This is a genomic window from Dyella sp. 2YAF14 (assembly GCF_052114725.1).
Lineage (GTDB): Bacteria > Pseudomonadota > Gammaproteobacteria > Xanthomonadales > Rhodanobacteraceae > Dyella.
This window is the reverse complement of sequence record NZ_JBFRFH010000010.1, coordinates 114,598-172,268: the sequence shown is the minus strand read 5'-3', so window position 1 is coordinate 172,268 and position 57,671 is coordinate 114,598. Positions and strand designations below refer to the sequence as shown.

At 64.5% G+C, this 57,671-nt stretch carries 47 protein-coding genes (1 of these 47 running past the window's edge); 31 read left to right on the top strand and 16 right to left on the bottom strand.

The annotated features are described in order from the left end of the window. Together AB4Y82_RS15025 and AB4Y82_RS15020 are read right to left on the bottom strand one after the other, a co-directional pair. Positions 1–844, bottom strand: partial view of a diguanylate cyclase domain-containing protein gene (locus AB4Y82_RS15025; protein ID WP_441602775.1) — the 5' portion only. Its footprint begins 545 nt before the window's first position; only the first 844 of its 1,389 coding nucleotides appear in the window; the start codon lies at positions 842–844; its stop codon lies beyond the left edge, outside the window. A 122-nt stretch (positions 845–966) separates the two neighbouring features. Beyond that, positions 967–1,476: an Lrp/AsnC family transcriptional regulator gene (locus AB4Y82_RS15020; RefSeq protein WP_441602776.1), complete on the bottom strand. Its 510-nt coding sequence runs from the start codon at positions 1,474–1,476 to the stop codon at positions 967–969. Positions 1,477–1,583: 107 nt separating this feature from the next. On the opposite strand from AB4Y82_RS15020, the gene AB4Y82_RS15015 reads away from it, so the two are divergent. From AB4Y82_RS15015 to AB4Y82_RS15005, 3 genes are read left to right on the top strand one after another with little or no spacing between them, the layout of a single operon-like run. Next, positions 1,584–2,504 carry a DMT family transporter gene (locus AB4Y82_RS15015; protein WP_441602777.1) on the top strand — a complete coding sequence of 307 codons (921 nt, stop codon included), beginning with the start codon at positions 1,584–1,586 and terminating at the stop codon, positions 2,502–2,504. A gap of 1 nt (position 2,505) precedes the next feature. Beyond that, on the top strand, positions 2,506–2,802 hold the full coding sequence (locus AB4Y82_RS15010; protein WP_441602778.1) for a cupin domain-containing protein: 297 nt from the start codon (positions 2,506–2,508) through the stop codon (positions 2,800–2,802). A gap of 20 nt (positions 2,803–2,822) precedes the next feature. After that, on the top strand, positions 2,823–3,506 hold the full coding sequence (locus AB4Y82_RS15005) for a glutathione S-transferase family protein (protein WP_441602779.1): 684 nt from the start codon (positions 2,823–2,825) through the stop codon (positions 3,504–3,506). Here the strand turns inward: AB4Y82_RS15005 and AB4Y82_RS15000 are convergent, their stop codons facing one another. The 4 genes from AB4Y82_RS15000 to AB4Y82_RS14985 all read right to left on the bottom strand — a co-directional run bounded on the left by AB4Y82_RS15000 (position 3,507) and on the right by AB4Y82_RS14985 (position 6,497). Further along, the gene (locus AB4Y82_RS15000; RefSeq protein WP_441602780.1) at positions 3,507–4,166 is read right to left on the bottom strand and encodes a Pr6Pr family membrane protein; all 660 of its coding nucleotides are present in this window, start codon (positions 4,164–4,166) and stop codon (positions 3,507–3,509) included. Between the two features lie 35 nt (positions 4,167–4,201). After that, entirely contained in the window at positions 4,202–4,726 is a 525-nt protein-coding gene (locus AB4Y82_RS14995; protein WP_441602781.1) for a hypothetical protein, read from the bottom strand. Beyond that, positions 4,726–5,481, bottom strand: coding sequence for a bifunctional demethylmenaquinone methyltransferase/2-methoxy-6-polyprenyl-1,4-benzoquinol methylase UbiE (gene ubiE / locus AB4Y82_RS14990; RefSeq protein WP_441602782.1), 756 nt, complete (start codon positions 5,479–5,481; stop codon positions 4,726–4,728). Before ubiE ends, AB4Y82_RS14995 begins: the two co-directional genes overlap by 1 nt. Positions 5,482–5,975: 494 nt before the next feature. Then, on the bottom strand, positions 5,976–6,497 hold the full coding sequence (locus AB4Y82_RS14985) for a c-type cytochrome (protein WP_441602783.1): 522 nt from the start codon (positions 6,495–6,497) through the stop codon (positions 5,976–5,978). A 355-nt stretch (positions 6,498–6,852) separates the two neighbouring features. On the opposite strand from AB4Y82_RS14985, the gene AB4Y82_RS14980 reads away from it, so the two are divergent. From AB4Y82_RS14980 to AB4Y82_RS14950, 7 genes are all read left to right on the top strand, one after another. Then, positions 6,853–8,127, top strand: coding sequence for an efflux RND transporter periplasmic adaptor subunit (locus AB4Y82_RS14980; protein WP_441602784.1), 1,275 nt, complete (start codon positions 6,853–6,855; stop codon positions 8,125–8,127). A 173-nt stretch (positions 8,128–8,300) separates the two neighbouring features. After that, entirely contained in the window at positions 8,301–11,537 is a 3,237-nt protein-coding gene (locus AB4Y82_RS14975; RefSeq protein ID WP_441602785.1) for an efflux RND transporter permease subunit, read from the top strand. A 115-nt stretch (positions 11,538–11,652) separates the two neighbouring features. Further along, a complete protein-coding gene (locus tag AB4Y82_RS14970) occupies positions 11,653–12,174 on the top strand; it encodes a Rossmann fold nucleotide-binding protein (protein WP_441602786.1) in 522 nt (173 codons plus the stop codon). Positions 12,175–12,384: 210 nt separating this feature from the next. Beyond that, positions 12,385–15,513 carry an efflux RND transporter permease subunit gene (locus AB4Y82_RS14965; protein ID WP_441602787.1) on the top strand — a complete coding sequence of 1,043 codons (3,129 nt, stop codon included), beginning with the start codon at positions 12,385–12,387 and terminating at the stop codon, positions 15,511–15,513. Between the two features lie 305 nt (positions 15,514–15,818). After that, the gene (locus AB4Y82_RS14960; protein WP_441602788.1) at positions 15,819–18,050 is read left to right on the top strand and encodes an NADP-dependent isocitrate dehydrogenase; all 2,232 of its coding nucleotides are present in this window, start codon (positions 15,819–15,821) and stop codon (positions 18,048–18,050) included. Between the two features lie 133 nt (positions 18,051–18,183). After that, positions 18,184–19,035, top strand: coding sequence for a hypothetical protein (locus AB4Y82_RS14955; protein ID WP_441602789.1), 852 nt, complete (start codon positions 18,184–18,186; stop codon positions 19,033–19,035). A 186-nt stretch (positions 19,036–19,221) separates the two neighbouring features. Then, positions 19,222–20,298, top strand: a complete 1,077-nt coding sequence (locus AB4Y82_RS14950) for a TraB/GumN family protein (RefSeq protein ID WP_441602790.1) — start codon at positions 19,222–19,224, stop codon at positions 20,296–20,298. A gap of 63 nt (positions 20,299–20,361) precedes the next feature. On the opposite strand, the gene AB4Y82_RS14945 is transcribed toward AB4Y82_RS14950, so the two are convergent. Then, positions 20,362–21,306 (bottom strand): aldo/keto reductase, encoded by a 945-nt coding sequence (locus tag AB4Y82_RS14945; protein WP_441602791.1) that lies wholly within the window; start codon positions 21,304–21,306, stop codon positions 20,362–20,364. A gap of 131 nt (positions 21,307–21,437) precedes the next feature. On the opposite strand from AB4Y82_RS14945, the gene AB4Y82_RS14940 reads away from it, so the two are divergent. Beyond that, positions 21,438–23,654 carry a beta-glucosidase gene (locus AB4Y82_RS14940; protein ID WP_441602792.1) on the top strand — a complete coding sequence of 739 codons (2,217 nt, stop codon included), beginning with the start codon at positions 21,438–21,440 and terminating at the stop codon, positions 23,652–23,654. Between the two features lie 39 nt (positions 23,655–23,693). Here AB4Y82_RS14940 and AB4Y82_RS14935 read toward each other — a convergent pair whose 3' ends face one another. Next, positions 23,694–23,885, bottom strand: a complete 192-nt coding sequence (locus tag AB4Y82_RS14935) for a hypothetical protein (RefSeq protein ID WP_441602793.1) — start codon at positions 23,883–23,885, stop codon at positions 23,694–23,696. Positions 23,886–23,983: 98 nt separating this feature from the next. Between AB4Y82_RS14935 and AB4Y82_RS14930 the strand changes: the two genes are divergently transcribed. The 4 genes from AB4Y82_RS14930 to AB4Y82_RS14915 all read left to right on the top strand — a co-directional run bounded on the left by AB4Y82_RS14930 (position 23,984) and on the right by AB4Y82_RS14915 (position 27,837). After that, positions 23,984–24,892, top strand: a complete 909-nt coding sequence (locus tag AB4Y82_RS14930) for a LysR substrate-binding domain-containing protein (protein ID WP_441602794.1) — start codon at positions 23,984–23,986, stop codon at positions 24,890–24,892. 176 nt (positions 24,893–25,068) lie between these two features. Next, positions 25,069–26,181, top strand: coding sequence for an S-(hydroxymethyl)glutathione dehydrogenase/class III alcohol dehydrogenase (locus AB4Y82_RS14925; protein WP_441602795.1), 1,113 nt, complete (start codon positions 25,069–25,071; stop codon positions 26,179–26,181). Between the two features lie 185 nt (positions 26,182–26,366). Next, positions 26,367–27,260: a class I SAM-dependent methyltransferase gene (locus AB4Y82_RS14920; protein ID WP_441602796.1), complete on the top strand. Its 894-nt coding sequence runs from the start codon at positions 26,367–26,369 to the stop codon at positions 27,258–27,260. Positions 27,261–27,303: 43 nt separating this feature from the next. After that, entirely contained in the window at positions 27,304–27,837 is a 534-nt protein-coding gene (locus AB4Y82_RS14915) for a pseudouridine synthase (RefSeq protein WP_441602797.1), read from the top strand. A gap of 54 nt (positions 27,838–27,891) precedes the next feature. On the opposite strand, the gene AB4Y82_RS14910 is transcribed toward AB4Y82_RS14915, so the two are convergent. Further along, positions 27,892–28,686: a TatD family hydrolase gene (locus AB4Y82_RS14910; protein ID WP_441602798.1), complete on the bottom strand. Its 795-nt coding sequence runs from the start codon at positions 28,684–28,686 to the stop codon at positions 27,892–27,894. Positions 28,687–29,043: 357 nt separating this feature from the next. On the opposite strand from AB4Y82_RS14910, the gene AB4Y82_RS14905 reads away from it, so the two are divergent. The 16 genes from AB4Y82_RS14905 (at position 29,044) to hrpB (ending at position 50,740) form a co-directional block, all read left to right on the top strand. Beyond that, on the top strand, positions 29,044–31,002 hold the full coding sequence (locus tag AB4Y82_RS14905) for a S8 family serine peptidase (protein WP_441602799.1): 1,959 nt from the start codon (positions 29,044–29,046) through the stop codon (positions 31,000–31,002). A gap of 566 nt (positions 31,003–31,568) precedes the next feature. Next, on the top strand, positions 31,569–33,530 hold the full coding sequence (locus AB4Y82_RS14900; protein WP_441602800.1) for a S8 family serine peptidase: 1,962 nt from the start codon (positions 31,569–31,571) through the stop codon (positions 33,528–33,530). Between the two features lie 197 nt (positions 33,531–33,727). Beyond that, complete coding sequence (locus AB4Y82_RS14895) at positions 33,728–36,397, top strand: ESPR-type extended signal peptide-containing protein (protein ID WP_441602801.1); 2,670 nt, start codon at positions 33,728–33,730, stop codon at positions 36,395–36,397. A gap of 133 nt (positions 36,398–36,530) precedes the next feature. After that, entirely contained in the window at positions 36,531–36,704 is a 174-nt protein-coding gene (locus AB4Y82_RS14890) for a hypothetical protein (protein ID WP_441602802.1), read from the top strand. Between the two features lie 291 nt (positions 36,705–36,995). Then, positions 36,996–38,729 (top strand): type II secretion system ATPase GspE, encoded by a 1,734-nt coding sequence (gene gspE / locus AB4Y82_RS14885; protein ID WP_441602803.1) that lies wholly within the window; start codon positions 36,996–36,998, stop codon positions 38,727–38,729. A 162-nt stretch (positions 38,730–38,891) separates the two neighbouring features. Next, positions 38,892–40,109 (top strand): type II secretion system inner membrane protein GspF, encoded by a 1,218-nt coding sequence (gene gspF, locus AB4Y82_RS14880; RefSeq protein ID WP_441602804.1) that lies wholly within the window; start codon positions 38,892–38,894, stop codon positions 40,107–40,109. 41 nt (positions 40,110–40,150) lie between these two features. Then, entirely contained in the window at positions 40,151–40,576 is a 426-nt protein-coding gene (gene gspG / locus AB4Y82_RS14875) for a type II secretion system major pseudopilin GspG (protein WP_441602805.1), read from the top strand. Positions 40,577–40,578: 2 nt separating this feature from the next. Beyond that, entirely contained in the window at positions 40,579–41,070 is a 492-nt protein-coding gene (locus AB4Y82_RS14870) for a GspH/FimT family pseudopilin (RefSeq protein WP_441602806.1), read from the top strand. Further along, positions 41,067–41,462, top strand: coding sequence for a type IV pilus modification PilV family protein (locus AB4Y82_RS14865; RefSeq protein WP_441602807.1), 396 nt, complete (start codon positions 41,067–41,069; stop codon positions 41,460–41,462). The genes AB4Y82_RS14870 and AB4Y82_RS14865 overlap by 4 nt, the downstream gene beginning before the upstream one ends. Next, positions 41,459–42,142, top strand: coding sequence for a prepilin-type N-terminal cleavage/methylation domain-containing protein (locus tag AB4Y82_RS14860; RefSeq protein WP_441602808.1), 684 nt, complete (start codon positions 41,459–41,461; stop codon positions 42,140–42,142). The genes AB4Y82_RS14865 and AB4Y82_RS14860 overlap by 4 nt, the downstream gene beginning before the upstream one ends. Continuing rightward, a complete protein-coding gene (locus AB4Y82_RS14855; protein ID WP_441602809.1) occupies positions 42,139–42,999 on the top strand; it encodes a general secretion pathway protein GspK in 861 nt (286 codons plus the stop codon). The genes AB4Y82_RS14860 and AB4Y82_RS14855 overlap by 4 nt, the downstream gene beginning before the upstream one ends. Continuing rightward, on the top strand, positions 42,996–44,156 hold the full coding sequence (locus AB4Y82_RS14850; RefSeq protein ID WP_441602810.1) for a PilN domain-containing protein: 1,161 nt from the start codon (positions 42,996–42,998) through the stop codon (positions 44,154–44,156). Before AB4Y82_RS14855 ends, AB4Y82_RS14850 begins: the two co-directional genes overlap by 4 nt. Beyond that, the gene (gene gspM / locus AB4Y82_RS14845; RefSeq protein WP_441602811.1) at positions 44,153–44,782 is read left to right on the top strand and encodes a type II secretion system protein GspM; all 630 of its coding nucleotides are present in this window, start codon (positions 44,153–44,155) and stop codon (positions 44,780–44,782) included. Before AB4Y82_RS14850 ends, gspM begins: the two co-directional genes overlap by 4 nt. Continuing rightward, the gene (locus AB4Y82_RS14840; RefSeq protein WP_441602812.1) at positions 44,779–45,504 is read left to right on the top strand and encodes a hypothetical protein; all 726 of its coding nucleotides are present in this window, start codon (positions 44,779–44,781) and stop codon (positions 45,502–45,504) included. The genes gspM and AB4Y82_RS14840 overlap by 4 nt, the downstream gene beginning before the upstream one ends. Before the next feature lie 4 nt (positions 45,505–45,508). Further along, positions 45,509–47,950 (top strand): type II secretion system secretin GspD, encoded by a 2,442-nt coding sequence (gene gspD / locus AB4Y82_RS14835; RefSeq protein WP_441602813.1) that lies wholly within the window; start codon positions 45,509–45,511, stop codon positions 47,948–47,950. A 273-nt stretch (positions 47,951–48,223) separates the two neighbouring features. Next, a complete protein-coding gene (gene hrpB, locus AB4Y82_RS14830; protein WP_441602814.1) occupies positions 48,224–50,740 on the top strand; it encodes an ATP-dependent helicase HrpB in 2,517 nt (838 codons plus the stop codon). 62 nt (positions 50,741–50,802) lie between these two features. On the opposite strand, the gene AB4Y82_RS14825 is transcribed toward hrpB, so the two are convergent. The 7 genes from AB4Y82_RS14825 to AB4Y82_RS14795 form a co-directional block, all read right to left on the bottom strand. Beyond that, positions 50,803–52,194 carry a sugar porter family MFS transporter gene (locus AB4Y82_RS14825; protein ID WP_441602815.1) on the bottom strand — a complete coding sequence of 464 codons (1,392 nt, stop codon included), beginning with the start codon at positions 52,192–52,194 and terminating at the stop codon, positions 50,803–50,805. A gap of 64 nt (positions 52,195–52,258) precedes the next feature. Then, the gene (locus AB4Y82_RS14820; protein ID WP_441602816.1) at positions 52,259–53,164 is read right to left on the bottom strand and encodes an SMP-30/gluconolactonase/LRE family protein; all 906 of its coding nucleotides are present in this window, start codon (positions 53,162–53,164) and stop codon (positions 52,259–52,261) included. Further along, complete coding sequence (locus tag AB4Y82_RS14815; RefSeq protein WP_441602817.1) at positions 53,161–53,922, bottom strand: SDR family NAD(P)-dependent oxidoreductase; 762 nt, start codon at positions 53,920–53,922, stop codon at positions 53,161–53,163. Before AB4Y82_RS14815 ends, AB4Y82_RS14820 begins: the two co-directional genes overlap by 4 nt. 2 nt (positions 53,923–53,924) lie before the next feature. Further along, complete coding sequence (gene dgoD / locus AB4Y82_RS14810; RefSeq protein ID WP_441602818.1) at positions 53,925–55,073, bottom strand: galactonate dehydratase; 1,149 nt, start codon at positions 55,071–55,073, stop codon at positions 53,925–53,927. Next, a complete protein-coding gene (locus tag AB4Y82_RS14805; protein WP_441602819.1) occupies positions 55,070–55,708 on the bottom strand; it encodes a 2-dehydro-3-deoxy-6-phosphogalactonate aldolase in 639 nt (212 codons plus the stop codon). The genes dgoD and AB4Y82_RS14805 overlap by 4 nt, the downstream gene beginning before the upstream one ends. Before the next feature lie 4 nt (positions 55,709–55,712). Continuing rightward, positions 55,713–56,633, bottom strand: a complete 921-nt coding sequence (locus tag AB4Y82_RS14800) for a 2-dehydro-3-deoxygalactonokinase (protein ID WP_441602820.1) — start codon at positions 56,631–56,633, stop codon at positions 55,713–55,715. Next, positions 56,630–57,355, bottom strand: a complete 726-nt coding sequence (locus AB4Y82_RS14795) for a FadR/GntR family transcriptional regulator (protein WP_441602821.1) — start codon at positions 57,353–57,355, stop codon at positions 56,630–56,632. Before AB4Y82_RS14795 ends, AB4Y82_RS14800 begins: the two co-directional genes overlap by 4 nt. Between the last annotated feature and the right edge of the window lie 316 nt (positions 57,356–57,671).

Here is a 57,671-nt window from a genome sequence, read left to right as displayed (position 1 = left end):
TGTGATGCAGCCGCTGCTCTGCCTGCTTGCGTTCGATTGCCGCCGCGACCTGGGTGGAAACGAATTGCAGCAGCTCCTTGTCGGTTTCCGTATAGCGCGTCGCGTCCGAATAACTCTGCACAACAAGTGCACCCACTGCGGCGCCCTGCGAGCACAGCGGCACGCCCAGCCAGTGCAAGGCGTCAGTGCCGATCACCGGCAGCGATGGGTCGGTCGGCGTGCCAGGCGTGACCAGCAAGGCCTGTCCGGTACGGATCAGTTGCGCGGTCAACGTGCCCGAATCGATGCTTTGGGCGGGCGGCGCCTCGTCGCGTTCGTCGACGAAATACGGAAAACTCAGTTCGGCGTGCAAGGGGTCGTACAGCGCCACGAAGAAATTGTTCGCGGGCAGCAGTGCACCGACGATGCGGTGAATCTCTTCATACAGCGCCGGCAGGTTGTCTGCGGTGTGCGCAGCTTCGGAAATCGCGTGCAGCGCGGCCGTCATCGATTCGGCGCGCTTGAGCGCGGTGATGTCGCGCGCCACCGCAATGCGCACCTGGTCGGCCTCGGACCAGCGCGCCGACCACATGATGTGCACGACCGTGCCGTCCTTGCGGATATAGCGGTTCTGGAAGTGCGACTGCGGCTGGCCGGACATGATGGCGGCGGCCACCTCGATGGTGGCCTGGCGGTCGTCCGGGTGCACCAGCTCGATCATGCGCTTGCCGAGCACTTCCTCCGGCTTGTAACCGAAGATGCGCTCGTAGGACGCACTGACGAAGACGTAGCGCCCCTCCATGTCCACGACACAGATGGCATCCCACAGGAGATCCATGATCTTGTTGAGGAAGTCGGGTTCCATGGGACGCGTTCGGCAGGCTAGGGCTGGCTCGGAGCTGGCGGTATGCCACTCTCAGGCAAGATGCGTGCCGCTACGGTGATCATGGCGCCAACGTCCTCCTCCCAGCGCGCCGGTGCCGGACGCTAGTCGTCCAGCAGCGCCCGGCCAGCATTCCACATCGTGCGGGTCAGTGGTCGGTTCTCGTGCGGGGTCTGCAGCACGACGAGCGTGGTGGTGCTGATGCTGGCGTGGATCTTCAGCAGCCGGTCCAGCACGGTTTCCAGGTGCTGGATGGACATGGCCACCACACGCAGCAGGGCCGAGTCCTCGCCCGCCAGGCGGCGGCAATCGAGCACTTCGGGGATGTCCGCCACCAGCACGCCCACCCGGGCGCAGATGCCGCCATCGCAGCGCAGACGGATCATGGCGTCGATCTCATAACCGAGCTTGCGGGGATTGAGCACGGCGCGGTAACCGGAAATCACGCCGGCTTCCTCCAGCCGCTTCACCCGCTCGGCCACGGCCGGTGGTGAGAGTTTCACCTTGCGTCCGAGCTCGGCGTAACCCAGGCGGGCGTCCTGCTGGAGGGCCTCCAGCAGCAACCAATCCGTGGCGTCCCAGATCGGTTTCGATTCAAAGGTGACTGCGTTCATAGACATTTCGTTCGTTGGCGAAACATCACCATCCTACGCTGATTCATCATTCAAGCGCAGCACGGCAAAACTTACGATGCGCAGTATTCCCCACCCGGATCAAGTCCATGCAAACCCCGGAACGCCTCGATGGGCGCGCGCTGGTTTTTATCGGCATCGCGCTGCTTACCTGGTCGTCGGCCTATGCCGCGATCGCCTATGCGCTGGCTTCGTTCACCCCGGGCGAGGTGGCGCTGGCGCGCCTGGCCATCGGTGCGCTGTGTTTCGCCGCCCTGCTGGTGGTGAAAAAAGTGCCGATGCCTGACAGGCGCGACTGGCCGCAACTGACGCTGCTCGGCGTGATCGGCCTCACCGTGTACCACTTGTGCCTCAATACGGCCGAAACCCGCGTGGCCAGCGGCACCGCCGCCATCTTGATCTCACTTGTGCCCGCGACAACGGCGGCCTTGTCGGCGATCTGGCTGCGCGAACGCCTGTCGCCACGCACGCTGACCGGACTGGGCATCGCGCTGGTGGGCGTGGTGGTGGTCGTGCTGACCAGCGGCAAGGACGTGAAGATCGAACCCATGGCGGCCCTGGTGCTGGTCAGCGTGGTGGCGTGCTCGATCTTCTTCGTGTGGCAAAAGCCGCTATTCGCGCGCAACACCATGCTTGGCGTCACGGGTTTCACCTTCTTCGTCGGTGCTCTCGCCTCGCTGCCGTTTGGCCTGCATCTGCCGCAGGCACTGATGCATGCCCCGGCATCGCATATCGGTGCGCTGTTGTGGCTGGGCATTGCGCCCACCTTCATCGGCTATATCGCGTGGAACGCCGCCCTGCAGCGCGCGCCTGCCTCGCAGGTGAGCAGCTTCATCTATTTCTCGCCGCCGATCGCTGTGTTGATCGGTTGGGTCTGGCTGGGCGAGCGCCCGACGCTGCTGACCCTGGTGGGCGGCGTGATCACGGTGGGTGGCGTGGTGCTCGCCAATGCCCGCCGCCGCGCGCCGGTAAGCGCGCCGGTGGTGGCCGCGCCGGCCAAGCAGCACTGAGGTGGCGCCGCTCCGCTTGGCCGATGTCGCCGCCCAGCTGCCCCAGGCCTGGTCCTCAAGCGTGCTCGCCAGCTTCGGCAACGCGCGCCTGAAGCTGCTGCGCATGGACGAGCGGTCTTACCCGGAAGAAAGCCACGACTACGACGAAGCCCTGCTGGTGCTCGACGGCGTGATGGTGCTGCGCATCCACGGCGAGGTGCTGCGGGTGGAAGCGGGCGAACTGTATGTGGTTCCGGCGGGCATGCCGCACAGTGTGGAGGGCGGCAGTCGCGGTACGCTGCTGATCATCGACACCTGATCAGCGCTGCCGGAGCCGCCGTGACCACGCTCTATATCGCCAACAAGAATTACTCGTCGTGGTCGCTGCGTCCCTGGGTCTTGATGACCCAGCTGGGCATCCCGTTCGAAGAACAGCTGCACGTGTTCGGCGAAGGCTCCAACTGGGATGTGTTTCGCCAGTTTTCACCGAACGGGCGCGTGCCCTGCCTGCACGACGGCGACACCGTCGTGTGGGATTCGCTGGCCATCATTGAGTATCTCGCCGAGCGTCACGCCGGCGTCTGGCCATCCCGACCCGATGCGCGCACCTGGGCTCGTTGTGCCTCGGCAGAAATGCACGCGGGCTTCAGCACGCTGCGCAATGCCTGCGGCATGAGTTGCGGCGTTCGCGTGCGGCTGCATGCGGTCGATGCTGCGCTGAAGGCGGACATCGCGCGCATCAATGAATTGTGGAACGAGGGCCTGGCGCGCTTCGGCGGTCCTTTCCTCGCAGGCGATGCTTTCACGGCTGTCGATGCGTTCTTCGCGCCGGTGGTGTTTCGCATTCAAAGCTACGACATTCCGACGGACGGCGCAGCGACCGCGTATGTCCATCGCATGCTCGCGCTGCCAGCGATGCGCCAGTGGTACACCGCCGCACTGGCCGAGCCGTGGCGCGATCACGCGCACGAGGCGGAAACGCGTCTGTACGGCGATGTGGTCGACGACTTTCGAACGGGCTGATCAGGCCACTTCGGCGGCGGCGTGCCGTTGTCGGCGCGCCTGCCATCGACCGGCGGCCACGAGCAGCAAGGCGACCACGATGAAGGCCGCCAGCACGCCGATCGCATCGATCAGCACCTGCGCATAACCCAGCGCGCGCACGTCGAGGAACGGATAGGGATACCAACCGTTCACCGCGCCACGCAGCAGCACGTAGAAGAAATACCCGGCGGGATAGCTCTGCCACACCAGCACCTGCGACCAACGCAGTCCGCCCTTGGGCACCGCCAGCCACCAGTAGCCGACATACAGCAGCGGCATGGCGTCATGCACGATCACATCCGCCCCCAGCAACCAGCCCGACGGGCTCCACAACTGACGCAGCATCAGGTTGTAGATGGCGCTGACGATCACGATGCTCATCGCCGCCGCCGTCTGCACGCCGGGCCGCGACAGGAACACGCCGAGCCGACTGCGTGGGCCGGTAGCTGCCGCGGTCAATACGCTGGTGGCCAGCAGGTTGGAGAGAATCGTGTAGAAGCCGAGAAACAGCCACACGCCTTCCAGCGCCGTACCGCCGTTGCCCTGGGTCAGGCGGATCGAGAACCACAGCTGTAGCGCCAGGCCGAACCAGCCGAGCAGGGCGGCGAACAGGGCGAGCGGGCGATAGGGCTGCAGCACGGTGTCAATCTCAGGGCGACGCAGCGGCCGTGGCACTAGGCGAAGCCGTTGGTTTTCAGCTGTGAGAACTGCTGGGTTTCCGGGTCATAAAGCACACCCCAGAAATGATTCCCGCCGTCACAGACGATGATGGGCTCGGGCTCTGCCTCTGCCTGAAAAGGAGTGCCAGTGCTTTTGCTCGCAATGTGAGCAACCTTGGCCGGTTTCTCTTTCGGTACTGCGGCGTTGACGTAAATAAAGCGATGGCCGTCGACGATCACACCAAGATATTGCCGAAAGGAAGCCGTCCGATCGCCGATGGATGGGGATATGCCCTGTTGCGTCGCGAGTGTGGCCAATTGGGGAAGCTGGGATTCCAATTCGAGCAACTGGGCAGTCGTAGGCGTCCAGGCTCCAGTGGCATGCGGGGTGTCACGCGAGCACTGCTTCATGGTCGCGTTGAGCGCAGAGACCGGAAGCAACTCGAATCGCTGCTCCTCGGTTGCCCATAGCCTGGGCATGACCAACAGCAGTGGGAGCGCGGCGGCCAGGAGCACCTTGGTGCGAGCCGCCGCAAACATCAGAACTTGTAACCGCGATGAATGGCGACGATGCCGTTGCTGAGGTTGCGCACGTCCACGCGGCCGAAGCCGGCGCGCTCCATCATGCCCTTCAGCGTCTGCTGGTCCGGATGCTTGCGGATCGATTCGGCCAGGTACTGGTAGCTGTCCGCGTCGCCGGCAAACAGCTGGCCGAGCTTGGGCAGCACCTTGAAGGAGTGGAAGTCGTAAAGCTTGCTGAAGAGCTCGCTCTGCACGCGCGAGAATTCCAGCACCAGCGCACGACCACCAGGCTTGAGCACGCGGCAGATATCCGCCAGCGCCTTGTCCTTGTCGGTGACGTTGCGCAGGCCGAAGGCCATGGTCACCGCATCGAAGCTGTTGTCCGGAAACGGCAGGGCTTCGGCGTTGAGCTGGGTCCAGCGCAGGCCCGACACCAGGCCGCGATCGGTCATGCGATCGCGACCCACGCCCAGCATGGCCGCATTGATGTCGCCCACGATGATCTCGCCGTCGGCGCCCACCACCGGCTTGAGCAGGGCGGCGATGTCGCCGGTACCGCCGGCCAGGTCGAGCACGCGATCGCCGCGGCGCACGCCGCTGATGGCGACGAAGTGGCGCTTCCACAGGCGATGGATGCCGAACGACATCAGGTCGTTCATCAGGTCATAGCTGCTCGCGACCGAAGTGAACACCTGGCCGACTAGCTTCTGCTTGTCGGCGACAGGGACGTCGCGGAAACCGAAATGGGTGGTGTTGGGGGACTGGTCGTTCATGGGGTAATGGTAGCGGATTGGGGTTGGGCTTCGTCGTGTGGGACGTCTGCTTTGCTCCCTCTCCCCGCCGGGGAGAGGGCTGGGGTGAGGGGCGGGTGCTCGCGGGAACGTGTCTATTCGTCGTCCCGGCGAAAGTCGGAAGCGCACCTGTGCGCGACCAGCCTACGGAGCGGTAGACCCCAGCGCTGCGGTCGCGCACAAGGTGCGCTCCTACAAGTGTGCGCCCGGGCCCGTGGGTGACGGCCTGCTCTTTGTGGGAGCGCACCCTGTGCGCGACGAACCTACGGAGCGATACACCGCGGCGTGGCCGTCGCGCACAGGGTGCGCTCCCACAGACAAGCGGGCAGGACGGTGGCTGAAGGGCTGAGGCCGATGCGCAGCAAGAGAATGCGGCCCTCACCACACCCAAGTGCACACCACACAAAAGAAAAACGCCGCCCAGCGGCGGCGTTTTCCCAACATCCAAATTCTTGCGACTACCGACAGCGAAGCGCTTACTTCGCCTGATCCACAATCCAATGCACCGCCGCCTTCACCTGCTCATCGGTCAGCGCCGGATTGCCGCCCTTGGCCGGCATCATGTTGCCATCCGGGCCCTTGTAGCCGTCGATGGCATGCTTGACCAGGGTGTCGATGCCCTCGGCCACGCGCGGACCCCAGTTGGCCTTGTCGCCCAGTTTGGGCGCACCGGCGACGCCGGCGGTGTGGCAGGCGTGGCAGAGGTTGTCGTAGATGGTCTTGCCGTCGGTGCTGCCGCCGTAGGCCACTTGCGAGGCGGCAGCCTTGGCGGCGGCTTCCTGCGCGGCCTGCATGGCGGCGCGGCCGGTGTCGCCGGCGTAAACCGCACCGGCCGGCGCGATGCGGGCCTGGGTTTGTGCGGTGGTCTGGGGATTTATTTCCTTCGGCTCGTGGTCGTAGATCCACCAGGCGCCGCCGATCAGCAACAGGGTCAATACACTCAGGCCCGCGATCAGCATGGAAAAGCTGCGCATGAAGCTCTGGTCGGACTTCGTCATGGAACCGCTCACGCAATGACTCCAATTCAATGGACAGATCAATGGACAGCCGAAGAGGCCGGATTAGCTATGGTTCAGGCAACAATTAGCCGAGTATAGACGAAGGCCGCGGCAAGTTTCAGTCGGGTCGGGCGGACAACGTGTCGCGCCCGAATAAGCCCTGATTTCATGCAAGTTTCGTCATTTGGACGCGATACGCTTGGAAAACCCTGCCATCGGTCATGGGGCACCCCTGTCAACTGGCATTGTCTATTTTCGTTGATCTGACCCTATCCTTTCACTCGACACATAGGTCAGGCGCGCGGAGCGCACCGGTGGGGTCGGGTGGCCTGTCTTTCATTCTGGGAGTTTTTTCATGTCGCGTTTTTGGAAGATCGCGCTGATCGTTGTGGCCGTGATCGTGGTGGGAGCCGTGGGCTTCCGTCTGCTGCATAAGCCCGCTGCCGAGGAAGGCGCACAGGGTCAGCACCGCGGTCAGCACAAGGGACAGGGACAGGCCGACGGCGATGCCTCGGACAAGGACAAGGATAAGGACGCCGCACCGGTGCCGGTGACGGTGGAGCCGGTGCTCAAGCAGGATGTGCCGGTCTACCTGACCGCGCTGGGCACGGTTCAGGCGCTCAACACCGTCACCATCAATCCGCAGATCAGCGGCCAGATGCTGAGCATCAACTTCAAGGAAGGCCAGGAAGTGAAGAAGGGCGACCTGCTGGCGCAGATCGACCCGCGTCCGTTCCAGGCCGCCTACGACCAGTCCACTGCCAAGCAGCAGCAGGACGAGGCGCAGCTTTCCACCGCGCAGAGCACGCTCAAGCGCAACGACGCGCTGGTGGCCCAGGGCTATGTGGCGCAGCTGGACATGGACACCTTCCGCAACAACGTGGCCAATCTCGCCGCGATGGTGTCGGCCGACAAGGCCGCCGTGCGCGCCGCCAAGGTCAACCTCGACTACACCCACATCGTCTCGCCGATTGACGGCGTGGCCGGCATCCGCAACGTGGATCCGGGCAATGTGGTCACCACCACCACCGCGGTGGTGACGCTCACCCAGATCCATCCGATCTATGTGATGTTCACCCTGCCGGAGCAGAACCTGGAGATGGTGCGCGCTGCCGCCGCCTCGGGCGATCCGCTGGAAGTGCTGGCGCTGGACCGCTCCGACGCGCACACCATTGCGGACGATGGCACGCTCAACGTGGTCGACAACCAGATCGACACCACCACCGGCACGTTCAAGCTGCGCTCGGTGTTCCAGAACGCCAAGAGCGAGCTGTGGCCGGGCCAGTTCGTCAATACGCGCCTGAAGGTGCGCACCGTGAAGGGCGGCCTGGTGATCCCGGCGCAGGCGGTGCAGCGCGGTCCGGATGGCGACTACGTGTACCTGGTGCAGCAGGACCAGACGGTCAAGATGAACCCGGTCAAGGTGGCCGGTGAAGTGGGCGACAGCCACGTGATGATCGGTTCGGGCCTGGCGCTCAACGATCTGGTGGTGACCGAAGGCCAGTTCCGCCTCAAGCCGGGCAGCAAGGTCAAGGCGCTCAAGCCGGGTGAAGTGCCGGCAGCGCCGACCGCGGCCGAGATGGACAAGGCCAAGAAGAACGCCAAGCAGGGCGGCCGCCGCGGCGGCTGATTTGAGAGGGGCGAGGGGTGGGTGGCGAGGGCGCGACAACCGGGCCCATCGCCACTCATGAAGGCTGGCGAGCAGTTCGGGTTTGCGCCCTCGCTACTCGCTGCTAACCCCTTCAGCAACGACACGGGGCGCCGCAGGACAGGCACCCGCCACACACATCGACGGCTAACCCCATGGGCTTCTCCACACTCTTCATTCGCCGACCGATCGCCACCTCGCTGTTGATGGTGGCGGTGCTGTTGCTCGGCATCCTCGGCTACCGCGAGCTGCCGGTGTCGGCGCTGCCCGAGATCGACGCGCCCAGCCTGGTCGTGACCACGCAATATCCGGGCGCCAGCGCATCGACCATGGCGTCCCTGGTCACCACGCCGCTGGAACGCAATTTCGGCCAGATTTCCGGCCTCGCCATGATGACCTCCGACTCGTCGGCGGGTCTGTCCACCATCGTGCTGCAGTTTGCGATGGACCGCGATATCGATATCGCGGCGCAGGACGTGCAGGCGGCCATCAACCAGGCGCGCGGCACGCTGCCGAGCACGCTGCCGTATCCGCCGGTGTACAACCGCGTGAATCCGGCCGACGCGCCGATCATCACGCTCAAGCTCACCTCCGACAGCCTGCCGCTGCGCGAAGTGAACAACTACGCCGACTCCATCCTCGCGCAGAAGCTCTCGCAGGTGCAGGGCGTGGGCCTGGTGTCGATTGCGGGCAACGTGCGCCCGGCCGTGCGCGTGCAGGTCAATCCGTCGCAGCTGGCCAACCTCGGCCTCACCATGGAGGACGTGCGCAGCTCGCTCACCGAGGCCAACGTGAACGCGCCCAAGGGCACGCTCAACGGCGCCACGCAGTCCTACAGCATCGGCACCAACGACCAGCTGGCCGATGCGGCCGAATACAAAGACACCATCATCGCGTACAAGAACAACGCGCCGGTGCGACTGTCGGACGTGGCCAACGTGATCGACGGCGTGGAGAACGACCAGCTCGCCGCCTGGGCCAATGGCAAGCCCGCCGTGCTGCTCGACATCCGTCGCCAGCCGGGCGCGAACATCGTGCAGACGGTGGAGCAGATCCGCAACATCCTGCCGCAGCTGCGCGCCGTGTTGCCGGCGGACGTCCATCTGGATGTGTTCGCCGACCGCACCATCACCATCCGCGCCTCGGTCGAAGACGTGCAGTTCACCCTGATCCTCACCATCTTCCTGGTGGTGGCGGTGATCTTCGTGTTCCTGCGTCGCCTGTGGGCCACCATCATTCCGTCGGTGGCGGTGCCGTTGTCGCTGATGGGTACGTTCGGCGTGATGGCCTTCACCGGCATGTCGCTGGACAACCTCTCGCTGATGGCGCTCACCGTAGCCACCGGCTTCGTGGTGGACGATGCGATCGTGATGATCGAGAACATCGTGCGCTACATCGAGCAGGGCAAGGACGGCAAGGAAGCGGCCGAGATCGGTGCGAAGGAAATCGGCTTCACCGTGCTGTCGTTGACGGTGTCGCTGATCGCGGTATTCCTGCCGCTGCTGCTGATGCCGGGCGTCACCGGTCGCCTGTTCCACGAATTCGCCTGGGTGCTCACCATCGCGGTGGCCATCTCGATGCTGGTGTCGTTGACGCTGACGCCGATGATGTGCGCCTACCTGCTCAAGCCCGACGCGCTGCCCGAGGGCGACGACGCGCACGAGCGCCACGCCGCCGCCGGCAAGAAAACCTGGTGGACGCGAACGGTCAACGTGTACGAGAGCTCGCTGGACTGGGTGCTCGGCCACCAGCGCTTCACCCTGTTGGTTGCAGCGGCGGCAGTCGTGCTCACCGTGTTCCTCTACGTCGTGATTCCGAAGGGCTTGTTGCCCGAGCAGGACACGGGCCTGGTCACCGGCGTGGTGCAGGCCGACCAGAATGTGGCGTTCCCGCAGATGGAAGTGCGCACCAAGGCCGTCGCCGATGCATTGCGTCGCGACAAGGCCGTGACAGGCGTGGCTGCCTTCATCGGCGCCGGTTCGATCAACCCGACGCTCAACCAGGGCCAGCTCAGCATCGTGCTGAAGGATCGCGGCGACCGCGACGGCCTGGACGAGGTGCTGGCGCGACTGCAGAAGGAAGCGGCCGGCATTCCGGGCGTGGAGCTGTACCTCAAGCCCGTGCAGGACGTGACGCTGGATAGCCGCGTATCGGCCACCGAGTACCAGTACTCGATGTCCGACGTGAACGCGACCGAGCTCTCCGGCTACGCCAACCAGATGACGCAGGCGCTGCGCGAACTGCCCGAGCTGGCCGACGTCGACAACAACCTCGCCGACCAGGGTACCTCGCTCAAGCTCACCATCGATCGCGAAAAGGCCAGCCGCCTGGGCGTGCCGGTGCAGACCATCGACGACACGCTGTACGACTCGTTCGGCCAGCGCCAGATCTCCACCATCTTCACCCAGCTCAACCAGTACCGCGTGGTGCTCGAAGTGGCGCCGCAGTTCCGCACCAGCACCGCGCTGCTCAACCAGCTCACGGTCAAGAGCAATGGCAGCGGCGCGCTGACCGGCAGCAATGCCACCGCGTTCGGCCAGGTGGCCTCGAGCAACTCGTCCACCAGCACGGGTCTGGGCGTGGCCAATACCGGCGTGATCATCGGTGGCGGCGGCACCATTCCGCTGGCTTCGCTGGCCACGGCTCAAGTGACCACGGCGCCGCTGGTGGTGAGCCATCAGCAGCAGTTGCCGGCGGTGACGGTGTCGTTCAACCTCGCGCCGGGTTATTCGCTGTCCGAGGCGGTGGATGCGATTCGTGGGGTCGAGCAGAAGCTCAACTTCCCGCCGCAGGTGCGTGGCCAGTTCATCGGCAAGGCGGCGGAGTTCTCCACCTCGCTCACCAATGAAGTGCTGTTGCTGGTTGCCTCCATCGTGGTGATCTACATCGTGCTGGGCGTGCTGTACGAGAGCTACATCCACCCGCTGACCATCATCTCGACCCTGCCGCCGGCCGGCGTGGGTGCGTTGCTGGCGCTCATCCTGTGCGATATGAGCCTGTCGGTGGACGGCATCGTGGGTATCGTGCTGCTGATCGGTATCGTGAAGAAGAACGCGATCATGATGATCGACTTCGCGATCGAGGCGCAGCGCGACGGCATGAATCCGCGCGAGGCGATCCGTCGCGCGTGTCTGCTGCGCTTCCGCCCGATCATGATGACCACGGCAGCGGCCATGCTCGGTGCATTGCCGCTGGCGCTGGGCAATGGCATCGGCGCGGAACTGCGCCGTCCGCTGGGCGTGTCCATCGTCGGCGGCCTGCTCTTGTCGCAGTTGGTGACGCTGTACACCACGCCGGTGATCTATCTCTACATGGAACGCTTCGCCGACTGGCTGAAGGAGCGTCGCGAACAGCGCGCGCTGGCGCGTGCGCAGACGCGAGGCGCCATGTAATGGCAACCACGCCGATCCGGCACCTGCCGGGTCGGCGGCAAAACCACGAAAGGGGCGCGGCCGGGATGGCGCGCCCCTTTTCGTTGTGCAATTTCCCCAGGTCCGGAGTGACGACATGAGCAAACTGAGAAAGCCGCAGGTCTGCGTGCTGGGCAGCGCCGAACCGGGCTCGCAGGCCTATGAGCTGGCCGGTCAGGCAGGCGAGCTGTTGGCGAGATCAGGTATCACCGTGGTCAGCGGTTGCGGCAGTCCCGCCACGCGGCACGCGGCGCAGCGAGCCATCGACTCGGGCGGACTGGTCCTGAGCATCATTCCGGCCGATGCGATGCCAGAGGACGACTGGCCCGCCAGCGTAGTCATTCCCTGCGGCATGGGCGACGCGCGCAACCTGTTGATGGCGTTGGCGGGAGACGCCTGCCTGGTGATCGGCGGACGCGCCGGCACGATCTCCGAAGTGTGCCTGGCCTGGCTGCATCATCGTCCGCTGCTGCCGTTGACCGGTTGCGGCGGCTGGTCAGACGGGCTGCTGCAGAACCCGCCCGACGAGCGCGGCAATTCGCCCATCCTGCCGTGGGATTCCATGGCCGCGCTCAAAGCGCAGCTGCAATCCCTGAGACTCCTGCATTTAGACGTCTAATACCGATTGACTTCCAGCCACCTGCGCCGGAATGACGGCGAGGAGATATTCCGTCGATCCACGCTCAAACGGCTTCAACCAAACCGACCGTCATGCGTTCTTGCGTTAATGTGCGGTATATACGTACCTTCGTGCGCGCGCCTCCTCAGTGGTGTGCGGCTTCTTTGAATTCCTTCGCGCCCCGCGCGTCGTACCTGGTTTCCTGACGGCATGAACATTTCCGGTCCTTTCATTCGCCGCCCGATCGGTACCTCGTTGCTGGCCATGGGCGTCTTCGCCGTAGGCCTGATCTGCTACGCGCTGCTTGGCGTGGCCGCGTTGCCGAATATGCAGTTCCCGGTGATCTTCGTGCAGGCCAGCCAGGCCGGCGCCAGCGCCAGCACCATGGCCTCCACCGTGGCTGCGCCGCTTGAGCGCCACCTCGGCCAGGTGCCGGGCATCGACACCATGCGCTCGTCCAGCTCGCTGGGCAGCACGCAGGTGTTCCTGATGTTCGAGGCGGGTCGCAATCTCGACTCGGCAGCGCGCGACGTGCAGGCGGCGATCAATGCCGCGCAGTCGGACCTGCCCAGCGGACTCAATGCGCCGCCGAGCTACCAGAAGGCCAACCCCAACGACGATCCGATCATCGCCTTCGCACTGACCTCGGAAACGCAGTCGGCGCGCGAGCTCTACGACATCGCCGATTCGCTGCTCGCGCAGCGCATTCGCCAGCTCGAAGGCGTGTCGGAAGTGGACATCCTCGGCGCTGCGACACCGGCCATCCGCGTCGACGTCAACCTGCGCCAGCTCAACGCGCTGGGCCTCTCGCCGGACCAGCTGCGCAATGCGCTCACCGCGGCCAACGTGACCTCGCCGCAGGGCTTCCTGTCCGACGGCAAGACCACCATGGCGGTGACCGCCAACGATTCGCTGCACAACGCGGCCGACTTCGCCAGCCTGGTGATCGCCTCCAACAACGGCACGCCGGTGCGCTTGTCCGACGTGGCGAAGGTGTACGACGGCCTGCAGGACGCGTATCAGGCGGCGTGGTTCCAGGGCAAGCCGGCGATCCTGATGTACGTGTATCGCCAGTCCACCGCCAACATCATCGGCACGGTGGATCGCGTCAAAGATGCGGTGCCGCTGCTGCGCGATTACCTGCAGCCCGGCACCACGCTGACGCCGTACTTCGACGGCACACCCACCATCCGCGCCTCGCTGCATGAAGTGCAGGCCACTCTGCTGATCAGCCTGTTGATGGTGATGCTGACCATGGCGCTGTTCCTGCGCCGGCTGGCGCCCACCCTGATCGCCACGGCGGCGGTGCCGTTGTCGCTCGCTGGTGCGGCGATGGTGATGTATGTGCTGGGCTTCACCCTCAACAACCTCACCTTGCTGGCGCTGGTGATTGCGATCGGCTTCGTGGTGGACGATGCGATCGTGGTGATCGAGAACATCGTGCGCCACATCGACCAGGGCATGACGCGGATGGAGGCGGCGCTGGCGGGCGCCAAGGAGATTGGCTTCACCATCGTCTCCATCACCGCGTCGCTGGTAGCGGTGTTCCTGCCGCTGTTGTTCATGAGCGGCATCACCGGCCTGTTCTTCAAGGAATTCACCATCACGCTGGTAGCGGCGATCATCGTTTCGGCGTTGGTCTCGCTCACGCTCACCACCTCGCTGTGCGGCCAGTTCCTCAGCGGCCACGAGCAGGACAAGCCGACCACGAAGGTGGGCGTGGCCTTGGAGAAATTCCAGGCCGGCATGCTCGGCGTGTACTCGCGCTGCCTGAAGTTCTCGATCAAGCACGCGCTGGCGTTCTCGCTGACCCCGCTGGTGCTGATCGCCATCACCATCCTGTTGTTCGGCCAGGTGAAGACCGGCCTGTTCCCGCCGCAGGACACTGGCCTTATCCGTGGCCGCGCCACCTCCGGCGCCACCGTGTCGTTCCAGGATGCGGTGGCCCGCCAGCAGCGCCTGATCGACATGCTCAAGAAGGACCACGACGTGGCGCGCGTGGGCTCGCGTCTGGGCACGAGCCGCCAGGGTTCCTCGGGCACCTTCGACATCGAATTGAAGACGCATGCGCAAGGCCGCAAGGACGATACGTTTGCCGTGCTGGCGCGCCTGAGCGCCAAGGCGGCGCGCTACCCGGATCTCAATGTACGACTGCGTCCCATCCAGGATCTGCCGAGTTTCGGCGGTGGCGGCGGCACCAGCCAGGGCGCGCAGTATCAGGTGTCGCTGCAGGGCGACAATCCCGAAGAGCTCACCTTGTGGCTACCCAAACTCGTCGCCGAGCTGAAAAAGAATCCCAAGCTCAAGGACGTGGGCAGTGATGTCGACGACGCCGGCCTGCAGCAGAACATCGTGATCGATCGCGACAAGGCCGCGCGTCTTGGCGTGGGCATCGGGACCATCGATGGCGCGCTGTACAACGCGTTCGGCCAGCGCCAGATCAGCACGATTTATTCCGACCTCAACCAGTACAAGGTGGTCGTCAACGCGTTGCCGAATCAGACGGCCACGCCGGCGGCCATCGATGCAGTCTACGTGGCCAGCACCAACGGCAAGATGGTGCCGCTCACGGCGTTCGCGCAACAGGTGCCAGGCCTCGCGCCGACCCAGATCTCGCACGAAAACCAGTACACCGTGATGAGCATGAGCTTCAATCTCGCGCCCGGCGTGAGCATGGGCGAGGCCTTGGAGATCATCCAGCAGACTGGCTCGCAGATGCGCCTGCCGGGTGACATCCGCATCAATATCGGTGGCGATTTCCGCCGCTTCCAGCAATCGCAGAGCGGCATGCTATGGCTGCTGCTGGGCGCGGTGGTCACCGTCTACATCGTGCTGGGCATGCTGTATGAGAGCCTGATCCATCCGGTGACCATCCTCTCCACGCTGCCCGCGGCAGGTGTCGGCGCGTTGCTGGCGCTGTGGTACACGGATACCGAGCTGTCGGTGATCGCGCAGATTGCGCTGGTCTTGTTGATCGGCATCGTCAAGAAGAACGCGATCATGATGATCGACTTTGCCCTCGTGTCGCGGCGCGAACATGGCCTGAGTCCGGCAGAGGCGGCCTATGAAGCGAGCATGGTGCGCTTCCGCCCGATCATGATGACGACGATGGTGGCGATTCTTGCCGCTGTGCCGATCGCGATCGGCCTGGGCGAGGGTTCGGACCTGCGTCGCCCGCTGGGTATCGCCTTGATCGGCGGCCTGCTGATTTCGCAAAGCCTGACCCTGCTCAGCACGCCGGCGCTGTATGTGATTTTCTCCTGCCTGGCCGATCGCTACTCCGCGTGGCGTGCACGGCGTCGTGCGCCCAAGCGTCATCCGGCCGTCGAGGGCGTCTGATCAAACGCATTCCTGTGGGAGCGCACCCTGTGCGCGACTGCGGCGGCGCAGAATCCGCGCTCCGTCGCCGGTCGCCCACAGGGTGGCCTCCCACAAAAAAACCTCGCCGCACCATACGTTTGCGCATGGCTACACCCCCACGCTTTCGCCCCTTCCGCGAAATCGTGACAATGAGGGGCTTTCGTCCGCCCGTTTCGACCCCATGTCGAACGCTTCGGGCGACGTGTGCGTCCGCGCACGGCGCTGCCTTCGGGCGCGCAACCCCCAATTTGAATACGCCGTAGCCAGCGAGGTCATAGCAGACAATGTCGAACACGCCCAAGATCATCTACACGCTCACCGACGAAGCGCCGTACCTCGCCACGCATTCGCTGCTGCCGATCATCAAGGCCTTCACCGCTACCGCCGGCATCCAGGTGGAGACGCGTGACATCTCGCTGGCCGGCCGCATCATTGCCCAGTTCCCGGACATCCTCCCGGACAACCAGAAGATCGCCGACGATCTGACCGAGCTGGGCAAGCTGGCGACCACGCCGGAAGCCAACATCATCAAACTGCCCAACATCAGCGCCTCGATGCCGCAGCTCAAGGCCGCGATCAAGGAGCTGCAGTCCCAGGGCTACGCGCTGCCGGACTATCCGGAAGATCCCAAGGACGTCAGTGAGTGGAACGTCAAGGCGCGCTACGACAAGGTGAAGGGCAGCGCCGTGAACCCCGTGCTGCGCGAAGGCAACTCCGATCGCCGTGCACCGCTCTCGGTGAAGAACTATGCGCGCAAGCATCCGCACAAGATGGGCGCGTGGAGCAAGGATTCGAAGACGCACGTGTCGCATATGGACGGCGGCGACTTCTACGGCAGCGAGAAATCGACGGTCGTTGAAAAAGCCACCAGCGTGAAGATCGAGTGGTTCGGCAAGGACGGCTCGAACACGGTGCTGAAGGAAAAGACCGCGCTGAAGGACGGCGAGATCATCGACGTCGCCGTGATGAGCAAGAAGGCGCTGACCGCTTTCATCGACGCGCAGATCGAAGACGCGAAGAAACAGGGCGTGCTGTTCTCGCTGCATCTCAAGGCGACCATGATGAAGGTCTCCGACCCCATCATGTTCGGCTTCGCCGTCAACGAGTTCTACAAGGACGTGCTGACCAAGCACGCCGATGCGCTCAAGAGCGTGGGCTTCGAGCCGAACAACGGCATCGGCGACCTGTACGCGCGACTCGGCCAGTTGCCTCAGCCGAAGCAGGATGAAATCCTCGCCGACATCAAGGCCGAATACGCCAACCGCCCGGCGCTGGCCATGGTCAATTCGGACAAGGGCATCACCAACCTGCACGTGCCGAGCGACGTGATCATCGACGCTTCGATGCCGGCGATGATTCGCGACTCCGGCAAGATGTGGAACACCGAAGGCAAGCTGCAGGACACCAAGGCGGTAATTCCCGATCGCAGCTACGCCGGTGTCTACGCCGTCGTCATCGACGACTGCAAGGCGAACGGTGCGTTCGATCCGGCCACCATGGGCAGCGTGCCCAACGTAGGCCTGATGGCGCAGGCCGCCGAAGAATACGGTTCGCACGACAAGACCTTCAAGATCGCCGGCGACGGCGTGGTCAAGGTGATCGACGAAGCCGGCAAGGTGCTGCTGGAGCAGCCGGTGGAAGCGGGCGACATCTGGCGCATGTGCCAGACCAAGGACGCGCCGATCCAGGACTGGGTGAAGCTCGCCGTCTCGCGTGCGCGCCTGTCCAACACGCCGGCCGTGTTCTGGCTCGATGCGAACCGCGCACATGACACGCAGGTGATCAAGAAGGTCGAGCGCTATCTGAAGGATCACGATTTGTCGGGTCTGGACATCCGCGTGCTGTCGCCGGTCGACGCCACCAAGTTCTCGCTCGAGCGCATCCGCAAGGGTCAGGACACCATCTCGGTGACCGGCAACGTGTTGCGCGACTACCTCACGGATCTCTTCCCGATCATGGAGCTGGGCACCAGCGCGAAGATGCTCTCCGTGGTGCCGCTGATGGCTGGCGGCGGCCTGTTCGAAACCGGTGCCGGCGGTTCGGCGCCCAAGCACGTGCAGCAGTTCGTGGAAGAGGATTACCTGCGCTGGGATTCGCTGGGCGAATTCCTCGCCATCGCCGCGTCGCTGGAACATCTGGCCAACCGTTACGACAACGCCGACGCCCGCGTGCTGGCCAAGACGCTGGACGAAGCGAACGGCAAGATCCTCGACAACAACAAGTCGCCGGCCCGCAAGGTCGGTGAACTGGACAACCGCGGCAGCCACTTCTACCTGGCCATGTACTGGGCACAGGCACTCGCCGCGCAGAACGACGACGCCAAGCTCAAGGCGAAGTTCGAGCCGATCGCCAAGGCGCTGACCGAGAACGAAGCAAAGATCATCGGCGAGCTCAACGGCGCACAGGGCAAGCCCGTCGACATCAAGGGCTACTACCACGCGAACGTCGAGCTGATCACCAAGGCCATGCGCCCGAGCAAGACCTTCAACGACGCACTGGCGCCGTTGCAGGGCTGAGCCAACTGTCGACCAAGCAAGTGAAATAGAAGGGCGCCGATGGCGCCCTTCTGCTTTTGGTGCAGTACGTTGGCGACAGTTGGCACGAAATAATCAGATTGACCGGCGCCAGAGCGAAGAGCACGTTGTTGCGGTGAGCCAATTTCCGCTCGACCCCGGAGAAATCGGGAGGGTTCGTACGGCTTTCCTGGCGCCTTTCGGGCAGGCCTCGTTGTTGAATTCTGGGATCTTTGAAGAGGCCGGGCACACCGTGTCGCGGCTGTGGGCCAGATGGAAATCGACCATCCATTTGGGGACCGCATCACCCTGGCCGGTCAAAATGATCCGGATGCGCGCTCGCTGGAGAACAACAGTCATGCTGACACCATCAATCATTCGAAGTGACGCACACAGCATTCGCAGGGCCTGGCGTCTCTTGCCGTGGCTGGCGTTGTGTCCATCGCTCGCGCTCAGCGCAACGCCCCATGGCGCAGCCAACCTCTGGTTGTTCGAGCAGCCGGAGCAAGCGGCGCCGCTGTATCGCGCACGCATCGCCGGCAGCGCGACGTTTCAGCACTACACGGCCAACGCGACGCTGGCATTCGCCTGTCGTACGGATGGCGGACGCGTATCGATGGAACTGGTGATCGACCCCAAGGCATTGGGCTTTGATACGGACCCATTTGAGGGGCCTGACGCGACGGCGCACGGTCCCCTCGTCGTGACGGGTATGCCGGCGACATCCGTCAAGCTGAAGGTTGGCGGCTGGTATGGCGATGGCGGTGCGTTCAATGTCGGTACGCCGTTCGTGTTTGGCGCGTCCACGGGCGACATTGATGCGGTGGCGAAACAGGGGCTCGCAGGCGGTGGAAGCGTGACGCTCGCCATACCGGCTGCCAAGGGCGGCGAGACGCTTAAGGCGACATTTCGCTGGCCGGACGACAGCGGCGTGTTGAAACGCGTCGTCGCGCCTTGCCTGGGCGCGCCAGCATCTCGCGGGCCATGATGAACGCCGCGTTGATGCGAAACCAAACGGCAGCTGGATAAAGATCCATCGGCTGTCGCCGTTCTCCGCGAGCCAGCGTTCTAGAATGGCGCGCAGGCAGCGGCGTCGGCTCGCCGAACGCACCTCCACAAGGAACCCGGCTGCTGCACGCGTGTCTCAAAGCAGCCCTTCAAGGAATTCGAAACGATGACACCCACCCGCCTGGCTCGTTCGTTATCCATGCTCCTGCTGACGGGGCCGCTCGCCATGGCGGGCACGGCGGTTGCACAGCAGGCACCTGCGCCGGCAAGCAGCGCGGCGGGCCAGGTGCAGAATCTCGAAGCGGTGACCGTCAGCGGCATCCAGCCCGGCCCCGGCCTGTGGAAGGTGAGCAAGGGCGATCACGTGATGTGGGTGCTCGGCACGTTGTCGCCGCTGCCCGACAAAATCCAATGGAAGACCGACGAAGTCGAGCAAACCATCGCCGAGTCGCAGGAGGTGTTGGGGCCGCCGTCGGTATCGCTCAAGCCCAAGACCAATTTCTTCGGCAAGCTCTTCCTGCTGCCGTCGCTGGTGGGCGCACGCAAGAACCCGGATGGCCAAACGTTGCAGCAAATGGTGCCGGCGCCAGACTATGCGCGCTGGCTGACGCTGAAGAAGCAATACATCGGCAACGACAGCGGCATCGAGAACTGGCGCCCGATCTTTGCCGCGGTCGAGTTGTACGACAAGGCGATCAAGCACTACGGACTCACCTCCTCCGGCGGCGTGAAGGATTCGGTCCGCAATATCGCCAAGAAGCACAACGTCAACTTCGTCACGGCGCGCTACACAGTGATGATCGAGGAACCGCGCAACGCGGTGAAGACGTTCAAGACATCGCCCATGGACGACCGCGAATGCTTCGGCCGCACGCTCGATACCGTGGAGCGCGATATGGGCCGAATCACCGAGCGCGCGAATGCCTGGTCTACGGGCGATATCGACACGCTGCGCAAGCTGCCGATGAACGACCAGCGCGAAGCATGCATCTCGGCCGTGACCGAGGCGGGCTTCGCCAAGCAGCTGGGTTTCAACGATGTGAAGCAGAAGGCCGATGCCTTGTGGATAGGCGCGGCGGAACAAGCACTTTCCACCCATACGCAGACCTTCGCCATGCTTCCGATGGAAGAAGTGCTGTCGCCGAAAGGTCTGATCGCCCGCCTCAAGGCCCAGGGCTACCAAGTCGAAGCGCCCGACGGCAGCGACGCGGAAGGCGTGGCGTCCCCCTCCCCATCGCCTTGAACCTGGCGCTCCCGCCTCCCCCGTGGGAGCGCACCCTGTGCGCGACAGCCTTTCGCGAAAACCTCAACCGCTCGCCTGATCCAACGCCGCAATCTCATCCTTGCTCAACTGCAAGCTCACGCCACCCAGCAATTCCTTCAGCTGCGGCACCGTGGTCGCACTCGCGATCGGTGCCGTTACGCTTGGCCGCGCAATCAACCACGCCAGGGCCACCTGTGCAGGCGTCGCGCTGTGCGCCTTGGCCACCTTGTCGAGCGCCTCGAGCACACGCAGCCCGTGTGGGTTGAGGAATTTCTGCACGGCGCCGCTTCGGGCTGCGCTCTTGGCGAGATCCGCCGCGCTGCGGTATTTGCCGCTCAAGAAGCCGCTGGCCAGCGCGTAGTAGTTGATGACGCCGATGTTTTCCGCGACCACCAGTGGTTCCAGTTCCTTCTCGTAACCGCCACGGCTGACCAGGTTGTACTCCGGCTGCAGCGTTTCGTATCGCGGCAAGCCGTGTTCGGCGGAGACTTTCAAGGCCTCGGCAAAGCGGTCTGCCACATAGTTCGACGCGCCGATCACGCGCACCTTGCCCTGTTCGATCAGCTTGCCGAAGGTCTCGAGCGTTTCATGCAAGGGCACCGTGGCGTCGTCTTCATGCGCCTGGTAGAGATCGATGTAGTCGGTCTGCAGGCGCTTGAGCGAACCTTCGACCGCCTGGTTGATGTTCATCGGCGACAAGCCGGGATGCTCCGCCCACTTCGCCACCTTGGTGGCGATCACCACCTTGTCGCGCTTGCCGCTGCGCTTGAGCCACTTGCCGATGATGGTTTCCGATTCGCCGCCGTAATTGCCGGGAACCCATGCCGAATAGACGTCCGCGGTGTCGATCAGGTTGAAGCCCGCGTCGACGAACGCATCGAGCAGCTCGAACGAGCGTTGTTCATCCGCGCTCCAGCCGAAGACGTTGCCACCGAAAGCCAGCGGCGCGACGGAAAGGGAGGATCGACCCAGGGGACGCAGTTGCATGGATGTGCTCCGTGTTCGATGTGGGGAAGAAAATCTTGGGGCATACTCGGGTGCCAAGGCCCGCGAGTATACGCGCCGCCCGTGTGATGCCCAGGCGAGCACGATGGCCTAGCGACAGCGAAGGAGGACGGATGAATAGCAAGATGACCGCACTGCGGTGTGCAGTTTTGACCGGTTTGGTTGTGATGGGATTGTGCACGTCGGCCGGCGCGGCGCCGTCGCAAACCACGGCCCGGCCGTGGAACGACACCACGCTTTCGCCTGATGCGCGCGCCCAGCTGCTGCTCGCGCAACTCACCCAGGACGAAAAATTCCAGCTGATCCGCAGCTACTACGCCGGTCCGGATCGTCCCGCCACGGCGCCGTTCCCGAAGGGCGCGATTGCATCGGCCGGCTACGTTCCACCCATCGAACGGCTTGGCATCCCGGCACTGGAAGAAAGCGATGCGGGCCTGGGCGTGGCCAGCTCCGACCGCATGCGTCCCGGCGATCACGCCACGCCGCTGCCGGCAGGCCCGGTGACGGCAGCGAGCTGGGATCCGCAGGTCGCCTATCGCGGTGGCGCGATGATAGGCAGCGAGGCCCACAACAAGGGCTTCAATGTGCTGCTGGCCGGCGGCGTCAATCTGACGCGCGAGCCGCGCAATGGTCGCAATTTCGAGTACGCCGGCGAAGACCCGCTGCTGGCCGGCAGCATCGTCGCCGAAGCGATCAAGGGCATCCAGGGTCAGCACGTCATCTCCACCATCAAGCACTACGCCTTGAATGACCAGGAGACGGCGCGCAACACCATCAACGTGCAGCTTGGCGAGCAGGCCATGCGCGAATCGGATCTGCTCGCCTTCGAGATCGCCATCGAGCGCGGCAAGCCCGCATCGGTGATGTGCTCGTACAACAAGATCAATGGCGACTGGGCGTGCGAGAACGATTACCTGATGAACCAGGTGCTCAAGCGCGACTGGAAGTATCCCGGCTTCGTGATGTCCGACTGGGGCGGCGCACATAGCGCGGCCAAGGCGGTCAATGCGGGACTGGACCAGGAGTCCGCGGGCGAAGTGTTCGACAAGGAAGTGTATTTCGACGCACCGCTGCGCACGGCGCTGGCCAAGGGCGAAGTGAAGCAGTCGCGCATCGACGACATGGTGCAACGTATTTTGCGCAGCATGTTTGCCGTCGGCGTGTTCCAGTATCCGGCCGGCAAGGCGCCGATCGATGCGCAGGCAAACCTGAAAGTCGCGCGTGAAACGCTGGAATCGGGCGCGGTGTTGTTGCGCAACGAAAACAGCCTGCTGCCGCTCGATCTCACCAAGCTGCAATCGATCGCGGTGATCGGCGCGCACGCCGACAAGGGCGTGTTGGCCGGCGGCGGTTCGTCGCTGGTGACGGCCATGGGCGGCAATGCCGTGCCGGGTCTGCCGCCGACCACCTGGCCCGGCCCCGTGATGTATCACCCGTACGCCCCGTTGAAGGCGCTGCGCGATGCGGCACCCAAGGCCGATGTGCAGTTTGCGGAGGGCACCGACGTGGCCGCCGCGGCGGCGCTCGCGGCGAAGGCGCAGGTGGCGGTGGTGTTCGTGCAGAAGTGGCAGGCGGAGTCGGTCGATACGCCGGATCTGTCGCTGCCGGACAACCAGGATGCCCTGGTCGATGCAGTGGCCAAGGCCAATCCCCGCACCATCGTTGTGCTCGAAAACAGCGGTCCCGTGGCGATGCCGTGGCTCGATCAGGTTGGCGCCGTGCTGGAGACCTGGTATCCCGGCGGCGACGGCGGCAAGGCGATCGCCAATCTGCTGTCGGGCAAGGTCAATCCCTCGGGCCGCTTGCCGGTGAGCTGGCCGCGCGATCTCTCGCAGCTGCCGCGCAAGGAGATTCCCGGCGTCTCCGGCGGCACGCAGCCCGAGTCCGTCGACTACGCCATCGAAGGCGCCAATGTGGGTTATCGCTGGTACCAGTCGCGTGGCATCAAGCCGCTGTTCCCGTTCGGCTATGGCCTCTCCTACACCAGCTTCCAGCATGGCCCGTTGAAGGTTGATGCAAAGGGCGCCCAGCTCGAAGCGACGGTGGAGATCGCCAATACGGGCTCACGCGCCGGCGCCGAGGTAGCGCAGGTCTATGTACACGTACCCGGGGCCAAGTCGGCCCGCCTGGCCGGCTTCGCCAAGGCATTCCTCAAACCCGGCGAGCACCGCACCCTCACCATCTCGCTGGAACCGCGACTGTTGGCGGATTTCGATACCGCCAAGCACGCCTGGGTGATCCGTGGCGGGCAGTACAGCGTCGTCGAAGGCCGTTCCTCGGAAGACCTGGGTACGCCGGTCAACGTCCAACTGGCCGCGAGCAAGCTTTGACTGTTCTGACACCGGCCTCACGGGGCCGGTGTCACCAGCTCAGCCGCAGCCGTCGTGGGCAAGTTTCGAGGGCGCCACGCTCTTGCGGATGGCCGTCATCAGGTTGGGGGTAGGCTGGCGCTTGCCCTTGGAGCGCGGCTGGCTCGGCGGTGCGTCAGCCAGACGACGCGCCAACTCCAGGTTGGTGATATGGCCATGCATGAACAGCAAATTCGTATAAATCGAGCTCATGACACCCTCCCGTCCGTTTGAGTGAGTCCTCAAGGTAGAACCGCCGCGCGCGACCAAAAAGCGATATATTCGCAAACCAGCCTTGAAGGAAATTCAAGATGGGACGCGTATCGCTGGATCTCCTCCAACAGTTCGTCCAGGTCGCCCGGCTGGGCAATCTTTCGCGCGCCGCCGAGCAAGCCAACCTCACCGTGAGCGCGCTCAGCCATCAGGTGCGGCAGCTGGAGCAACGGCTGGAACGCAAGTTGTTCGAGCGCGGTCCGCGCGGCGTGCAGCTCACGGCAGAAGGCCGCCGCCTGATGGAATCGGTGAGCCATCATTTCGAAGGCATCGATCGCGCCATGGCCGGCTTCCGCTGCCGCCGCGACGATGTGCTTACGCTCAGCGCCATTCCCGGTGTCATGTCCAGCTGGCTGGTGCCACGCCTGGCGCGACTGGTGGCGGCGCATCCCGAGCTCCAGCTCAACCTGCAGTCCAGCGTGGAGCTGGTCAATTTCGAACGTGATCCGGTGGACGCCGCCGTACGCTATGGACGCGGGCCGTGGCCGGGCCTGATCACCGAGCGGCTATTCGGTGAATGGATTGCGCCCGTGGTGTCGCCCGCGCTGATCGAGCGCATGGGCGATCTCGATCCCAACGACCTCAGCCAATGGCCGCTGCTGGGCGATCCGGGCGATCGCTGGCGCGACTGGTTCGCCGACGGTGAAAGCGCGTTGCCGCGTCGCTACGTGGCCCACTTCGACAATACCGACGCGCTGCAGCGCGGCGCCATGGAAGGCATGGGCGTCGCCCTGGGGCGCATGGTGATGGCGCGTCCGCTGATCGAAGCCGGCCAGCTCACGGTGCTCGGCGATCGCTATCAGCAGATTCCCGAGGCGTATTTCCTTGTGTATCCCGAGCACGCGAAGGATCACGCGGGGCTGCGCACGTTCCGTGAGTGGTTGCTGTGCGAGGCGGGGAAGTATGCGGAGACGATGTCGTACGCGACTGGCAACAGCCCTGTGTAGGAGCGCACTTGTGCGCGACCGGCGCTATGTCGATGCCATCACGCGAGGTTGTCGCGCACAAGTGCGCTCCTACAAGGTAGCGGCATGCACCAAAGTCGACGTACCCGACAGTTTCACATCCCGCCCCAACCCTTCATCATTCGCATTCCCCACCACAGCCCTCAAGGATCCAAGCCATGAAATCGCGCGCCGCCGTCGCCTGGGAAGCAGGCAAGCCTCTGTCCATCGAGCAGATCGATGTGGCCGGACCCAAGGCCGGTGAAGTGCTGGTGCGCATCGTGGCGACCGGCGTGTGCCACACCGATGCGTTCACGCTGTCGGGCGCCGATCCGGAAGGCCAGTTCCCGGTGATCCTCGGCCACGAGGGCGGCGGCATCGTGGAAGAAGTGGGCGAGGGCGTCACCTCGCTCAAAGTGGGCGATCACGTGATTCCGCTGTACACGCCCGAATGCGGCGAGTGCAAGTTTTGTCTCAGCGGCAAGACCAACCTCTGCCAGAAGATCCGCGTCACCCAGGGTCGCGGTGTGATGCCGGACGGGTCGTCGCGCTTCTCGCTCAACGGCAAGCCGCTGCTGCATTACATGGGCACCAGCACCTTCAGCGAATACACCGTCCTGCCGGAAATCTCGCTGGCCAAGATCAACAAGGCCGCGCCGCTGGAGAAGGTCTGCCTGCTCGGCTGCGGCATCACCACCGGCATCGGTGCGGTGCTCAACACTGCCAAGGTGGAACCGGGCGCGAGCGTGGCGGTGTTTGGCCTTGGCGGCATCGGCCTGTCGGTCGTGCAGGGTGCGGTGATGGCCAAAGCCGGCCGCATCGTGGTGGTGGATACCAACCCGGACAAGTTCGAGATGGCGCGTGCGCTGGGCGCCACGGATTTCGTCAATCCGAAGGATTATGCGGACACCTCGATCCAGCAGGTCATCGTCGATCTCACCGAGGGCGGCGTGGACTATTCGTTCGAGTGCATCGGCAACGTCAACGTGATGCGCTCGGCGCTGGAGTGCTGCCACAAGGGTTGGGGCGAGTCGATCATCATCGGCGTGGCCGGTGCGGGCCAGGAGATCAGCACGCGTCCGTTCCAGCTGGTGACCGGCCGCGTATGGCGCGGTTCCGCATTCGGCGGTGTGAAGGGCCGTTCGCAGCTGCCCGGCTACGTCGACCGCTATATGGCCGGTGAGATCAAGATCGACGAGATGATCACCAAGGTGTTGCCGCTGGAGAGCATCAACGAGGCCTTCGATCTGATGCATGAGGGCAAGGTGATCCGCTCGGTCATTCATTACTGAGCGGCAGCACCGGCGCCTCCCCGAGACCGCCCGAGGCCGCGAAAGACCGCCTCCAGCTTCCCGTGTTTAGCTAGTTTCACCCAGGGGTGGAAAACCTCCGCATTTCCACCCTTTGTATACATCGTGGCCGGCAAGCTCACGCGCGGTGCTGCGTGCGCCTTTCAGACGTTCAATAGGGGTTTTCAATGAATAGCCGTGTGTTTCTTGGGCTGGCCGTGGTGCTGCTGGCCGCTTGCAGTGGCAACTCCACACCCGCCAACGCGCAGGCGCAGGACCAGCCAGCCGGCGCCCTGGTGCCACCCACCAGCGCCACTGACTTCACGGCTTCCCAGCTGGATCAGGTGATTGCGGGCGACTGGCGTGCGCAGGACCACAAGGCGCGCGACGTCTATCGCCATCCCAAGGGCACGCTGCAGTTCTTCGGCATCCGACCGGATCTCACCGTCATCGAAATCACCCCGGGCGGCGGCTGGTATACCGAAATCCTCGCGCCGCTGTTGCGCAACAACGGCCACTACATCGCCGCCACCTCCAAGCCCGCCGCCGATGGCGAGGCTAGCCGCGATTTGAATTCCCTGAAGGCCAAGTTCGCTGCCGACCCCGCGCATTACGGCAAGGCGCAGCTGGTGGAATTCGACCCGAAGGCGCCCTCGTTTGGCCCGGCCGGTTCGGCGGACATGGTGCTGACCTTCCGCAACGTGCATAACTGGGTGGAAGCCGATACGGCGCCGGCCATGTTCAAGGCCTTCTTTGCCGTGCTTCGTCCCGGCGGCGTGCTGGGCGTGGAAGATCACCGCGCCGCCGACAACGCCAGCCTGGATGCGGTGAAGAACAGCGGTTACCTGCCCACCAACGTCGTGATCAAGCTCGCCACCGACGCAGGCTTCCGCCTGCAGGAATCGAGCGAGATCAACGCCAACCCCAAGGACACCAAGGACTATCCCAAGGGTGTCTGGACGCTGCCGCCCACGCTGACCCTGGGTGAGCAGGATCGTGCGAAGTACCTGGCCATCGGCGAATCGGACCGCATGACGCTGCGCTTCGTGAAGCCGGACACAGCGACGGCTTCGTCACACTGAGAGAGCAGCGATCCGTCGTTCGGCGGATCGCTGCGCGCGCTGCATGCTGATTGCGCTCAACAAACCCTATGGTGTGCTTTGCCAGTTCAGCGATGCGGATGGGCGTCCCACGCTGGCTGGCTTCGTCAAGCAAAAAGACGTCTATCCGGCCGGACGGCTCGATCACGACAGCGAAGGTCTGCTGCTGCTGACCGACGACGGCCGGCTGGCGCATACGCTGACCGACCCGCGGCACAAAGAACCCAAGACCTACCTGGTACAGGTCGACGGACAGATCACCGACGAAGCGATCGATGCGCTCCGTCGCGGCGTTGTGCTCAATGACGGCCCCACGCTGCCTGCGCCCGCGGAACATGCGAGCGAGCCCGAGTGGCTATGGCCGCGCGATCCACCCGTGCGCTTTCGCAAGCTGATACCCACCAGCTGGCTGCGCATCACGTTGCGTGAAGGACGCAACCGGCAGGTGCGGCGCATGACGGCGGCGGTGGGTTTTCCCACGCTGCGCCTGATTCGCGAACGTATCGGGCCGTATGCGCTGGATGGACTCGCACCGGGAAGCACGCGCGTGGTCGGTTGACGACTGCTACGCGTGCGCCAGATCAAGGCCCCGCCATGGCGGGGCCTTTGTGCATCAGTCGGTAGGCAATCCAAAAAAGGCGCGTGCGGCCGCCGTGCTGTTCGCGGCAGTCTGCTCAGGTGACTCGCCGCGATCCCGCGCAATCTCATCGCAGATATGCCGCAAAAACATCGGCTCATTGCGCCGATGCGACGGCTGCGGCCTGACCGTGCGCGGCAACAGATACGGCGCATCCGTTTCGATCAGCAGGCGGTTGGCGGGAATCTCCTTCACCAGCTCACGCAGATGCGTGCCGCGTCGCTCGTCGCAGATCCAGCCAGTGATGCCGATATGGCAATCGAGCGCGAGATAATCACGCAACGCCTCGCCGGTATCGGTAAAGCAGTGCACGACCACGGCCGGCACTTTGTCGCGATAACGGCGCAGCAGGGCGATGAAATCATGATGCGCATCGCGCTGGTGCAGGAATAGCGGCTTCTGCACGTCCACCGCAATCTGCAACTGCCGCTCGAACACGGCCAGCTGTACATCGCGCGGGGAATAGTTGCGGTTGTAGTCCAGCCCGGTTTCGCCCACGGCGCGCACTTCCGCATGCGCCGCCAGCTCGCGCAGCAGCGCATCGGTGGCGTCGCCGTAATCGATCGCGTGGTGCGGATGCACGCCCGCCGTGGCATAGAGCGTGCCAGGGTGCGCCCGGGCCAGGGCCAAGGCATGCGTGCTTCCGTCGCGCGAAGCGCCGGTCACCACCAGCTGGACGACACCATGTTGCTTTGCACGATCGAGCACGGCATCAAAGTCGTGCCGAAAGGATTCGTGGGTGAGATTGGCGCCAATATCGACGAGTTGCATGGCCTGGCCAAGGTCTGGGAATAGGGCATTTTCCCAGAGTTTCCGTGCTGTGAGAACGATCCTGGACGATATTGGGCATAGGAGCCGGCTGACTGGCGATCCCACCAGGCACCTGGTCGACCGCGATGCGTCAATGCGCATCCGTATCGGACAAATCCGACCACTCGCGACGCCAATGGTAGCGAGACGCGCGCGCCTAATTCGATTGTTCGCTTACTGGTCGCCCGTTGATAGTCGTTCGGTCTTCGCAAGTGGCTGGAGGTCTCGCCATGGGGATGGCGGGACTGACGTGAGCTTGGGTCGAGGCAACGCTCGCTGCCGAAAGGCGGCACCGACATCATCAGGGAGGTTCAATTCATGGAGTGCATCATCACAAGAAGCGCATTGGCTGCCGCCGTTACTCTAGCGCTGTCGTTCACCATCACGGTTCATGCTCAAAACACGGCGTCCGTCAACGACGTCTCGGCGCGGATCAACACCAGCTCGCTGGAAGACTCCGGTACCTACAACCGCTTTATCGTCCGCTATCGCGATGACGCGCCCACCGCGTCGGTCGTGGCAAGCCAGGCTGCCGCTGCGGCGATGACGCGCGCCGGCAGGATGCAGCTTTCACTGTCCGTCCATGCGCCGAAAGTGACGTACAAGCGGCCATTGGCCATAGGTGCGCATGTCATCGCCACCTCGCGCAAGTTGAACCCGAGCGAGGCAAGCGCCTTCATGCAAGCGATCGCCAGCGATCCGAGTGTCGCCTATGTCGAGCCGGATGTGCTGCAACACGCCATCGGCATCAAGGCGCTCGCCGCCTTTGTTCCCAGCGATCCCATGTTCGCCAAGTACCAGACGGACTACCTGCCGGGCGACGGTCTTCCGACATCGGGCGGCAGTAGCGTGCCGAACTGGGGCGGAGCCAACATTACCGGCGCTTGGAATCTGACAGACGGCACCGGCGTGACCATCGCGGTGTTGGATACAGGTATCGTCAAGCACGCCGATGTCGACACCTCGTCGGCGGACGACGGTTACGATTTCATCTCCGACGGATATGTTTCCGGCCGATCCAAGGACGGCCGCGCGGCAGGTGGCTGGGATCTCGGCGATTGGACCACCGGCGCGCCGTATTCGTCAGGCAACGATCCCTGCGTTCTTCCTGAGGATGGGGATGACAGTTCGTGGCACGGGACCCATGTCGCCAGCGCCACGGGCGCGGAAATCACCAACAACGGCGTCGGCTTGGCTGGCATCGCATACAAGGCCAAAGTGCTGCCGGTGCGAGTGCTCGGGCATTGCGGCGGTTACGTCAGCGATACCGCCGACGCCATCGTCTGGGCCTCAGGCGGGCATGTGGATGGTGTTCCTGACAACAAGCATCCGGCGCAGGTCATCAACATGAGTTTGGGTAGCGATGGCTCGTGCAGCGACGCCAGCTCGACGGCCAAGGCCATCGCCAAAGCAAGAGCCAATGGCACGAGCATCGTCGTTGCTGCTGGCAACAGTAGCAGCGAGGCCGTGGGGTATTCGCCGGCGAGTTGCCCCGGTGTCATCACGGTGGCCTCGATTGGCGTGGGTAGCGGATTGGCGTTCTACTCCAACTTCAACGGACCCGAGCAGAACATCGTCAAGCTTGCTGCTTTTGGCGGTGGCGTCTATGCCAAGGATGACTCGTCAGGCGTCAAACTCAATCCCGAGGGTTTTGCGTGGCAAGCCGTCAATAACGGAAAGACCAAGCCGGTGCCAAGCCCTGGTGGCGATGCGTATGGTGGGATGGCGGGAACATCGCAGGCGGCACCGCATGTGACTGGCGTCGTTGCCCTCATGCAATCGGCTCGTCTGGCTGCTGGCCTGCCGCTGCTCACGCCGGACGATGTCCTTGGCATCCTGCAGAAGACGGCACACAAACCGCATGCCGGTGTCACCAAGGGCAGGACATTCGGTGCGGGCGTTCTCGACTCGAAAGCCGCCGTATTCGTGGCTGTAGGCAAGGCCGTTCCGCCGCCGGACCCCAGGGTGCTGAAGAACGGTGTGCCGCTCACCGGGCAAGAGGGCGACAGCGACAGCGAGGCGACTTACAAGATCGACGTACCTGCCGGTGCGCGATCATTGTTGATTCGCACCGCGGGTGGTACCGGCGATGTCTCGCTCTATGTAAAGGCGGGAAGCATGCCGACAAACACCTCCTTCGATTATTCCTCGGTGCATGTCGGCAACGCGGAGTCGGTCATCATCAGGAGCGTGCCCAAAGCCACCACATATTTCGTGCGTGTAGTCGGCGTGGAGGCTTATAGCGGAGTGAGCGTGCAGGCTACCTACAAGCTCTGACGAAACCGTGGCAGCTGTGTGGCCAAGTGCCGCGCAGTTGCCATGCAATCGAACCCTCTCCCGTGCGGCGCCCTCGCGGGCTTTTTGCGTACACGGCTCTACGCATCACTACGTTGACGGACGGCATGTCATTGGCTCCGTCGCTGAAATGTGCGCCTCATTGCATCCAGCATTTCGCGGCACTGGTCGCCTACGGCGCGCACTTCAGGTTACGTGGCCAAAATCTGGAAGCAGGGCATTACTCCGGAGTTTCCTCGTCATGAGGACGCAGCAAGATGACGTCGAAAGCAGAATCGGGCCGGCCAGAAGCACACCAGAGGCCCGCTTCCCTGCGGTGCGGCAATGCGCGTCCGTATCGGATAAATCTGACTATGGGTGGCGACAAATGCAGCGAGCTGCGCGCGCCTAATTCGATTGTTCGTCTCCTGATCGCCCGTCGATAGTTGTTTGGTCTCCGCAAAAGAACGGATTGGTTGCCTTTCGCAGTGCCGGCAACCGTGAGCTTGAGTGGAGGCAAGGCCGGCTGCCGAAAGGCGGCATCGACATCATCAGGGAGGTTTCAATTCATGGAATGCACCACCATCCGAAGTGCTTTGGCTGCCGCCGTTGCCGTCGCACTTTCGTTCAGCGTGACGGTTCATGCTCAAAGCGCGGCATCCGTTAACGACGCTTCAGCACGGATCAATACCAGCTCGCTGGCAAACAACGGTACCTACAACCGTTTTATCGTCCGTTATCGCGATGACACGCCGACTGCGCCGGTAGCGGCAGGCCAGGCTGCCGCGGTAGCCATGGCTCGCGCTGCCAGGTCGCAGTCTTCGCTTTCCATCCACGCGCCCAAGGTGGCCTACAAGCGCACCGTGGCCATCGGCGCGCATGTCATCACCACATCGCGCAAATTGAACTCAAACGAAGCTGCCGCTTTCATGCAGGCGATCGCTGCCGATCCCACGGTTGCCTATGTGCAGCCCGACGTGCTGCGACATGCTATCGGCATCAAGGCGCCCGCGGCGTTCGTTCCCAACGACAAGCTGTTTGACAAATATCAGACGGATTATCTGCCCGGCGACGGTATGCCAACCGCGGCCGGGAATAGTGTGGCCAATTGGGGTGGCGCAAATATCACAGGCGCGTGGAATCTGGCCGACGGTACCGGTGTGACCATCGCGGTGTTGGATACCGGTATCGTCAAACACGCCGACGTCGACACTTCGTCGGCGGGCGACGGCTACGACTTCATCGTCGACGGTTTCATGTCCGGTCGCGGCACGGATGGCCGTGCGGCAGGTGGCTGGGATCTGGGTGACTGGACCAAGGGTGCGCCGTACGCATCGGGTGACGACGCCTGCCTTTCCCCCGGCGATGACGGGGATGACAGTTCCTGGCATGGCACCCACGTCGCCAGCGCTACCGGCGCGGAGATCACCAACAACGGCATCGGTCTGGCGGGCATTGCATACAAGGCCAAGGTGTTGCCGGTGCGTGTACTCGGCCATTGCGGTGGCTATGACAGCGACATCGCCGACGCCATCGTCTGGGCGTCGGGCGGACATGTGGACGGCGTGCCCGACAACAAGCATCCCGCTCAAGTCATCAACATGAGTTTGGGTGGCGGGGGTAGGTGTACTGCTGCCAGCATTTACGGGAAGGCCATCGCCAGGGCACGGGCGAACGGCACTGCGGTGGTGGTTGCCGCCGGAAACTCCGACGCTCCCGCGGAGGAATTTACGCCGGCCAGCTGCCCCGGTGTCATCAGCGTGGCGTCGATCGGTGTGGGTAGCCGCCTGGCGTTCTACTCCAACTACAACACTCCCACCAACAGCACCATCGCGCTCGCTGCTTTCGGCGGCGGTGTCTTTGCGAACGAGGATGCATCCGGCACCAAACTCAACCCCGAAGGCTTCGCCTGGCAAGCGCTCAACAGCGGAGACACCACGCCGGTGGCAAGTCCTGCCGGCGATATATACGGCGGAATGGCCGGTACGTCGCAGGCGACCCCGCATGTGGCCGGCACCGTGGCCTTGATGCAGTCCGCGCGCCTGGCCGCTGGATTGCCGCTGCTTTCGCCCGATGACGTGCTCAGCATTCTGAAAAAGACCGCGCACAAGCCGCACTTCGCCCCCGATCCACTCAAGACCTTCGGTGCGGGCATTCTTGATGCCAAGGCAGCCGTGTTTGCTGCCGTTGGCAAAGCGGCTCCGCCGCCGGAAACCAAGGTGCTTCAGAACGGTGTGGCGCTCACCGGCCAACAGGGCGATGGGGATAGCGAGGCCTTCTACAAGATCGACGTTCCCGCTGGCGCACGCGCGCTGGTGATGCGTACCGCAGGTGGCACCGGCGACGTCTCGCTCTACGTGAAGGCAGGAGCCTTGCCGGCGGCGACGTCATTCGATGCGTCCTCGGTGCACGTGGGCAACGCCGAATCGGTGATCGTCAGGAGCGTCCCGAAAGCGACCACTTACTACCTGCGCGTGGTTGGCGTGAAGGCCTATCGCGGAGTGAGCGTGCAGGCCAGCTACAAACCCTGACACAACGCAGGCAGCTGCGTCGCCAGGAGCTGCGCAGCCGTCACACCCCATCGAACGAACCATCTTGTGCGGCACTTGCGTGCGCGGTTTGCGCGCGCGGCTCTGCGCATCACTACATAGACGGACGACATGGAATTCGTCCCGCCGCTGGCACGTCATAGGGCGAGTTCCATGCCGCTCCCATCAGGAGCAGTTGAATGAACAAGATCTACAGCAAGGTCTGGAATCGGTCTCTCGGCAAGCTGATCGTTGTATCGGAGTTGGCAAAGCGAAACGGCACAACCGGTTCAAGGCAGGTATCGGGTGTGATCCCGTCGATAGGCGTCGCGTTGCTGCTGGCGACGATGTCCGCAACGGCCGGTGATGCCCCCCAAGAGAAGGTCGGGTACGAGACCATCCTAGCCAGCAGCAGTCCCACGCACGTTGCGAATATCGATATGCACGCTAGCGGCAACACGGACGTCGCCGGTCATCTCATCGATGCCAATGGCGCCACCGACGGCAGCGAAGATGCGGCCGCGACGGCCACGCACGCACTGGCCGTTGGTGCCATGGCCAAAGCAAACGCCATCAATAGCGTTGCCGCTGGCTATCAATCGGAGGCGGGCGGTGAAGAGAGCATGGCCGTCGGTACCAACAGCACGGCTGCTGGCGCTCGCAGTAGCGCGGTGGGTTCCCATAGCCTTGCCGATGGCAGCGAGAGCACCGCCTTGGGTGCGGGCAGTGTGGCCTACGACGACAACAGCATGGCCTTGGGTGCGAAGGCAGTGGCGCAGGGCAAGGGCGCGTCCGCCATCGGTAGCGGCGCAAGCACCAATGCGGACTTTGCCTCGGCGATGGGCTATGGCGCGTACGCCAATGGCGTCAGCAGCCTCGCGCTGGGTGTCAACACGGCGGCCAACGGGGCCCGTGCGATTGCCCAGGGTTTCCGTGCCATCGGTGACGGTGACGACAGCGTAGCGCTCGGCACCAACAGTCATTCGGTGGGCACTAACTCGATGGCACTCGGTGTGGGTACGAGCTCGTTAGGTGCGCAGAGTGTCGCGCTGGGCAAAGGCGCGCGGGCGGAATTGAACAACAGCATGGCGTTGGGTGTGGAGGCTTATGCGGGAGGTGCCAATTTGCTCGGTGCCCCCGAGGCCGGTGGTGCCGTTGCCATTGGCTATCAGGCCCAGGCCAACGGTGCCGGCAGTGTCGCCATTGGTCGCTACAGTTTTGCCAATGCCCCGGATTCGGGTACCGCCTACGGCGTGGCAATCGGTGACGCCAGCATCGCCGGTGGGGCCGGCAGCTTGGCTGTGGGTCACGGTGCGCTGGCTTCATCGGACCTGGACCAGGCCATGGGCACTGGCGCCCGGGCCGACGGTGGGGACGGCAAGCGCAATCTTGCCATTGGCAACAACGCTTCGGCCGGTACTCTCGACGGCGCCAGCAAGATAGGCGATGTGAGTGACGCGATGGCTGTGGGCGCTTCCTCCCAGGCATGGGCAAATCGCGCTCAAGCCATCGGCGTGAACGCGTCGGCAGTGGGCGAGGACAGTGTGGCTGTCGGCCCCAACAGCGTCTCTGCGGCCATTGAAAGCACCGCAGTCGGCGCCGGCAGCGCGGCTTTTGACAACAACAGCACCGCCATGGGCAGCAACGCCGTGGCTCAGGGCATCGGCTCGTCGGCGTTTGGCAGTGGCGCCGGCACCAATGCCACTTACGCCACGGCCATGGGCTACAACGCTTTTGCCAATGCAGCGAACAGCGTGGCGATCGGTGTAAACGCGGTGGCGAAGGCGGCAAACAGCGTTGCCCTGGGCGCCTATTCGGTGTCGGATCAGGCCAATACGGTATCCGTGGGCACGATGGGCGGCGAGCGTCGCATCACCAACGTGGCTGCAGGCATGGGCGCCACGGACGCCGTCAACATGTCGCAGCTAAACAGCGTTGTCGCCAGCGCCAATAACGCGTTGGCCGGCGCCGTGATGTACGGCGATGCAGGCAAGTCCACCGTGGCGCTCGGTGGCGCAAGCGGCACCGTCGTCACCAACCTGGCCAACGGCACGCTGGGCAACGGCAGTACCGACGCCGTCAACGGCGGCCAGCTATTCGCTACCAATCAAGCGGTGGACAAGCTCGGCACGCGCGTGGGCAAGGTGGAAGCCACCATCGCCAACGTCAGCAACCTGAGCACCGGCCAGGCCGGCATGTTTCAGGTCAGCGGAACCAACGCTGCCGCGCCCACGGCGAGCGGAAACAACGCCACCGCCGGCGGCGCATCGGCCCTCGCATCCGGTGCCAACAGCACGGCCATCGGCAGCAGCGCGCAAGCCAAGGCGACCAATGCCGTGGCGCTGGGCAGCAACTCAGTGGCCACGCGCGACAACTCGGTATCCGTGGGTTCGGTGGGTCATGAGCGGCAAGTCACCAATGTAGCAGCGGGCGTGCAAAAGACCGACGCGGCAAACCTTGGGCAGGTGCAGGAAGCCCTGGTCACCGCCAAGACCTATGCCGATGCCGGCGACCAGAACACGCTGAGATCGGCCAAGGCCTATACCGATACCAAGCTGACCGGATTCACCACCACCGGCGATTTCAACGCCTTCCGTGACCAGGTGAACCAGCAGTTCCACACTGTCAACACGCGATTGGATCGCGTCGGTGCGATGGGGAGCGCCATGGCCGGCATGGCGGGCGCGATCGCCGCCGCACCCAATACCGAGAATCGCGTCAGTGCAGCGGTGGGCGGCTATAGCGGACAGAGTGCACTCGCCGTGGGCTACTCGCATCGTCTACCGGGCAACGGTGCCGTGCTGCTCGGCGGCTCCATCGCGGGCGGCGGCGAATCCAGCGGCACCGTGGGCGTGAGCTTCGGTTGGTAGTGAGGGGCAGGCAGCCGGCGTTCGACTGACGCCGGCTGCCTGGCTGGGTGTCGTCGCGCCTCAGGGCGATGCCCGCGCGTGGAACCAAGGAGCCGCCATGTTGTGTCTTGTCACGACTTTGAAGGGACTTGCCATGGCTGCGCCCGTCTTGCTGGCGACGGCGATCGTCTGGCGAGAAACGACGGTGCGTACCGAGTTGGCGGGTTCGCTGGCCGAGGGCATGGTCCTGGCCGTCGCCTGCATGTTCTGGCGTCCCGTGATGAAAGAAACCGGGCGCTCCCCGCGATGGCGCAAGGGTCGACGCTAGCCAGGTCATCGCTGCCGTCGCCATCCACCACCCCGCGCTGCCGTTTTGCACCCGGCGTGGCGGTGAGTTCTTGCGAATCGGCGATCGAGCCGGTACCTCGCAGCCGTGCCCATTGGCGCTGCCCGTCCTTTGCATGAATCGCGGAACACTGGCCGCGCGGTGTGGTCCGAACCAGTGAGCCGAGGTGAGAAACCGTGCTCGCGCGCGTATAGGCGGGTGTGTTAACAATGCGCCTCCGGTGCCGTTGGGGGCGACGTCCGGGTTGGAACCAGTCTTGAAACGGGGTGATGCATGTCGGCAGTCGCTAAGCCGGCGGCCAACGCGGAGGGTGCGGCAACGGAAGGCCGCGAGGTAGCGGTCTGTTCGCTGCTGGTCTCCCGTGGGCGGCTGAAGGAGTCGGATCTCGTCCGTGCGCGCCGTCTTCACGAAGAGTCGCCCGATGGCACGCTCACGGGCTTGATGGCCCGGCTGGGCCTGGTCTCGGAGCGCGATCTGGCTGAGGCCTGGTCCGAATTGCTCGCGATTCCCTTGCTGGCGGCCCGCGACGCGCCTGATATGCCCCCGGCCGAGCTCGACGTGTCCGCACGCTTCCTCAAGCAGCAGCATGTCGTGCCTGTCCGGGTGGGCGAGGACGGGCTAGGCCTGGTCGTCTCCGACCCCGCTGATCCGTATCCGCTGCAGGCCATCCAGCTGGCGGCCGGTCGGCCGGTGGCGATGCGCATTGGCCTGCGCTCGGAGATCGACGACCTGATCGAGCGCTACTACGGCACCGGTCGCTCGGCGATGGGCACCATTGTGGAGAACCTCGACGGCAGTGCCGCCGTGGAAGACGACGTGGAGCATTTGCGCGATCTTGCCTCCGAGGCGCCGGTGATCCGCCTGGTCAATCTTATTCTTCAGCGCGCGGTCGAACAGCGCGCCTCGGACGTGCATATCGAGCCGTTCGAAAATCGCCTGAAGGTGCGTTATCGCATTGACGGTGTGCTGCATGAAGTGGAAGCGCCGCCATCGAGCTCCACTGCCGCGGTGATTTCGCGCGTGAAGATCATGGCCAAGCTCAATATCGCCGAACGCCGCCTGCCGCAGGATGGGCGCATCCAGTTGCGCGTGCAGGGCAAGGAGCTGGACCTGCGCGTGTCCACCGTGCCGACCAGTTTTGGCGAATCGGTGGTGATGCGTATTCTCGACCGCGAATCGGTGGTGTTCGATTTTGCGTCGCTGGGCTTTACCGACAACTTCCAGCAGCGTTTCGTCGATGTGCTGGAGCGGCCGCACGGCATCCTGCTGGTCACTGGTCCCACCGGTTCGGGCAAGACCACCACGCTGTACACGGCGCTGTCGCAGATCAACACGCCCGACGTGAAGATCATCACGGTCGAAGATCCGGTGGAATACCAGATCGAAGGCATCAACCAGATCCAGGTGAAGCCGCAGATCGGGCTGGATTTTGCTGGGGCTTTGCGCTCGATCGTGCGCCAGGATCCGGACGTGATCATGATCGGCGAAATGCGCGATCTGGAGACGTGTCGCATCGCGATCCAGTCGGCGCTCACCGGTCACTTGGTGCTCTCCACGCTGCACACCAACAGCGCCGCCGGTGGCATCACCCGTCTCTTGGACATGGGCGTGGAGGATTACCTCCTGGGTTCCACCGTCAACGGCATTCTGGCGCAGCGCCTGGTGCGCCGACTGGATCCGGAGACCGCCATCCCTTATGACGCGCTGCCCGAAGTCATTGAGCAGTTCGAGTTGCACAAGTACACCAACGAACGCCCGATTCGTTTGTGGAAACCCGGCACCAGCACGACCAATCCCACCGGCTATCGCGGCCGTCGCGCCATCATGGAGTTCCTGGTGATGACCGATCCGCTGCGCCGGCTGGTGATGCAGCGCGCCGATGCAGGCGAGATTGAACGCCTCGCGCGCAGCGAGGGCATGCGCACCATGTACGAGGATGGGATCGCCAAGGCGGTAGCGGGCGTTACCACGCTTGAGGAGGTGTTGCGTGTTACGCAGGAAGGCTGACGCGATTGCACTTGCTCCCTCTCCCCTGCGGGAAGAGGGCTGGGGTGAGGGGCGGGTGCTCGCGGAAACGCGGCTAAGTGTGACCACGCCTGTTGCTGCTCTATCGCGAGCACCCGCCCCTCACCTCAATCCTCTCCCCGACGGGGAGAGGAGGTTAGTCGCATGACCCAATTCCGCTACCGCGCCGTTAGCGCCGCCGGCGAAATGCTGCAAGGCCAGATGGAAGCGGCCAGCCTCGACGAGGTGGTGAGCCGTCTGCAGGACCAAGGCCACACGCCGCTCGATGCGCGCGCCGCCGACAGCGGCGCCGCCAGCGGCGGTATGGCCGGCTGGTTCAAGCGCGGCGCCTTCACCGGCGATCAGCTGGCGCAGTTCACCCACCAATTGGCCACTTTGCTCGGCGCCGGCCAACCGCTGGATCGCGCGCTCGGCATCCTGATGGATCTGCCCGAAGGCGCCAGCGCCAAGCAGCTGATCGAGCGCGTGCGCGACCGCGTGCGCGGCGGCACGCCGTTGTCGCAGGCACTGGATGATGAGCACAGCGTGTTCCCCAAGCTCTACATCAGCCTGGTGCGTGCCGGTGAAGCGGGCGGTTCGCTGGAAGACACCCTGCGTCGCCTCGCCGACTATCTGGAGCGCTCGCAGCAGCTGCGCGGCAGCATCATCAACGCGTTGATCTATCCGGCCTTCCTGATGGTCGGTGTGCTCGGCTCGCTGCTGTTGTTGCTCGCCTATGTGGTGCCGCAGTTCGTACCCATCTTCGACGACATGCAGGTGCCGATTCCGTTGATCACCCAGGTGGTGCTCGCGATCGGCAACACCTTGCAGAGCTGGTGGTGGGCGCTGCTGATCCTGTTGATTCTCGGCGTACTGATTGCCCGCTCGCGCTTGCGCGATCCGGCGGCGAAGCTGGCGTGGCACACGCGCCTGCTCACCATGAAGCTGGTCGGCCCGCTGCTGCTCAAAGTGGAGACGGCACGCATCGCCCGCACCCTCGGCACCTTGCTCAAGAACGGCGTGCCCCTGCTGACCTCGCTCGGCATTGCCCGCCAGGTCACCGGCAACAAGGCCTTGGATCTGGCACTGGCGCAGGCCTCCGAGCAGGTGAAGGAAGGCGCCGGCTTGTCGTTTGCGCTCGCCCAGGCGCAGCGCTTCCCGCGTCTTGCCTTGCAGATGGTGCAGGTGGGCGAAGAAGCCGGCCAGCTCGACACCATGCTGCTCAAGGTGGCCGACACCTTCGAGCTGGAAAGCCGCCGCGCCATCGACCGCCTGCTGGCGGCGCTGGTGCCCGCGCTCACCATCGTGATGACGGTGATGGTGGCCTTCATCATGGCGGCCATCCTGCTGCCGATGCTCGATCTGACCAGCCATATCCAGTAATCCCTTTCTAGAGCTGCTTTCGAACCACGATGAGGTACCCCATGCGACAAAGGACTTTCGGCCGTCATACGGCAGCGCGCGGTTTCACCCTGCTGGAAATGCTGGCGGTGATCGTGCTGATCGGCATCATCGGCGCGGTGGTGGTGACCCAGGTCGGCAAGAACGTCGACAAGGGCAAGTACGGCGCGGGCAAGGCCCAGCTCACCACGCTCAGCCAGAAGATCGAGAACTATGCGCTCGACAACGGCGCCCCGCCGCAGCAGCTGCAGGACCTGATGGTGAAGCCGGCCAACGCGCGCAACTGGCAGGGGCCGTATGCGAAGGAGTCGGAGTTGCACGATCCGTGGGGCCATGAGTTTGGCTACAAGGCCCCCGGTGATCACGGTGCCTTCGACTTGATCTTCTACGGCCAGGACGGCAAGCCCGGCGGCGATGGCTACAGCGCTGACGTGGGCAACTGGCAGTAAGCATGCGAGGGATATCGCCACGCACGTCAACCCACTGCACTTCGGGTGCGGCGCGTGGCTTTACCCTGCTCGAAATGCTGGCCGTGATTCTGCTGATCGGCATCGCGGCGGCCGCCGTCGCGGTGTCGGTGACGCAGGGCCTGGCCAGTGCGCGCGTCAACGCCGCGAGCGGTGAACTCGCCGCTGCGCTGCGCGGTGTGCGCACGCAGGCCATCGTGCACGGCAACGAACACACCTTCGATGTCGATACACGCGATAACACCTATCGCGCAGACAACGGTCCCAGCGTGCGCCTTCCCTCGGGAATGCGCCTAGGGATCACCAGCGCGAAGGAAGACCAGGTCAACAGTTACACCGGCCGCATCCGCTTCTTCCCCGATGGCAGTTCCACCGGCGGCCACATCACGCTGCAGCGCGAGCGGCGCCAGTGGCGCGTGAATGTGTCGTGGCTCACCGGTGCCGTCAGCGTCGCTGACGTGAGTGCAAAGCGATGAAGCGGCACGCGCGCGGCTTCAGCCTGCTCGAAGTCGTGGCGGCGACCTTGCTGCTCGCGATTGCATTTACGGCCTTGCTGAAAGTGGCGGGCGGCTCCATCCAGCTCACCCGCAATGCGGACGACCACAGCCAGGCCGCGATGTGGGCGCGCTCAATGCTCGATACCGTGGACATCACCACGCCTCTGCAAGCGGGTAGCACCGAAGGTCGCTTCGACGCGAACTATCGCTGGCGCCTGGTGGTGACGCCGTGGAGTCAGGCGCCGGTTGGTCAGAACATGCCCGTACGCGTGCTGAAGCTCGACCTGGATGTGATCTGGGGACCATCGGTGCACCCGCGTTCGGCGCATTTCAGCACTTTGCGTGTGCTCGGTCCGGCGAGGACCTCATGAAGCATCACGCCGTCCATCGTGCACGCGGCTTCACCCTGCTGGAGGTGCTTGGCGCATTGGCGCTGTTCGCCATCCTGCTGCTGGGTGTCTATTCCGGTGTGCGCACGGCCACGCATACCGTGCGCTCCGGCGAGGCGTCGATCGAACGCATGGACGAAGTGCGCTCGGCACAGCAATTCCTCAGGCGTGAACTGGCGCAGGCGCGCGCCGTGCCGCTGGCGCACACCGACAAGGGCGATCCGCTTTACTTCAAGGGCGATGCGCGAGAGCTCAAATTTGTCGCGCCGCTGCCCGGTTATCTCGGCAAGCTGGGGCCGCAATTGCAGCAGCTGAAGCTGGTGGATAACCGCGACGGCACCTCGCGGCTGGAAGCGAGCTTTGCGGTCATGCCGCCCGATGGCAGCGCACCCAAGCCGGTGGGCGATCCTGAAGTGCTGGTGGATCACATCCGCGGCGGCAAATTCAGTTATCGCTCGGCCGATGCGCAGGATCGCGCCGGGCAGTGGAGCGACGAGTGGGATGACACGCGCGCCATGCCGCGCATCGTGCGCGTCGCCCTGCAGCTGGATGGCACGACTACGTGGCCTTTGCTCGATGCGCCGATCCGCGTCGACGTGACCGCAGTGCAGGGACAGGCCGTGGATCTGCTGCAGGGCCTGCAGCGCCGGAGCACGCAATGAACGCGGCCTTGCAGCGCCAGCGCGGTGTGGCCCTGCTGGTGGTGCTGTGGGCGTGCACGCTGCTGGCCATCCTGGTCGGCGGCTATGCGATGTTGGCGCGCACCGAAGGCCTGCAGGCGCGCTATCAGTTTGCGCAGACCCAGGCGCACTACGCGGCGGAAGCGGGGGTGATGCGCGCCATCTATGCCTTGCAGGATCCGCAGCAGGACCAGCGCTGGGTGCCGGATGGCCGCAACTATCCGTTTGCGTTCGATGGCGCCAAGGTGATCATCAGCATCATCAGCGAGACCGGCAAGGTCGATCTCAACGCCGCCACGCCGGATGTGCTGCAGAACTTCTTTCGTGCCGCCGGCATGTCCGACATGGACGCGCAATCACTGGCCCGCAATATCGTGGACTGGCGCAGCTTTTCCTATACACCCGCGGGCACGGTGCCCAATGCCGCCTATGCCAATGCCGGGCTGGACTACGGTCCCCGGCACGGGCCGTTTGGCACCGTCGAGGAGTTGCAGATGGTGCTGGGCATGACTCCCAAGACGTATCGCGCGGTGGCCTCGCAGGTCACGCTGTGGTCGGGCCGGCCCTCGCCCGATCCGCAGACCGCGCCGGCGCTGGCCCTGGCCGCCGTGCCCGGAATGACGCCGCAGCAGGCCCAGGCCATAGCCGCGTCCCGTGGCGCTGGTCCGCAACAGCCGGGCCTGGTCGCTATACAGGGAGTAACGGATAGTATTCGTGCGGAGGCCACGCTGGCTGACGGTACGCGCGCGATCCTGCGCGCCACGGTGCGATTACAGGGCATACGCCCGGGCGCATTGCCGTATACCGTGCTGCGTTGGCAGGAGGGAGAGGGCGAGTGAATACGACAACGCAGCCGCTGCAGTTGCAGTTCGATCGCGCACGTCGTGCGTGGCGTGGCTCGCCCATGCCGCGCTTTTTTGCGTGGTGGGGCAGTGAGCTGCAGGGGCTGTTGCCAGCATCCTGGCACAGCCGCTTTGGCGGCGGCCTGGCCTGGTATCTGCTCCAGCTGGAAGGCGACGAATGGACGGTGCGCAAAGCTGGCAGCAGTCAAGTGCTGGCGAGCTGGAGCAGCCAGCTCGATCCCGCCAGTCAGCAGGTGGCCTTGGCCGATGCGTTGCGCGGCATCGATGCCGAAGACCTGCGCATGGCGCTATGCCTGGATCCCACCCATGTCCTTCGTCCGCGCCTGAACCTGCCGCTGGCGGCGCGCGACAATCTCACCCAGATCGGCGCCTTCGAGATGGATCGGCAAACGCCGTTCCGCGTCGAACAAGTGCGCTACGACGTGCGCGAAATACGCGCACCCGCACCGCCGGGGCGTTTCGCCGCAGAACTCGTCGTGGTGCCGCGCCAGGCGCTGGATCCCGTACTGGCCAAACTCGCCGCCTCGGGTTTGCAGGTGGATGCCGTGGATGTGTCGTTCGGCGCGGATCGCCTGGGCGCGAACCTGCTGCCGGCGGAACTCGCCCTGCGCCGCAAGCATCCGCGGCAACGACTGAATTTTGCGCTGGGTGCTGCAGCGATGGTGCTGTTGCTGCTGTCGCTAGTGCAGTTCCTGCATAACCGCGCCAGCGCACTGGACCAGATGCGCGGCGAAGTGGAAGCGATGCGCGCGGATGCGCAGCAGGTGGCCGGACTGCGTCAGCAATTGCAGGACAACGCCGGCGCTGCCGGTTTTCTTGCCGAACGCAAGAAGCGCACGGTATCGGCGCTCGGCGTCTTGCAGGACATCAGCCAGCGACTGCCCACCACGGCGTGGCTGGAGCGTTTGAGCATCGACAATAGCGGGCAGGTCGGTTTCCAGGGCCAGAGCCCACAGGCGGCGCGTCTGGTGGATGCACTCAAGGGCTCACCCGTCATCACCGATGCGAACTTCCAGGGCACCATCCAGGTCGACCCTTCGACGGGCAAGGAGCGCTTCTACATGGTGGCGCAGCTGCGCAAGCCCAACGATGCCAAGCCCAAGGCGCCGGCGGCTTCAGGGAGCGCACCATGAAGATGACGACGCTCAAGCCGCGCGAAAGCCGCATCGCGGCGGTGCTGTTGCTGCTGGTCGTGTTGGTGGTCGCGTACTTCGCGCTGCTGCACTGGTGGTTCGTCGCGCCGCTGCAATCGATCCACGCGGAGATGGACGACCTGCGCGACACGCATGCGCGCTATGCCGCCGCCATCGCCGAGAAGCCGCAGCTGCAGCAACGCATCGCCGCGATGGGCGCAGGGCAGGCCGCCAGTCACGCCTTCCTGCCGGAAGATGATCCGAACGCCGCCGCTGCCGGTTTGATGCAGCGCGTGGTCGATGCGGTGGCCGCGCATCCGCAGGGCGGTTCGTGCGATGTCACGCAGAAAATGCCGGTGACCAATCCACCCGCCGCGCCGGACGAGCCGTATCGCAAGGTGGCGGTGAGCATCACCCTGCGCTGCGATGTGCAGCCGCTGGCCGAAACGCTGCACGATCTGGAGCAGGGCACGCCGTACCTGTTCGTCGATGACCTGAGCATCTACCGCAATCCGGTGGCGGCGATGCAGCAAGCCGCGGCGCCGTTGGAAGTGCAATTCACCTTGTCCGGCTATGTGCGCCAGCCACGCGCGACGAACGGCGACACGCAGGGAGCCGCGCCATGAACGCCGCCGCCCAACGTCGCCTGACGCCTGTGCTCGGCACGGTGGCCGTGCTGTTCGGTGCGCTGCTGCTGGTCTTGCTGGCCGGTGTGGGACGCGGCGTGTCCTGGGGCGCCCAGCGCCCGGCGGCGCCTCTGCCACCGACGCACGACCAGGGCCTGCCGCCGCCCGTGCCACTGGCGCAGTTCTCCGCCGTGTGGACACAGCCGCTCTTCAGCAACGACCGCAAACCGACGATGCATGCCGCCGCCGGTGGCGCGAGCCTGGGCGACATGCAGCTCACCGGCATCATCCTCACCCCGCCGCTGCACATGGCTTTGCTGCGCGACAAGAGCGGCGAGCACGAAGTGCGCGTGCGCCAGGGGGATGCGCTGCCCGATGGCAGCTGGCGCCTGGTCGATCTGAAGCCGCGCTCGGCCGTGTTCGAATCGGGCACTGGCCGCACCGAACTGCAATTGCCGGCCGGTGCGCCGATCGACATGCCCAAGGCCGACGGCAATGCGCCGCCGGCCCCGCCACCGCAACCGGGCATGGCCGTCGGCCCGGTGCCGGCACCGCAAAGCGGACCGATGTTCAATACCGCCAACCCAACGAATACGCCCAATCCTGCCTTGCAGTCGCCCAACGGGGTGGACGCGCAGGCCGATCGCATTCGTCTGTTGAAAGAAGCCATCCAGAAGCGCCGCGCCCAACAGCAGGCGGCGCCCCCCCAGGGAGCCCATTAAAGCCATGTCCATCCAGCGCACGCCGCGGTTGACCCGCATCAGTACGCTCACCCTGGCCCTGTGGCTGGCCGGTTGTCAGACGCTGCCGCCGCCCCGGAGCGACGACGGCGCGTTGCAGCGCGAGGCCATGGCCGGCACCGAGAAGCCGGTGCCCCCACCGTTACCGTTGAACACACGCAACACCACGCCCGATCAGGGTGTCACACCCAAGCCGCAACTGAGCGAAGGCAGCGGCCAGTTTGTGCGCGCCACCGGACTCAGCCAGCCGCGCAAGGCGGCCAGCGGCGACGGTGCGGTGACCTTCAACTTCGAGAACCAGCCGGTGCAGGCGGTGGTGAAGGCCATCCTCGGCGACCTGCTCAAGCAGAACTACACCATCGTGCCGGGCGTGCAGGGCAATGTGTCCTTCTCCACCTCCGAGCCGGTGGACAGCAGCCAGGCGATTCCGATTCTGGAAACGCTGCTGTCGTGGACCAACAACGCGTTGGTGATGCGCGACGGTCAATACGTGGTGATGCCGGCCAAAGACGCCGTGGGCGGCAACCTCGTGCCCAGCCTCAATGCGGTGGCACCGCAAGGTGGCCTGCAGGCGCGCTTGTTCCCATTGCGCTTCATCTCGGCTACCGAGATGCAGAAACTGATCAAACCCTTCGCGCGCACCGACGCGGTGCTGTTGGCCGATCCCTCGCGCAACGTCATCGTGCTCTCGGGCACCACGGCGGAGCTGGACAACTACCAGCGCACCATCCACACCTTCGACGTGGACTGGCTGCGCGGCATGTCGGTGGGCGTGTTCAGCCTGCAACATGCCAACGTGAGCGAACTCGGTGGGCAGCTCGATCAGATGTTCGGCCCCAAGGGCGACACGCCACTGGCCGGCATGGTGCGCTTCCTGCCGATCGAACGCACCAACGCCATCGTGGTGATCAGCAGCCAACCGCAGTATCTGCAGGAAGTGGGTGACTGGATCACCCGGATCGATCGTGGCGGCGGCAATGAGCCGGAGTTGTTCGTCTACGACGTGCGCAACCTCAAGGCGTCGGATCTGGCGCAGTACCTCGGGCAGATCTACACGCGCGGTAATGGCGGCGGCAACGATGCCGGCAAAGTCGGGCCGGGCCTCACCGGTTCCACGTTGGGCACCGACAACGCCAGTGGCAATGCCAGCGGCATGGGCAGCACGGCGGGCAGCTTCGGCAGCTCGCCCAGCGTCAATGGCGTGGGCGGAGGGTTTGGTAACGCCGGTGGCTTTGGCGGCACGGGAACGACGGGTACGACCGGCACCACGGGCGGCTTCGGTACGACGGGAACGGGCACGGGCGGTGGTTTCGGAAACACGGGCGGCAGTGCCGCCGGCGGCATGTCTTCGTTTGGTTCCAGCAACAATGCCAGCGGCAACAACAGCGCCGGGCAACAGTACGTCTCCGAAGATGGTTCCATCCGCATCGGCTCGGTCGACTCCAACAACCAGCTGATGGTGCGTGCGCGCCCGTCGCAGTGGAAGGAGATCGAAGAAGCCATCAAGCGCCTGGACAACGTGCCGCTGCAGGTGCAGATCGAGATGCGCATCCTCGAGGTGGATCTCACGGGGCAGCTGGAGTTTGGTGTGCAGTGGTATCTGCAGGGCCTGGCCGGCAGCACGCCCAGCTATGACAGCAACGGCAACGTCAACGGCGCGACCAATATTCCGCCAGGCGCGCATCGTCAGATATCGCTGGGTTCGGGTGGCAACCAATACGCAGGCGAGCCGCTCTTCTATTCTTTCCTGAGCACCAACGGCAAGTTCCAGGTGGCCATTCGCGCCCTGGAAACCAATGGCAACACCAAAACCTTGTCGGCGCCGTCGCTGGTCGTGCTCAACAATCAAGTCGCACACATCCAGGTCGGCGATCAGGTGCCGATCAATCAGACGTCCATCGTGACCGGCCTCAACACCACCGGATCGACGGCAAGCAGCGTCAGCTATATTCCGACGGGCGTCATTCTTGACGTGCAGCCGCGCGTGAATCCCGGCGGGCTGGTGTATCTGAATGTGCAGCAGCAGGTGAGCAACACGACCGGCTCAGCCAACTCGCAAGGCAACTTCACCATCCAGCAACGCGCCGTGGGTACGCAAATCGCCGTACAAAGCGGCCAGACTGTTCTGCTCGGCGGCCTGATCCAGCAAAACGAGAACAGCACGGATACCGGCATCCCCGGTCTCAATCGGGTGCCAATCATTGGTCGGCTGTTTGGCACAACCAATCACAACCGCAACCGCACCGAACTCATCGTGCTGATCACGCCGCGCGTGATCACCAGCAGTGAAGAAGCCAAGCAGGTGACGGACGAATACCAGCGCAAGTTTGAATCGCTGGCGCCGTTGCGGGCGACGGGTACTGCAGCGGGCGGGGCGGCAGCGCCCAGTCCTGGCGCGGGGGCGGCGAGTACGACGGCGCATCCGTAAACGGGTTTCTCTCTTTCCTGCGGGCGGCCTGAAAATGCCGCCCGGCGTTTTGCAGGCCTGGCACACCTCTTGTAGGAGCGCACCACCCTGTGCGCGACAGACCTACGGAGCGGTACACCCATGCGCGGCTGTCGCGCACAGGGTGCGCTCCCACAGACAAGCGGGTGCGCCCGGTTTTGACTGTGTCATTCCAACACCGTCATGCATCGCAAACGCGCGAACAGGCAAAAGCCACCCACGCGACGCCAATCCGCACCCCGCTATCATCCCCTGATGAACACCGTCTCATCCTTTCCCATCACCCCCCTCCTGCCCGAGATCACAAGCTCCCTCGCGGCACATCCGCGCCTCGTGCTCGAAGCGCCGCCCGGGGCCGGCAAGACCACCCAGGTGCCATTGGCGCTGCTCGATCAACCTTGGCTCGCCGACGGCAAAATCCTGATGCTCGAACCGCGCCGCATCGCTGCGCGGGCGGCGGCGCAGTTCATGGCCAGGCAGCTGGGTGAGGAGGTGGGGCAGACGGTGGGGTATCGGATTCGCTTCGAGGCGAAGGTCAGCGCGGCTACGCGTGTTGAAGTGGTGACCGAAGGCATCCTCACGCGGATGATCCAGGACGATCCCGAGCTCACCGGCATCGGTGCGATCCTGTTCGACGAATTCCATGAGCGGCATCTCGCCGGGGATCTGGGTGCCGCGTTTGCGTTGGACATACAGGGCACCTTGCGTCCGGCGCTGCGACTGGTGGTGATGTCCGCCACGCTCGATGGCGAGCGCATCGCGCAGTGGCTCGATGCGCCGCGGATCAGCAGTCCGGGTCGCAGTTTTCCCGTGCGGGTCGAATATCCCGCCGCTCGCGCGCAGGAGACCACCGAGCATCAGCTGGCGCGTGTGGTGCGTCAGGCCCTGGAGGAAAACCCCGGCGACGTGCTGGCGTTTCTGCCCGGCCGTCGCGAGATCGCGCGCACGCAGGCTGTGCTGGCATCGTCACTGGACGAGAACATCGACATCGTGGCCTTGCATGGCGAACTGTCGATGGCCGAACAGCAGGCCGCGTTGAGTCCGGCGGAGCCCGGTACGCGGCGTGTGGTGCTCGCCACCAATGTTGCCGAATCCAGTGTCACGCTGCCGGGCATCCGTGCGGTGGTGGACAGCGGGCTGGCGCGCGAGCCGCGCTTCGATCCCAACTCCGGCTTCACGCGGTTGGAGACGGTGAATGTCTCGCAGGCTTCGGCCGATCAGCGTGCCGGTCGTGCCGGTCGCGTCGCCGAAGGGACGGCGTACCGCCTGTGGCCGCAAAGCAAACGACTGGATCCGTCGCGCACGGCCGAGATGGCGCAAGCCGAGTTGTCGGGGCTTGCCTTGGAACTCGCCGCATGGGGCATCACCGCGAACAGCGGCAACACGCTGCCCTGGCTCGATGCGCCGCCCTCGGGTGCCTTGGCGCAGGCGCGTGAGTTGCTCGTGCAGCTGACTGCGTTGACGGCAGATGGGCGCATCACCGCGCTCGGTCGCCAGATGCTCGAACTCGGCGCCACGCCACGGCTGGGTGCGGCGGCCTTGCGCGCCGAGCCTGAATTGCGCGCGCTGGTCGCCGATCTGCTTGCCTTGATGGAAGCGCGCTCGCCCCTGCGCGGTGAGCAGGCGCGCAGCGATGACTTCCGTGCCCGCGTGAGCGCGCTTCATGTGTGGCGCGATCGTCACACCGCGGGCGCGCGCGGTGGTGCGGACGCCGGTGCGCTTGCGGCCATCGAGCTGGCGAGCAAAGGTTGGCGTCGTCGCCTGGACATGCGTTCGGCGGCAAGCGGTGTGCCGGACAGCCATGCCGTGGGCGATTTGCTCTTGCATGCGTTCCCGGATCGCGTGGCGCGCCGCGACGACAACAACCCGCTGCGTTACACGCTAGCCAATGGTCGTGGTGCGCGCCTGCACGAGAATACTGCGCTGCACGGCGAGCCGTGGCTGGTGGCGCTGGACCTGCGCTTCGAGGCGCGGGACAGCCTGATTCTCGCGGCCGCGCCGATCGATTACCGCGTGCTGGAGCGGGACTACCCGGCGCAGTTCAAACGCGAACGCGCCTTGCGCTGGAACGACGAACGCAACGCGGTGGAAGCCTTCGACGAACACCGCTTCGCCAACATCGTGCTGGAACGACGCAGCGTGCCGGTGAAGCCTGAAGACGCGCTGCCGGCATTGCTCGCCGCGGTGCGGGCGAAAGGCATCGATACCTTGCCGTGGAGCGATAACGCCAGACGCTTGCGCGCACGCATGCAGGCTTTGCGTGGATGGGTGCCGGAACTGGGTCTGCCCGATATCTCGGATACGGCGCTGCTGGATACTTTGGAAGACTGGCTCGCCCCGTATCTCAACGGCAAGCGTCGCCTCGACGCCTTGAGCGCGGAAGAACTCTCGCAGGCGCTAGGCTCTTTGTTCGATTACGAGCAACGCCGCCAGCTTGATGCGCAGGTTCCGGAAAGCCTGACTGTGCCCAGCGGCATGACGCGTCGCCTCGAATACGCCGAAGGCGAAGCGCCGGTGCTGGCAGTGAAGCTGCAGGAATTGTTCGGACTGGCTGACACGCCGCGCGTGGCGAACGGACGCATTCCCGTCACGTTGCACCTGCTCTCGCCCGCGGGTCGCCCGATCCAGGTCACGCAGGATCTCAAGGGCTTCTGGGAGCGCACCTACCCTGAGGTGAAGAAGGAATTGAAGGGACGCTACCCGCGTCATCCCTGGCCGGATGATCCGTGGACGGCCGCGCCGACGCATCGGGCCAAGCCGCGCGGCACCTGATAAAAAAGGCTGCCGACCTTTCGGTGCGGCAGCCTTGGTCAGACGCAGCTTTCAACTAAAGATCAGCGGCCGATCTCGCGCAGCCGCTTGCCGCTCATCAGGTTGCGCTCGATCTGCTCCAGCGTCACGCCCTTGGTCTCCGGCACCAGCCAGAACGTCACCAGGATGAATACCGCGTTGAGCGCGGCATACAACCAGAACGTGTGTGCATTGCCGATGCCGTTGAGCAGGCTCAGGAAGGTGAAGCCCACGATCATGTTGCAGATCCAGTTGGTGAAGGTGGAGCAGGCGATGCCGAAGTCGCGGCCCTTGAGCGGCTGGATCTCCGAGCACAGCGTCCACACCAGCGGGCCGGCGGACATGGCAAAACCCACGATGAAGATCAGCAGCATCGTCACCGTGAAGATCTGCGCACCATGGTCGTGGATGCCGTTGTTCATCATCGTACCCACGACACCCAGGCCTACGGCCATCACGGCAAAGCCGGTGTAGAGGATGGGCTTGCGGCCCCAGCGGTCGATCAGCGCGATGGCGATGAAGGTGGCCAGCACATTGGTGAGGCCGACCAGCGCGGTAAACCACATCTGCGCCGAGGTGTCGTAGCCCATTTCCTTGAAGATGCGCGGCGCGTAATACATCACCACGTTCATGCCGGTGAACTGCTGCATCAGCTGCAGCAGCACGCCCAGCCACACCGAGCGACGGAAGTTGCGGTTGTCCTTGAACAGATGCCAGCCGCGTTGCGGGGTCTTGAGCTGCTCTTCGATATCAGCGGCCTCGCGCGCCACCACGACGCTGTCGCCGCGCAGGCGCTGCAGCACTTCGATCGCCTCGTCGCGGCGACCGCGCATCATCAGCCAGCGCGGACTATCCGGCAGGAACATCACGCCGAGCAGGAACAGCACGCCGGGAATCGCGATGATGCCGAGCATCCAGCGCCAGGCGCCGTTGTAGCTCAATGCGGTGTCCGAGAGAAACGCCACCAGGATGCCGATGGTGATCATCAGCTGATAGGTGGAAATCATCGCGCCGCGGATGCGCTCCGGCGCCACTTCGGCCAGATAAAGCGGTGCAGTGAACGTCGCCAGGCCAATCGCCAGGCCGAGCACCACGCGCGCGGCGATCAGCGTTTCCGGCGACCACGCGCCGCCCGACAGCAGCGAACCGAGGATAAACAACACGGCACCGAGGATCAGCGAGCGCTTGCGGCCCAGCGTGGCCGACAACCAGCCGGCGCCTACCGCACCGACGGCTGCGCCGAACATCATCGAGCTCACGATCCATTCGATCATGTGGTCGCTGACTTTGTATTCGGCCTGGATGAATTGCGTGGCACCGGAAATCACGCCGATGTCCAGGCCGAACATGAGGCCCGCCAACGCGGCGAGCACACAGGTGAAGATGATGGTGACCTTGGCTTGCGCCGAGGCTGGCGAGATGACTTGGGCATTCATGGAAAAACTCCCCCGCTGGCGATAGTGGTGCCTCTAATGGGCTGGTGTGCTTGAGCCGCGGTCCCTAGGCGGCAGCGATGACGTGTGGCGGCGGCCCGGCGAAACGCGGTTCGGGCAAGCCACGAAAACCTGCATCGGCGACGAACAACGCGCCGGCATAGGGTTGAGCAGCGAGCGCGGCCTCGTCGAGACCGTCGCGCGCACTGGTGATGTACAGCGTCGAAAAATCCGTGCCGGCGAAGGCCGGTTTGGTGGGCTGCGATGCAGGCACGTCGATGATGCGGTCGAGCTGGCCCGCCGGCGTGTAGCGCACCACGCGGCCCAATCCCCATTGGGCGTTCCACAGGCCGCCGTCGCGATCGATGGCTGAACCATCGGGTTCGCCGCGTGCATCGTCCAGCGTCACGAAGTGGCGCACGTTGGATACCTGATCGCCGTAATCGCAGCACTGGATGGTGCGCGTGGGCGAATCGCAGAAATACATCGTGCCGCCATCCGCACTGAACGCGATGCTGTTGCTGATCGCCACGCCCGGCAAGGGCAGGCGCTCCAGCGACAAGTCATGATTGAGACGATAGAAACCACCCACCGGTTTCTTTGGCCCACTTGCGGGCTCATGCAATGTGCCGAACACAAAGCGGCCCTGGCGATCGCAGCCACCGTCGTTGAGTCGGGTGGGCAGTTCGGCTTCCACGTCGGTGATGCCAACGAACGTGTGTGTGGATGGATGAAAGAACGCCAGACGCGATGCCAACCCCAGCAGCAGCCAGCCGTCCGCTTCGCACAGCGCAAAACTGCCGAGGCGCTCGGGCATGCTCCACTGGTGAAGTGCACCGTCGTGCGGGCGGTAGCGCCACAGCGTACTGGCGTGGATATCGGTCCAGTACAGCACCTGGCCGCGATCGCACCAGGTGACGCCTTCGCCCAGCGTGTTGTGCACCTGCATGGCGACAGCGGCGCGGATGTTCATACCCAGCCACCGTCGACGATGAAGTCCTGGCCGGTGCACATGCGGCTGTCGTCGGCGGCGAGGAAAAGCGCCGCACGTGCCAGATCGTCGGCCATCAGATAGCCGGGCAGGCACTGCACGCGGGCAATCTCCGCTTCGCCTTCGGCATCAAGCCACAGGCGACGCTGCTTCTCGGTGATCACCCAGCCGGGCACCAGCACATTGATGCGGATGCGGTCGCGGCCCAGCTCCCGAGCGAGGCCATTGACCAGGCCGTGTACCGCGGATTTCGCCATCGCATACATCGGATAGCCGGCGTTCTTCTTCATCCAGCCGGTGGAACCCAGGCAGATCACCGACCCGCCGCCCAGCGAACGCATGTCGTCGCGCACGGCCTGCGTGGCGAAATATTGATGGCGAAGATTGATCGCCATGTTCTGCTCGAACTCGGCTGCCGTCGTGCTGCCGAATTCGTGGCGTACGTCGTTGGCCGCATTGTTCACCAGCACGCCGATGGGGCCGTGCACTTCACGCGCCGTCGCGATGGCGGCTTCCAGCGCGTCGAGCTGGGTGACGTCGCAACGTACGAACAAAGGGCGATGTGCGCTGGCGGCGAGACCTTCCACAAGTTGCTCGCCATTGGCCTGATCGATATCGATGAACGACACCCGCGCGCCCTGTTTCGCGAAATGCTCCACGAAGGCCGCGCCGATGCCGGTGGCGCCGCCCGAGATGAACACGTGGCGGTCGATCAGGCTGGGATAGCTCGCGTACGCCATGCTTACCACTCCGCCACGCTGCCGTCGGCATGGCGCCAGATCGGATTGCGCCAGCGGTGACCCACGGCGGCGCGCTCGGCCACGTAGGCTTCGTTGACCTCGATGCCCAGGCCGGGTCCATTCGGAATGGCGACGAAACCATCCTCGTAGGCAAACACGCTGCGATCCTTCACATAGTCGAGCAGATCGTTGCCGGCGTTGTAGTGGATGCCCAGGCTCTGTTCCTGGATGAAGGCGTTGTGGCACACCGCATCGAGCTGAAGATTCGCAGCAAGCGCGATCGGGCCGAGCGGGCAGTGCAGCGCCAGTGCCACGTCATACGCTTCGGCCATGGCGGCGATCTTGCGCGTTTCGGTGATGCCGCCCGAGTGCGAGGGATCGGGCTGGATGATGTCCACGCCGCCCATCTGCAGCACGCGCTTGAAGTCGTAGCGCGTGTACAGGCGCTCGCCCAGCGCGATCGGCGCCGGCGAAATCGCGGCCAGTTCCGGCAGCGCTTCGAGGTGATCGGACAGCACCGGCTCCTCGATGAACATCAGCTTGAACGGGGCGAGTTCACGCATCAGCACCTTGGCCATCGGTTTGTGCACGCGGCCATGGAAATCCAGGCCGATGCCAATATGCGGGCCCACCGCGTCGCGGATCGCCTGCACGTTCTCGATCACCAGCTCGACCTTGTCGTAGGTGTCGACGTATTGCAGTTCTTCGGTGGCATTCATCTTCACCGCGGTGAAGCCACGCGCCACGGCTTCCTTCGCGGCACGCGCCGTGTCGGCCGGGCGGTCGCCGCCGATCCACGAGTACACGCGAATGCGATCGCGCACCGGGCCGCCCAGCAGCTGATGCACGGGCTGGTTCAGATCCTTGCCCTTGATGTCCCACAGCGCCTGGTCGATGCCGGCGATGGCGCTCATCAGCACCGGGCCACCGCGGTAGAAGCCGCCGCGATACATCACATTCCACAGGTCTTCGATATGACGCGGGTCCTTGCCGATCAGGTAGTCGGACAACTCATCCACGGCCGCAGCGACAGTGTGTGCACGCCCTTCGACGATGGGCTCACCCCAGCCGACGATGCCCGCATCGGTCTCGATGCGCAGGAACAGCCAGCGCGGGGGAACCAGGAAGGTGGTGAGGCGGGTGATCTTCATGCATGCGATCCTTGTGCATCAGAGTGGCTGCGCCAGGCGTCGGCGAACGCGCGTGCGCGCGCCGCGACATCGCTGGCCGGACGGCCGGGAGCGTAGAGAGAGGAACCGATGCCGAAGCCGCCGGCGCCGGCGGCCAGCCACGGTCCCATGTTGTCGGGCGCGATGCCGCCGACCGGCAGCACCGCGAGATCCTTGGGCAGCACCGCGCGCCATGCCTTGAGCACGGCGGGGCTGGCTTGTTCGGCAGGGAACAGCTTGAGCGCATCGGCACCGGCGGCAAGCGCGGCGAACGCCTCCGTTGGTGTGGCGACACCCGGTACGCAATAGAGGCCTGCCTGCTTGGCCGCGCGAATCACGTTGACGTCGGCATGCGGCATCACAATGAGGCGGCCGCCAGCATCAGCCACGTTCTTGACGTCGGCAGGGTCGAGCACGGTGCCTGCACCGATCAGATAGCCATCGCCCAGTGCGTCGACCATGCGACGGATACTGTCGAACGCCCGCGGCGAATTGAGCGGCACTTCGAGCATGCGAAAACCGGCGTCGACCAGCACGCGGCCGATCTCCACCGATTCGTCGGGCGTCAGGCCGCGCAGGATGGCGACGAGGGGGAGTGGATCAAGCCATGACTTCATGCGTTTATGCCGTTGCTTGCGTGGGGATCAGGCCGGCGGCTTCGGCGATGCGCCAAAGGCCGTGCGAGGTGGTGGCATCGGGCGCCTTGTGGACGGTGAGCCCAAACATCGCCGCTGCCTTGAGGTAGCGATCGCATAGCGCACCTTCGCCCACCATGTGCACGCTGGACGATGGATCGGCCCAGCCGGCGGCGATAGCGATGCGCATTTCGTCGCCTATCAGCAGGCCGGACAGGTAGTCGGTCACCGAACTGGGGGCAAGCACGCCGTCGAGCATGAGGGTGCGCGCCGAAAACACGCACGAGAGCGCGCCGGCCGCGCCGCTGTCGCGCGCCATCGAGACGCCGCGACGAAACGCGTTGTCGTCATCGATGGCGGGCGGCAGTTGCGCGCCAAGTATCGAATGCTGGGTCAGCAGGCCGAACAGCTCGCCGGTCATCACGGTGGCAAAGCCAGTCACCATGCCATCGCGCAGCGACACCCACTTGCTGTGCGTGCCGGGCAGCAACAGGCAGCCATGGCCGGCGACATCCGGCGATTGCGCAACGACGCCGACGACCTGGGTCTCCTCGCCACGCATCACATCGGGACGCGCGGGATCGCGCAGGCCCGGCACGAGATGAAGCGTGCGGCCATCGGCAGCTAACGTGCTCAGCGCACCGGCGAGCCGATCGACGCTGGTGGGCGTATCGAGATAAGGCACTTCCAGCCAGCCGTTGCGACTGCCCACCATGCCGCAGGCCAGCACCGGCAGCTCGGGCCAGTGTTCGACGGCCTGCGCAAAGGCGGCCGGAAAGCCGCCCTCGGGAAGATGGCGGATGCCGTGCGAGAACGTGCGCTTCTCCAGCACCTGGCCCTGACCGTCATAGAGATAGGCACGCAGCTGCGTGCTACCCCAGTCCAGGCCGATAAGCGCGGTGTTCACGCGCTGGCCTTCTTGCGCGCCTTGCCGCGGCTGCGATGCAGGTTGGTCTGCGAGTCGGCAATCATCGCCAGCATGGTCTTGCGCGCCACTTCCGGCTGCTTGCGCTTGATCGCCTCGAGCACCTTCTGGTGATAGGGCAGCGAATACTTGAAATCGCTGGCGCTGCGTGCGGACAAGGTGAAGAAGGTGCCCAGCGCCGTTTCGATCACCGAGAACAGCGACTGCATCAACTCATTGCCGGTGGCGTGCAACACCGCGTCATGGAACATCAGGTCGGCGGTGGACCACTCGTCCAGCGTCTGTGCGGCGTCCATGGCGTTGTACGCCTCTTCGATATGCGCCAGCTGTGTCGTCGTACGTCGACGCGCAGCGGCAGCCGCGGCGGCCGGCTCGATGATCTCGCGCATTTCCACCAGCTTGTCCACGAAGTCGTCGGTGGGCATGGAGGCACAACGCCAGGCCAGCACGTCGGCGTCCAGCTGATTCCAGTAGCGCTCCTCGAGCACGCGGGCGCCAACGCCGGTGCGTGATTCGATCAAGCCTTTTGCCGACAGCACCTTCAGGGCCTCGCGCAAGGCGGTACGACTGACCTGCAGGCTTTCGGCGAGGGTTTCCTCGCGCGGCAGGATCTCGCCGGGCTTCACCTTGCCGCTGACGATGCGCAGCCCGATCTCGTGCATGACATGCCCGTACAGGCTGCGAACTGCGATCGGCTTCTTCATGAAATCCTCTTACCCCTGGCCCTGACGAAGGGTGATCCGTGCGCGTGCAGGCATATTAGATGCGCCCGATTCGATTGTCATACAAACGGACTATAAGCAACTTGGCCCGCTGATGCCAAGGTGTCCGCAGCGATTTTTTGGTGCGTTGGTCCCGGCCGGGTGTGCGCTGGCAGGAACATGCGATGACGCAATGCAGAAAGTTCTCATCCGCATGACGTCCCCAGCGTCGCCGTGTTCGCCTCCGAACATCGCATGAAAGCGCCGCTTTTGGTTTTTTCGAGCATGCCACTTCACGCAATGTCGCATCGCACCAAGA

Coding starts and splice junctions, on each gene's coding strand:
- AB4Y82_RS15020 (WP_441602776.1), bottom strand. CDS start 1,476: ATGAACGCAGTCACCTTTGAATCGAAACCGATCTGGGACGCCACGGAT.
- AB4Y82_RS15015 (WP_441602777.1), top strand. CDS start 1,584: ATGCAAACCCCGGAACGCCTCGATGGGCGCGCGCTGGTTTTTATCGGC.
- AB4Y82_RS14995 (WP_441602781.1), bottom strand. CDS start 4,726: ATGTTTGCGGCGGCTCGCACCAAGGTGCTCCTGGCCGCCGCGCTCCCA.
- ubiE (WP_441602782.1), bottom strand. CDS start 5,481: ATGAACGACCAGTCCCCCAACACCACCCATTTCGGTTTCCGCGACGTC.
- AB4Y82_RS14985 (WP_441602783.1), bottom strand. CDS start 6,497: ATGACGAAGTCCGACCAGAGCTTCATGCGCAGCTTTTCCATGCTGATC.
- AB4Y82_RS14980 (WP_441602784.1), top strand. CDS start 6,853: ATGTCGCGTTTTTGGAAGATCGCGCTGATCGTTGTGGCCGTGATCGTG.
- AB4Y82_RS14975 (WP_441602785.1), top strand. CDS start 8,301: ATGGGCTTCTCCACACTCTTCATTCGCCGACCGATCGCCACCTCGCTG.
- AB4Y82_RS14970 (WP_441602786.1), top strand. CDS start 11,653: ATGAGCAAACTGAGAAAGCCGCAGGTCTGCGTGCTGGGCAGCGCCGAA.
- AB4Y82_RS14965 (WP_441602787.1), top strand. CDS start 12,385: ATGAACATTTCCGGTCCTTTCATTCGCCGCCCGATCGGTACCTCGTTG.
- AB4Y82_RS14960 (WP_441602788.1), top strand. CDS start 15,819: ATGTCGAACACGCCCAAGATCATCTACACGCTCACCGACGAAGCGCCG.
- AB4Y82_RS14950 (WP_441602790.1), top strand. CDS start 19,222: ATGACACCCACCCGCCTGGCTCGTTCGTTATCCATGCTCCTGCTGACG.
- AB4Y82_RS14945 (WP_441602791.1), bottom strand. CDS start 21,306: ATGCAACTGCGTCCCCTGGGTCGATCCTCCCTTTCCGTCGCGCCGCTG.
- AB4Y82_RS14940 (WP_441602792.1), top strand. CDS start 21,438: ATGAATAGCAAGATGACCGCACTGCGGTGTGCAGTTTTGACCGGTTTG.
- AB4Y82_RS14935 (WP_441602793.1), bottom strand. CDS start 23,885: ATGAGCTCGATTTATACGAATTTGCTGTTCATGCATGGCCATATCACC.
- AB4Y82_RS14930 (WP_441602794.1), top strand. CDS start 23,984: ATGGGACGCGTATCGCTGGATCTCCTCCAACAGTTCGTCCAGGTCGCC.
- AB4Y82_RS14925 (WP_441602795.1), top strand. CDS start 25,069: ATGAAATCGCGCGCCGCCGTCGCCTGGGAAGCAGGCAAGCCTCTGTCC.
- AB4Y82_RS14920 (WP_441602796.1), top strand. CDS start 26,367: ATGAATAGCCGTGTGTTTCTTGGGCTGGCCGTGGTGCTGCTGGCCGCT.
- AB4Y82_RS14915 (WP_441602797.1), top strand. CDS start 27,304: ATGCTGATTGCGCTCAACAAACCCTATGGTGTGCTTTGCCAGTTCAGC.
- AB4Y82_RS14910 (WP_441602798.1), bottom strand. CDS start 28,686: ATGCAACTCGTCGATATTGGCGCCAATCTCACCCACGAATCCTTTCGG.
- AB4Y82_RS14905 (WP_441602799.1), top strand. CDS start 29,044: ATGGAGTGCATCATCACAAGAAGCGCATTGGCTGCCGCCGTTACTCTA.
- AB4Y82_RS14900 (WP_441602800.1), top strand. CDS start 31,569: ATGGAATGCACCACCATCCGAAGTGCTTTGGCTGCCGCCGTTGCCGTC.
- AB4Y82_RS14895 (WP_441602801.1), top strand. CDS start 33,728: ATGAACAAGATCTACAGCAAGGTCTGGAATCGGTCTCTCGGCAAGCTG.
- AB4Y82_RS14890 (WP_441602802.1), top strand. CDS start 36,531: ATGGCTGCGCCCGTCTTGCTGGCGACGGCGATCGTCTGGCGAGAAACG.
- gspE (WP_441602803.1), top strand. CDS start 36,996: ATGTCGGCAGTCGCTAAGCCGGCGGCCAACGCGGAGGGTGCGGCAACG.
- gspF (WP_441602804.1), top strand. CDS start 38,892: ATGACCCAATTCCGCTACCGCGCCGTTAGCGCCGCCGGCGAAATGCTG.
- gspG (WP_441602805.1), top strand. CDS start 40,151: ATGCGACAAAGGACTTTCGGCCGTCATACGGCAGCGCGCGGTTTCACC.
- AB4Y82_RS14870 (WP_441602806.1), top strand. CDS start 40,579: ATGCGAGGGATATCGCCACGCACGTCAACCCACTGCACTTCGGGTGCG.
- AB4Y82_RS14865 (WP_441602807.1), top strand. CDS start 41,067: ATGAAGCGGCACGCGCGCGGCTTCAGCCTGCTCGAAGTCGTGGCGGCG.
- AB4Y82_RS14860 (WP_441602808.1), top strand. CDS start 41,459: ATGAAGCATCACGCCGTCCATCGTGCACGCGGCTTCACCCTGCTGGAG.
- AB4Y82_RS14855 (WP_441602809.1), top strand. CDS start 42,139: ATGAACGCGGCCTTGCAGCGCCAGCGCGGTGTGGCCCTGCTGGTGGTG.
- gspM (WP_441602811.1), top strand. CDS start 44,153: ATGAAGATGACGACGCTCAAGCCGCGCGAAAGCCGCATCGCGGCGGTG.
- AB4Y82_RS14840 (WP_441602812.1), top strand. CDS start 44,779: ATGAACGCCGCCGCCCAACGTCGCCTGACGCCTGTGCTCGGCACGGTG.
- gspD (WP_441602813.1), top strand. CDS start 45,509: ATGTCCATCCAGCGCACGCCGCGGTTGACCCGCATCAGTACGCTCACC.
- hrpB (WP_441602814.1), top strand. CDS start 48,224: ATGAACACCGTCTCATCCTTTCCCATCACCCCCCTCCTGCCCGAGATC.
- AB4Y82_RS14825 (WP_441602815.1), bottom strand. CDS start 52,194: ATGAATGCCCAAGTCATCTCGCCAGCCTCGGCGCAAGCCAAGGTCACC.
- AB4Y82_RS14820 (WP_441602816.1), bottom strand. CDS start 53,164: ATGAACATCCGCGCCGCTGTCGCCATGCAGGTGCACAACACGCTGGGC.
- AB4Y82_RS14815 (WP_441602817.1), bottom strand. CDS start 53,922: ATGGCGTACGCGAGCTATCCCAGCCTGATCGACCGCCACGTGTTCATC.
- dgoD (WP_441602818.1), bottom strand. CDS start 55,073: ATGAAGATCACCCGCCTCACCACCTTCCTGGTTCCCCCGCGCTGGCTG.
- AB4Y82_RS14805 (WP_441602819.1), bottom strand. CDS start 55,708: ATGAAGTCATGGCTTGATCCACTCCCCCTCGTCGCCATCCTGCGCGGC.
- AB4Y82_RS14795 (WP_441602821.1), bottom strand. CDS start 57,355: ATGAAGAAGCCGATCGCAGTTCGCAGCCTGTACGGGCATGTCATGCAC.